Annotated in this window: 51 protein-coding genes; 30 read left to right on the top strand and 21 right to left on the bottom strand. The window is 52.7% G+C overall.

Features of this window, described 5'->3' with window-relative positions:
• Positions 1-72 precede the first annotated feature (72 nt).
• Positions 73-804 (top strand): 23S rRNA (guanosine(2251)-2'-O)-methyltransferase RlmB, encoded by a 732-nt coding sequence (rlmB, locus tag D6029_RS19935; RefSeq protein ID WP_120066434.1) that lies wholly within the window; start codon positions 73-75, stop codon positions 802-804.
• Between the two features lie 103 nt (positions 805-907).
• On the top strand, positions 908-2,542 hold the full coding sequence (locus tag D6029_RS19930; RefSeq protein WP_120066433.1) for an isovaleryl-CoA dehydrogenase: 1,635 nt from the start codon (positions 908-910) through the stop codon (positions 2,540-2,542).
• Between the two features lie 50 nt (positions 2,543-2,592).
• Here the strand turns inward: D6029_RS19930 and D6029_RS19925 are convergent, their stop codons facing one another.
• Together D6029_RS19925 and bsmA are read right to left on the bottom strand one after the other, a co-directional pair.
• Entirely contained in the window at positions 2,593-2,868 is a 276-nt protein-coding gene (locus D6029_RS19925; protein WP_034461185.1) for a YdgH/BhsA/McbA family protein, read from the bottom strand.
• Between the two features lie 150 nt (positions 2,869-3,018).
• On the bottom strand, positions 3,019-3,348 hold the full coding sequence (gene bsmA / locus D6029_RS19920; protein ID WP_120066432.1) for a biofilm peroxide resistance protein BsmA: 330 nt from the start codon (positions 3,346-3,348) through the stop codon (positions 3,019-3,021).
• Positions 3,349-3,542: 194 nt separating this feature from the next.
• On the opposite strand from bsmA, the gene yjfP reads away from it, so the two are divergent.
• On the top strand, positions 3,543-4,268 hold the full coding sequence (gene yjfP / locus D6029_RS19915; RefSeq protein WP_120066431.1) for an esterase: 726 nt from the start codon (positions 3,543-3,545) through the stop codon (positions 4,266-4,268).
• Here yjfP and ulaR read toward each other — a convergent pair whose 3' ends face one another.
• Together ulaR and ulaG are read right to left on the bottom strand one after the other, a co-directional pair.
• Complete coding sequence (gene ulaR, locus D6029_RS19910; RefSeq protein WP_120066430.1) at positions 4,269-5,024, bottom strand: HTH-type transcriptional regulator UlaR; 756 nt, start codon at positions 5,022-5,024, stop codon at positions 4,269-4,271.
• Positions 5,025-5,120: 96 nt separating this feature from the next.
• Positions 5,121-6,185, bottom strand: coding sequence for an L-ascorbate 6-phosphate lactonase (gene ulaG, locus D6029_RS19905; RefSeq protein ID WP_120066429.1), 1,065 nt, complete (start codon positions 6,183-6,185; stop codon positions 5,121-5,123).
• Between the two features lie 375 nt (positions 6,186-6,560).
• Here ulaG and ulaA point away from each other — a divergent pair, with 375 nt between their 5' ends.
• Genes ulaA through D6029_RS19875 form a run of 6 tightly spaced genes read left to right on the top strand, consistent with a single transcriptional unit; the run spans position 6,561 to position 10,975 of the window.
• Positions 6,561-7,958: a PTS ascorbate transporter subunit IIC gene (ulaA, locus tag D6029_RS19900; protein WP_120066428.1), complete on the top strand. Its 1,398-nt coding sequence runs from the start codon at positions 6,561-6,563 to the stop codon at positions 7,956-7,958.
• Between the two features lie 12 nt (positions 7,959-7,970).
• Positions 7,971-8,276, top strand: coding sequence for a PTS ascorbate transporter subunit IIB (gene ulaB, locus D6029_RS19895; protein ID WP_120066427.1), 306 nt, complete (start codon positions 7,971-7,973; stop codon positions 8,274-8,276).
• Between the two features lie 9 nt (positions 8,277-8,285).
• Positions 8,286-8,756, top strand: a complete 471-nt coding sequence (gene ulaC / locus D6029_RS19890; RefSeq protein WP_120066426.1) for a PTS ascorbate transporter subunit IIA — start codon at positions 8,286-8,288, stop codon at positions 8,754-8,756.
• A 10-nt stretch (positions 8,757-8,766) separates the two neighbouring features.
• Entirely contained in the window at positions 8,767-9,423 is a 657-nt protein-coding gene (locus D6029_RS19885; protein ID WP_120066425.1) for a 3-keto-L-gulonate-6-phosphate decarboxylase UlaD, read from the top strand.
• Between the two features lie 9 nt (positions 9,424-9,432).
• A complete protein-coding gene (locus D6029_RS19880) occupies positions 9,433-10,299 on the top strand; it encodes an L-ribulose-5-phosphate 3-epimerase (RefSeq protein WP_120066424.1) in 867 nt (288 codons plus the stop codon).
• Entirely contained in the window at positions 10,286-10,975 is a 690-nt protein-coding gene (locus tag D6029_RS19875) for an L-ribulose-5-phosphate 4-epimerase (protein WP_120066423.1), read from the top strand. Before D6029_RS19880 ends, D6029_RS19875 begins: the two co-directional genes overlap by 14 nt.
• A gap of 247 nt (positions 10,976-11,222) precedes the next feature.
• On the opposite strand, the gene D6029_RS19870 is transcribed toward D6029_RS19875, so the two are convergent.
• Positions 11,223-11,498 (bottom strand): YdgH/BhsA/McbA family protein, encoded by a 276-nt coding sequence (locus D6029_RS19870; protein ID WP_120066422.1) that lies wholly within the window; start codon positions 11,496-11,498, stop codon positions 11,223-11,225.
• A gap of 363 nt (positions 11,499-11,861) precedes the next feature.
• Between D6029_RS19870 and rpsF the strand changes: the two genes are divergently transcribed.
• From rpsF to rplI, 4 genes are read left to right on the top strand one after another with little or no spacing between them, the layout of a single operon-like run.
• Positions 11,862-12,257: a 30S ribosomal protein S6 gene (rpsF, locus tag D6029_RS19865; RefSeq protein ID WP_034492828.1), complete on the top strand. Its 396-nt coding sequence runs from the start codon at positions 11,862-11,864 to the stop codon at positions 12,255-12,257.
• A 6-nt stretch (positions 12,258-12,263) separates the two neighbouring features.
• Positions 12,264-12,581: a primosomal replication protein N gene (gene priB / locus D6029_RS19860; protein ID WP_120066421.1), complete on the top strand. Its 318-nt coding sequence runs from the start codon at positions 12,264-12,266 to the stop codon at positions 12,579-12,581.
• A gap of 4 nt (positions 12,582-12,585) precedes the next feature.
• Positions 12,586-12,813, top strand: a complete 228-nt coding sequence (rpsR, locus tag D6029_RS19855; protein ID WP_002210155.1) for a 30S ribosomal protein S18 — start codon at positions 12,586-12,588, stop codon at positions 12,811-12,813.
• Positions 12,814-12,852: 39 nt separating this feature from the next.
• Positions 12,853-13,305 (top strand): 50S ribosomal protein L9, encoded by a 453-nt coding sequence (gene rplI, locus D6029_RS19850; protein WP_120066420.1) that lies wholly within the window; start codon positions 12,853-12,855, stop codon positions 13,303-13,305.
• A gap of 187 nt (positions 13,306-13,492) precedes the next feature.
• Here the strand turns inward: rplI and D6029_RS19845 are convergent, their stop codons facing one another.
• A complete protein-coding gene (locus D6029_RS19845; RefSeq protein WP_120066419.1) occupies positions 13,493-14,098 on the bottom strand; it encodes an OapA family protein in 606 nt (201 codons plus the stop codon).
• A 192-nt stretch (positions 14,099-14,290) separates the two neighbouring features.
• On the opposite strand from D6029_RS19845, the gene fklB reads away from it, so the two are divergent.
• Positions 14,291-14,911 carry an FKBP-type peptidyl-prolyl cis-trans isomerase gene (fklB, locus tag D6029_RS19840; RefSeq protein WP_120066418.1) on the top strand — a complete coding sequence of 207 codons (621 nt, stop codon included), beginning with the start codon at positions 14,291-14,293 and terminating at the stop codon, positions 14,909-14,911.
• A 294-nt stretch (positions 14,912-15,205) separates the two neighbouring features.
• Positions 15,206-16,618 (top strand): D-serine/D-alanine/glycine transporter, encoded by a 1,413-nt coding sequence (gene cycA / locus D6029_RS19835; protein ID WP_120066417.1) that lies wholly within the window; start codon positions 15,206-15,208, stop codon positions 16,616-16,618.
• A gap of 89 nt (positions 16,619-16,707) precedes the next feature.
• Here the strand turns inward: cycA and ytfE are convergent, their stop codons facing one another.
• From ytfE to D6029_RS19810, 4 genes are all read right to left on the bottom strand, one after another.
• Positions 16,708-17,370, bottom strand: coding sequence for an iron-sulfur cluster repair protein YtfE (gene ytfE, locus D6029_RS19830; RefSeq protein WP_120066416.1), 663 nt, complete (start codon positions 17,368-17,370; stop codon positions 16,708-16,710).
• An 84-nt stretch (positions 17,371-17,454) separates the two neighbouring features.
• Positions 17,455-18,429, bottom strand: a complete 975-nt coding sequence (locus D6029_RS19825; RefSeq protein ID WP_120066415.1) for a DMT family transporter — start codon at positions 18,427-18,429, stop codon at positions 17,455-17,457.
• An 80-nt stretch (positions 18,430-18,509) separates the two neighbouring features.
• A complete protein-coding gene (locus D6029_RS19820; RefSeq protein ID WP_120066414.1) occupies positions 18,510-19,334 on the bottom strand; it encodes an AraC family transcriptional regulator in 825 nt (274 codons plus the stop codon).
• Positions 19,335-19,494: 160 nt separating this feature from the next.
• Positions 19,495-20,343 carry an SDR family oxidoreductase gene (locus D6029_RS19810; protein ID WP_120066412.1) on the bottom strand — a complete coding sequence of 283 codons (849 nt, stop codon included), beginning with the start codon at positions 20,341-20,343 and terminating at the stop codon, positions 19,495-19,497.
• Positions 20,344-20,434: 91 nt separating this feature from the next.
• On the opposite strand from D6029_RS19810, the gene D6029_RS19805 reads away from it, so the two are divergent.
• Positions 20,435-20,824, top strand: coding sequence for a winged helix-turn-helix transcriptional regulator (locus D6029_RS19805; RefSeq protein ID WP_120066411.1), 390 nt, complete (start codon positions 20,435-20,437; stop codon positions 20,822-20,824).
• A 76-nt stretch (positions 20,825-20,900) separates the two neighbouring features.
• On the opposite strand, the gene D6029_RS19800 is transcribed toward D6029_RS19805, so the two are convergent.
• A complete protein-coding gene (locus D6029_RS19800; protein ID WP_120066410.1) occupies positions 20,901-22,832 on the bottom strand; it encodes a bifunctional 2',3'-cyclic-nucleotide 2'-phosphodiesterase/3'-nucleotidase in 1,932 nt (643 codons plus the stop codon).
• A 188-nt stretch (positions 22,833-23,020) separates the two neighbouring features.
• Here D6029_RS19800 and cysQ point away from each other — a divergent pair, with 188 nt between their 5' ends.
• Positions 23,021-23,761, top strand: a complete 741-nt coding sequence (cysQ, locus tag D6029_RS19795) for a 3'(2'),5'-bisphosphate nucleotidase CysQ (protein WP_120066409.1) — start codon at positions 23,021-23,023, stop codon at positions 23,759-23,761.
• Between the two features lie 4 nt (positions 23,762-23,765).
• Here cysQ and D6029_RS19790 read toward each other — a convergent pair whose 3' ends face one another.
• Positions 23,766-24,323 carry a YtfJ family protein gene (locus D6029_RS19790; protein ID WP_120066408.1) on the bottom strand — a complete coding sequence of 186 codons (558 nt, stop codon included), beginning with the start codon at positions 24,321-24,323 and terminating at the stop codon, positions 23,766-23,768.
• Between the two features lie 340 nt (positions 24,324-24,663).
• Between D6029_RS19790 and D6029_RS19785 the strand changes: the two genes are divergently transcribed.
• Complete coding sequence (locus tag D6029_RS19785) at positions 24,664-24,870, top strand: DUF1107 domain-containing protein (RefSeq protein ID WP_120066407.1); 207 nt, start codon at positions 24,664-24,666, stop codon at positions 24,868-24,870.
• Between the two features lie 62 nt (positions 24,871-24,932).
• Here the strand turns inward: D6029_RS19785 and paeA are convergent, their stop codons facing one another.
• Positions 24,933-26,270, bottom strand: a complete 1,338-nt coding sequence (gene paeA, locus D6029_RS19780; RefSeq protein WP_120066406.1) for a polyamine export protein PaeA — start codon at positions 26,268-26,270, stop codon at positions 24,933-24,935.
• Between the two features lie 223 nt (positions 26,271-26,493).
• Between paeA and D6029_RS22555 the strand changes: the two genes are divergently transcribed.
• The gene (locus tag D6029_RS22555) at positions 26,494-26,658 is read left to right on the top strand and encodes a hypothetical protein (protein WP_167456035.1); all 165 of its coding nucleotides are present in this window, start codon (positions 26,494-26,496) and stop codon (positions 26,656-26,658) included.
• 53 nt (positions 26,659-26,711) lie between these two features.
• Here the strand turns inward: D6029_RS22555 and D6029_RS19775 are convergent, their stop codons facing one another.
• The 7 genes from D6029_RS19775 to msrA form a co-directional block, all read right to left on the bottom strand.
• The gene (locus D6029_RS19775; protein WP_120066405.1) at positions 26,712-27,008 is read right to left on the bottom strand and encodes a type II toxin-antitoxin system RelE/ParE family toxin; all 297 of its coding nucleotides are present in this window, start codon (positions 27,006-27,008) and stop codon (positions 26,712-26,714) included.
• A complete protein-coding gene (locus D6029_RS19770) occupies positions 26,995-27,261 on the bottom strand; it encodes a type II toxin-antitoxin system ParD family antitoxin (RefSeq protein ID WP_120066404.1) in 267 nt (88 codons plus the stop codon). Before D6029_RS19770 ends, D6029_RS19775 begins: the two co-directional genes overlap by 14 nt.
• 64 nt (positions 27,262-27,325) lie before the next feature.
• The gene (locus D6029_RS19765) at positions 27,326-29,224 is read right to left on the bottom strand and encodes a heavy metal translocating P-type ATPase (RefSeq protein ID WP_120066403.1); all 1,899 of its coding nucleotides are present in this window, start codon (positions 29,222-29,224) and stop codon (positions 27,326-27,328) included.
• Entirely contained in the window at positions 29,221-30,267 is a 1,047-nt protein-coding gene (locus tag D6029_RS19760) for an SPFH domain-containing protein (RefSeq protein ID WP_120066402.1), read from the bottom strand. Before D6029_RS19760 ends, D6029_RS19765 begins: the two co-directional genes overlap by 4 nt.
• Positions 30,260-31,243, bottom strand: a complete 984-nt coding sequence (hflC, locus tag D6029_RS19755; RefSeq protein ID WP_120066401.1) for a protease modulator HflC — start codon at positions 31,241-31,243, stop codon at positions 30,260-30,262. The genes D6029_RS19760 and hflC overlap by 8 nt, the downstream gene beginning before the upstream one ends.
• Complete coding sequence (hflK, locus tag D6029_RS19750) at positions 31,240-33,189, bottom strand: protease modulator HflK (protein ID WP_120066400.1); 1,950 nt, start codon at positions 33,187-33,189, stop codon at positions 31,240-31,242. Before hflK ends, hflC begins: the two co-directional genes overlap by 4 nt.
• Positions 33,190-33,338: 149 nt before the next feature.
• Entirely contained in the window at positions 33,339-33,977 is a 639-nt protein-coding gene (msrA, locus tag D6029_RS19745; protein WP_120066399.1) for a peptide-methionine (S)-S-oxide reductase MsrA, read from the bottom strand.
• A gap of 225 nt (positions 33,978-34,202) precedes the next feature.
• On the opposite strand from msrA, the gene tamA reads away from it, so the two are divergent.
• The 5 genes from tamA (at position 34,203) to D6029_RS19720 (ending at position 40,853) form a co-directional block, all read left to right on the top strand.
• Positions 34,203-35,936 carry an autotransporter assembly complex protein TamA gene (gene tamA, locus D6029_RS19740; RefSeq protein ID WP_120066398.1) on the top strand — a complete coding sequence of 578 codons (1,734 nt, stop codon included), beginning with the start codon at positions 34,203-34,205 and terminating at the stop codon, positions 35,934-35,936.
• The gene (tamB, locus tag D6029_RS19735; protein ID WP_120066397.1) at positions 35,933-39,709 is read left to right on the top strand and encodes an autotransporter assembly complex protein TamB; all 3,777 of its coding nucleotides are present in this window, start codon (positions 35,933-35,935) and stop codon (positions 39,707-39,709) included. Before tamA ends, tamB begins: the two co-directional genes overlap by 4 nt.
• 2 nt (positions 39,710-39,711) lie before the next feature.
• The gene (locus D6029_RS19730; protein WP_120066396.1) at positions 39,712-40,056 is read left to right on the top strand and encodes a gamma-glutamylcyclotransferase family protein; all 345 of its coding nucleotides are present in this window, start codon (positions 39,712-39,714) and stop codon (positions 40,054-40,056) included.
• A gap of 252 nt (positions 40,057-40,308) precedes the next feature.
• Positions 40,309-40,509: an AbrB/MazE/SpoVT family DNA-binding domain-containing protein gene (locus D6029_RS22775; RefSeq protein WP_120066395.1), complete on the top strand. Its 201-nt coding sequence runs from the start codon at positions 40,309-40,311 to the stop codon at positions 40,507-40,509.
• Entirely contained in the window at positions 40,503-40,853 is a 351-nt protein-coding gene (locus D6029_RS19720) for a type II toxin-antitoxin system ChpB family toxin (protein WP_120066394.1), read from the top strand. The genes D6029_RS22775 and D6029_RS19720 overlap by 7 nt, the downstream gene beginning before the upstream one ends.
• Positions 40,854-40,904: 51 nt before the next feature.
• Here D6029_RS19720 and ppa read toward each other — a convergent pair whose 3' ends face one another.
• Positions 40,905-41,432, bottom strand: coding sequence for an inorganic diphosphatase (gene ppa, locus D6029_RS19715; RefSeq protein WP_120066393.1), 528 nt, complete (start codon positions 41,430-41,432; stop codon positions 40,905-40,907).
• A 293-nt stretch (positions 41,433-41,725) separates the two neighbouring features.
• Here ppa and ytfQ point away from each other — a divergent pair, with 293 nt between their 5' ends.
• From ytfQ to D6029_RS19685, 6 genes are all read left to right on the top strand, one after another.
• Entirely contained in the window at positions 41,726-42,682 is a 957-nt protein-coding gene (gene ytfQ / locus D6029_RS19710; protein ID WP_034461239.1) for a galactofuranose ABC transporter, galactofuranose-binding protein YtfQ, read from the top strand.
• Positions 42,683-42,837: 155 nt separating this feature from the next.
• Positions 42,838-44,337, top strand: a complete 1,500-nt coding sequence (gene ytfR, locus D6029_RS19705; RefSeq protein WP_120066392.1) for a galactofuranose ABC transporter, ATP-binding protein YtfR — start codon at positions 42,838-42,840, stop codon at positions 44,335-44,337.
• Between the two features lie 11 nt (positions 44,338-44,348).
• A complete protein-coding gene (gene ytfT, locus D6029_RS19700) occupies positions 44,349-45,380 on the top strand; it encodes a galactofuranose ABC transporter, ATP-binding protein YtfT (RefSeq protein WP_120066391.1) in 1,032 nt (343 codons plus the stop codon).
• The gene (gene yjfF / locus D6029_RS19695) at positions 45,367-46,368 is read left to right on the top strand and encodes a galactofuranose ABC transporter, permease protein YjfF (RefSeq protein ID WP_120066390.1); all 1,002 of its coding nucleotides are present in this window, start codon (positions 45,367-45,369) and stop codon (positions 46,366-46,368) included. Before ytfT ends, yjfF begins: the two co-directional genes overlap by 14 nt.
• A gap of 79 nt (positions 46,369-46,447) precedes the next feature.
• Positions 46,448-48,001 carry a methyl-accepting chemotaxis protein gene (locus tag D6029_RS19690; RefSeq protein ID WP_120066389.1) on the top strand — a complete coding sequence of 518 codons (1,554 nt, stop codon included), beginning with the start codon at positions 46,448-46,450 and terminating at the stop codon, positions 47,999-48,001.
• A gap of 296 nt (positions 48,002-48,297) precedes the next feature.
• A partial coding sequence (locus D6029_RS19685; RefSeq protein WP_244212432.1) for a contractile injection system protein, VgrG/Pvc8 family occupies positions 48,298-48,733 on the top strand: 436 nt, incomplete at its 3' end.

The raw sequence follows: 48,733 nt of genomic DNA, 5'->3' as shown, positions 1-48,733 counted from the left end.
GAGGGCTGGGGTGAGGGCGACCATCTTAAGCATTAAACACCGTCGCATCTGCGGCTGAAACGAGTGACACCAATGAGTGAAATGATTTACGGCATCCACGCCGTCCAGGCGCTACTTGATAACGCCCCCCAGCGTTTTCGGGAAGTCTTTATTCTTAAAGGCCGTGAAGACAAACGTCTGATGCCTTTAATCCATGCGCTGGAAGCCCAGGGTGTGCCGGTTCAAATGGCAAACCGCCAGTGGCTGGATGAAAAATCTGAAGGCGCTGTGCACCAGGGCATTATTGCTCGCGTGAAGCCAGGCCGTCAGTATCAGGAAAATGACATTCCAGACCTGCTGGCCAGCATCGATACCCCGTTCTTGCTGATTCTGGATGGTGTAACCGACCCGCACAACCTCGGTGCCTGCCTGCGTAGCGCTGATGCCGCAGGGGTACATGCGGTTATCGTTCCGAAAGACCGCTCCGCGCAACTGAACGCAACGGCCAAAAAAGTCGCATGTGGTGCCGCTGAGAACGTTCCGCTTATCAGCGTGACCAACCTGGCGCGTACTATGCGTTTATTGCAGGAATCGAACGTCTGGATCGTGGGTACGGCTGGCGAAGCCGATCACACCTTGTTCCAGAGCAAAATGACCGGCCCAATGGCGCTGGTGATGGGCGCTGAAGGCGAAGGTATGCGTCGTCTGACTCGCGAACATTGCGATGAATTGATCAGCATCCCAATGGCCGGAACGGTTTCTTCACTGAACGTCTCTGTAGCGACCGGTATTTGCCTGTTTGAAGCTGTGCGTCAGCGCAGTTAATTTCCCGTGGGGTGCGTTCGCACCCCGCTTTGTGATCCCCCTCCATGCATAACTGCTGTCACCGTCCATACAAATGGCAATGCCATAAATGGGAGGGAACACGATGCGCTGGCAAACTCACACCGTTTTTAACCAACCGATACCCCTCAACAACAGTAACCTTTTCCTTTCTGATATCTCGTTAACCGAGGCCGTCGCCCGTGAAGGGGCTGGCTGGGATGCTGAACTTCTGGCGAGCATTGGGCAGCAACTGGGCTCGGCTGAATCGCTGGAACTTGGTCGGCTGGCAAATGCAAATCCACCGGAATTACTGCGCTACGACTCCAGCGGCGAACGACTCGATGATGTGCGCTTTTATCCAGCCTGGCATCTTCTGATGCAGGGACTCTGCGCAAACCGGGTACATAATTTGCCGTGGCAGGAAGATGCGCGCCAGGGCTCGTTTGTCGCTCGTGCCGCGCGTTTTGTTCAACATGCACAAGTGGAGGCGGGTACGTTATGCCCGATAACCATGACATTCGGGGCGATTCCCCTATTGCAAAAATCTCTGCCGAAAGAGTTTCACTCCTGGCTTAAGCCCCTGCTCAGTGACCGTTATGACGCCCATCTTTCGCCCGGAGCACAAAAGCGCGGCCTGTTGATTGGCATGGGGATGACCGAGAAACAAGGCGGCTCGGATGTGCTGAGTAACACCACGCGTGCGGAACCTATCGATAAGCGTGGCCCCGGTGAAATGTACCGTCTGGTCGGGCACAAATGGTTTTTCTCTGTTCCGCAAAGTGATGCTCATTTGGTACTGGCTCAGGCAAAAGGCGGGCTTTCATGCTTCTTCTTACCGCGATTTTTACCCGATGGACAACGCAACCAGGTTCGTTTTGAGCGTTTGAAAGACAAACTCGGCAACCGTTCGAACGCCAGCAGCGAAGTGGAGTTTTGTGATGCCACTGCCTGGCTTATCGGCGAAGAAGGTGAGGGTGTTCGCTCGATTCTGAAAATGGGCGGTTACACTCGCTTTGACTGTGCGCTGGGAAGCCACGGCTTAATGCGCCGTGCGCTCTCCGTTGCGTTGTATCATGCTCATCAACGGCAGGCTTTCGGCAAAACACTGATTGATTTACCGATTATGCGCCAGGTTCTGGGGCGTATGGCTTTGCAGCTTGAAGGGCAAACAGCGTTTCTGTTCAGACTGGCCCGGGCCTGGGAATCACCCGGCAATCCACATGAATTAGCCTACAGCCGCCTATTTACACCGGCTGCCAAATTTAGCATCTGTAAATCAGGCATCCCGTTTGTGGCAGAAGCCATGGAAGTTCTCGGTGGCGCGGGTTACTGCGAAGAAAGCGAACTGCCGCGCATCTATCGTGAAATGCCAGTGAACAGCATCTGGGAAGGTTCCGGCAATATCATGAGTCTGGACGTGTTGCGAGTCCTTGCAAAACAGCCCGGTGCTATGGAAATGCTGCATACTGAATTTGATGAAGTGAAAGGGCAAAACCGACATTTCGACCGTAGCTGGCGGCAACTGCAACAACGGTTGCATAAGCCACAAGAGGAATGGGGCAGGGAAATCACTCGTCAATTGGCATTGCTGGCAACGGGTTCGCAAGTGTTGCAGCATCTGTCTCCGCCATTAGGGGAAGCCTGGTGCCGAATGATGTTGGACTCGCGGGGAGAAAGCGTGTTACCGAATCAGGTATTAATTGATGTTTTGCTGCGGGCGACGGGACGCACAGGATAGGAAAAACTAAGCCAGCGCCACAAAAATGAGTTAAATGGCCGCTGGCTTATTTATGCATAAATAATAGCTTGTACACGCCAGCCTTCAGCAAGCTGGTTTTCCTGCATTTTCACGATGCGATAATACGACGCACCGTGTTCATCAGCCTTTAAGGCAATCACTTTTTCCACATCTTGCACGCTACCGGCAATACCATTGACTGAAATCATGCCGATTTCGTTCAAACCCGTCACACAATCTGCGGCGACATCTTCTGCCGATTGCGCTGATGTTGTGATTAACCCAACCGACAACAATAGTGAGGTTAAGGCAAGCGACCGTTTCATAATTAACTCCTTTTTACTTACCCTAAATCAGCAGGGCATTCCTTCGCGTTGGCGAACTCCAGACCTGTCCATTGGCTGAGGTTCATTGTGCATAACAAACGATCAATTGGTGCAAGGCTTTGTAAATCTGCATAAATAAGCAGAGGCAAATTACTTACGGTACAAAATCGCCTGGGCATACCACTGACCCGGCACCACCGTTTCATCGTTCATCACGATGACGTAGTAATCGGCTTTTGCAGCAACGGCCTTTTCTTTCAGCGCCGTTTCCGTATCCATTGGGGAACCGTGCTCAAGTGCCGTCACAGATCCTATTTTGGTTAAACCCTGCGTCTGATAACGCTGGATTTCCTGAGGCGTTCCGGTTGCTGGCGGAGCAGGTTGCGGCGTACCTTGTAACACGCTACAGGCGCTGAGTGTGGTCGCAAGCAGCAAAGCGGATAGCAGTCGCATGATCGTTTCTCGTCTCTTAATAGTCATATTGTAGCTCCGGTTTTTTTCGCAGATGAGGGAATGTTCCCATTCTGTTAGCTTCCCCGCGCTTTTTGGTCGCTTTCGAATGAAAACCGCTAAGCAGATCTCATAGTTAGGAATTCTCCACGAGCGCCAATAGCTTGCCATCCCCATTTTGCTGGCTTACAAAGGAAGTCTCACCCTGATACGGAACGAATCCCATGATAGAAATTTACACCGAAGAGTTGGCTGGTATTGAAGTTCTGCATGCTGTACCCACCGGAAAAAAAGAGAGCCAACTTCCCGTTGTGTATTTTTATCATGGTTTTACATCGTCGAAGCTGGTTTACAGCTACTTTGCCGTGGCGCTAGCTCAGTCTGGAATGCGCGTAATTATGCCTGATGCCAAACAACATGGGGCGCGTTTTGATGGTGACGAAACCGCGCGCCTGTATCAATTCTGGTCGATTCTCAAAAGTAATATTGACGAATTTTCCCAGCTTCACCAGGCCCTGGCTGAGCGCTACCCAGTTGATGAACAGCGCGTTGCTGTAGGCGGGGCATCGATGGGGGGCATGACGGCTTTAGGAATTATGGCGCGTTATTCGCAAGTACGATGCGTTGCGTGCCTGATGGGATCAGGATATTTCATCTCGCTTGGGAAGAATTTGTTTCCGCCGCAGGCGTTGGATCTTGAATCACTTAACGAACTTGCAAATTACGACATCAGCCATCAACTGGAAAAGATTGGAAACCGGCCACTTTTGCTGTGGCATGGTGAACAGGATGATGTGGTTCCGGCGGCAGAAACATGGCGTCTGGAGCAAGCGTTGATTGAGAAAGGCCTGGATAAACAGATGACCTGTTTACGGGAACCTGGCGTCAAACATCGCATTACGCCGACGGCATTAGAAGCCGCCAGGCGCTTCTTTAGCGAAAACCTCTGATCACACCAGAATGACCTGCACGCCCTGAGCTTCAAGCTTTTTGACTACCTCAGGGCTGGCCTGCTTGCCAGTAATCACTAAATCAATTTGTTCTGCCCGGCTAAATAACATGCCCGCTCGTTGCCCGACTTTAGAGCTATCAACCAGCACCGCTAATTTACCGATTACACCCAGCATTTTCTGTTCTGCCATCGCCGTTAGCATATCGGTTTTATAAAGGCCTTCAGCTGTTAAACCCTTTCCGCTGGTAAACATCCAATGCCCGGCATACAGCGACGTTTCGTTGTCCTGAGGACCAAGCGTAATCGAATGGCTTTTATTGTATTGCCCACCCATGATCACCACGCTTTCATGCTCTTGATCGATGAGATAATTCGCCAGCGGCAGGTAGTTTGTGATGATTTGCACTGGCTTGCCGCAAATCTGTTGGCCGAGTAAAAAAGCCGTCGATCCGCAGTTGATCACAACACTTTCACCCTGCTTTACAAGCGCCGAGGCAGCAGTGGCAATACGGCTCTTTTCATCGTGATTCTGTGCCAGATGAATATTCATCGGCGTCCAGCGTAATCGCTGCTGGCTAATCGCTTCGGCACCGTTACGGACTTTTTTCAGCCTGCCGCTTTCATCCAACTTATTAATGTCGCGTCGCGCGGTCGCTGGAGAAATAGCAAGCCGTTCCATAACTTGTTCAACCGTAACAAATCCTGTTTGCTGAAGTAGATCAAGCAGGATCTGATGGCGTTGTGCTTCTGTCATGCTAATTTCCGATGAAAGATGATTTTTTAAGATGATATTTGATAAATGATGAAATGCCTAAAAGAAAAGCCGGGTAATGCTCCCGGCATCTGGACATTACAGGAATGATTTAAACGGCAAATCAGGTTCCAAGGTAAAGCAATCATCAAACCCACGCGGGTAGTGATACTCGAATAGGTCTTTATCCAACGGCCAGGTAAATTTGCCGCCCACCTGCCAGATAAAGGGCTTAAAGCCATATTTCAGACGATCTTTCTTCATATTCCACAGTACGCGGATCTCTTGTGGATCGGCCTGGAAATTCGACCAGATATCATGGTGAAAAGGAATCACCACTTTAGTATTCAGGGACTCAGCCATACGCAAGATATCGGCACTGGTCATTTTGTCGGTAATGCCGCGTGGGTTCTCACCATATGATCCCAGAGCCACATCAATCTGATGGTCATTTCCGTGCTTTGCGTAATAGTTGGAATAGTGGGAATCTCCACTGTGGTAAAGATTGCCCCCTGGCGTTTTAAATAAATAGTTCACCGCGCGTTGATCCATGCCGTCTGGTAATACGCCAGCAGCCTTTTCTCCTGCGGGTAAGGTGATAAGTGCAGTGCGATCAAAGGCATCGAGTGCGTGAATTTCAATATCTTTCACTTTTACGATGTCACCGGGTTTCATCACAATGCAGCGTTCGCTCGGAACACCCCAGCCAATCCACAAATCTACGCAGGTTTGCGGCCCAATAAACGGCACATCATCGGCGCAATTTTGCATCACGGCGGCAGCAACGTTGACGTCGATATGATCGTTGTGATCGTGTGTTGAAAGCACCGCATCAATACTGCGAATGGCGAAAGGATCGAGCACAAATGGCGTGGTGCGCAGGTTCGGCTGTAATTTTTCAACACCCGCCATGCGCTGCATTTGGTGGCCCTGTTTCATCAGCGGATTGCCGTGGCTTTGCTTGCCCGTGCCACACCAAAAATCAACGCAAACATTCGCCCCACCCTGAGATTTCAACCAGATACCCGTGCAACCCAGCCACCACATAGCGAAAGTTCCAGGAGCCACGACTTCCTGTTCAATCTCTTCATTCAGCCAGCTTCCCCATTCAGGAAAGGTATTCAATATCCAGGACTCGCGGGTAATCGTCTTAACCTTACTCATCATTTTTCTCCTCCGAACTCATTTTTAATCAATTTAAATCATTTTGTGATTTCATTTGATAAATACTGACATCAAAAATTTAACTTGAGAAGTGTTTTTTGACAGTGATTTTTGCGATTCAGATACATCAAAACTGAGTAAACATTGAAATTGCAGTGTTTTTTATTTTGTATCTTAATGATTTTTATTAAGTATTTTATGATTTTTATTCGGGATTATTACCCATTATGTAACTGGGGGAAATAATTTGCGTGGCATCTCACAATTAATCATTTTCAATCTTGTTGTGATTACTTTTGATAAATAAAGTGAGTGCCACCTTACTTCAGCCTGTTTGTTATCGAAACAGGGAGCGACTACCCAACGGAGAGCTTTATGGAGACCCTATACAACGTCTTTACCATCTTCTTTAACCAGGTAATGACCAATGCCCCCCTATTGCTAGGGATTGTGACCTGCCTGGGCTATTTGTTATTGCGAAAAAGCGCCAGCGTCATCATCAAAGGCACCATCAAAACGATTATCGGTTTTATGTTGTTGCAAGCGGGTTCCGGCATTTTGACCGGCACGTTTAAACCCGTCGTGGCAAAAATGTCTGAGGTGTATGGAATTAACGGTGCGATCTCAGACACCTACGCCTCGATGATGGCGACAGTCGAAAGGATGGGGGACGCGTACAGTTGGGTAGGTTATGCGGTGCTACTGGCATTGGCTCTCAACATCAGTTACGTGTTGCTGCGCCGGATTACGGGTATTCGCACCATCATGCTGACTGGTCACATCATGTTCCAGCAAGCCGGTTTAATCGCGGTGTTCTTCTTCATCCTCGGTTATTCGATGTGGACGACCATTATCTGCACTGCCGTTCTGGTTTCCCTGTATTGGGGCATCACCTCAAATATGATGTTCAAACCCACTCAGGCGGTGACGGAGAACAGCGGCTTCTCAATCGGACATCAACAACAATTCGCTTCATGGATTGCCTACAAAATCGCACCGTATCTGGGTAAAAAAGAGGAGAGCGTTGAAGACCTTAAACTGCCCGGCTGGCTGAATATCTTCCATGACAACATTGTTTCCACCGCCATTGTTATGACGCTGTTTTTTGGTGTGATCCTCTGCTCATTCGGCATCGACGTGATGCAAGCCATGGCGGGTAAAACGCACTGGACTATCTACATTCTGCAAACCGGCTTCCAGTTTGCGGTGGCGATTTTCATCATCGTGCAGGGCGTCAGAATGTTTGTTGCCGAGCTTTCTGAAGCCTTCAACGGCATCTCACAATGCTTAATTCCTGGTGCGGTTCTTGCCATCGACTGTGCGGCAATTTACAGCTTCGCACCGAATGCGGTGGTGTGGGGCTTTATCTGGGGAACCATTGGCCAGCTTATTGCCGTCGGCATTCTCATCGCGATGGGTTCTTCCATCATGATCATCCCAGGCTTCATCCCGATGTTCTTCTCCAATGCCACGATTGGCGTGTTTGCTAATCACTTCGGCGGCTGGCGCGCTGCGCTAAAAATCTGCCTGGTGATGGGCATGATTGAAATCTTCGGCTGCGTGTGGGCAATAAAACTAACCGGACTGAGCGCCTGGATGGGCATGGCCGACTGGTCAATTCTGGCACCACCGCTGATGCAAGGGCTAACGCTGGGCCTGTGGTTTATGGGCGTCGTTATCGTGATTGCACTGATTTATATGTTCTTCGCCAGTCGCACATTGCGTCAGGAAGAAGATGCAGAAAAACAACTGACGGAATCCTCCGCTAATTAAGGAATTGAGATTATGACCGTACGCATTCTCGCTGTTTGTGGCTGTGGGCAAGGCAGTTCCATGATTATGAAAATGAAAGTGGATCAGTTTCTTACTCAGGAAGGGATTAACCATACCGTTAATAGCTGCGCGGTAGGTGAATACAAAAGTGAGCTAAGCAGTGCTGACATCATTGTTGCTTCGACGCATGTCGCCAGTGAAATCACCGTGTCGGGCAATAAACACGTGGTGGGAGTTCGCAACATGCTTTCTGCCGCAGATTTCGGCCCGAAACTGATGGACGTGATTCGCGAACATTTCCCACAGGATATGAAGTAAGGAGCGCCGATGAAATTACGTGATTCTTTGGCTCAGAACCATTCCATTCGTCTACAGGCCGAGGCTGCAACCTGGCAGGAGGCGGTAAAAATCGGCGTCGATTTGCTGGTGAATGCCGATGTTGTCGAGCCGCGCTATTACCAGGCGATTCTCGATGGTGTAGCGCAATTTGGCCCTTACTTTGTCATCGCACCGGGTCTTGCCATGCCGCATGGTCGGCCAGAAGAAGGAGTAAAACGTACAGGCTTCTCACTGGTGACGCTGAAAAACCCGCTGGTGTTTAACCATGAAGATAACGACCCGGTGGATATCCTTATCACGATGGCCGCCGTGGATGCCAACACGCATCAGGAAGTCGGCATAATGCAGATCGTTAACCTGTTTGAAGATGAAGCCAATTTTGAACGTTTACGCGCCTGCCGCAGCGAGCAGGAAGTACTGGATTTAATCGACCGCGCTACGGCGTCTGCAACTGCTTAAGGAGCTTTTTATGTCTCATTCATTACCGATGCTGCAAGTTGCGCTGGATAACCAGACGATGGCAGATGCTTATAAAACCACGCGCCTGATTGCCGAGGAAGTCGACATCATTGAAGTGGGCACCATTCTTTGCGTGGGCGAAGGTGTCCGTGCGGTGCGTGATCTTAAGGCGCTTTATCCACATAAAATTGTACTGGCAGACGCCAAAATTGCCGATGCCGGGAAAATCCTCTCGCGTATGTGTTTTGAAGCTAACGCAGACTGGGTAACGGTGATCTGCTGCGCCGATATCAACACCACCAAAGGCGCGCTGGAAGTGGCGCACGAATTTAACGGCGACGTACAAATCGAGCTGACCGGATTCTGGACGTGGGAACAGGCGCAAGAATGGCGCGCTGCCGGAATTGAACAAGTGGTTTATCACCGTAGCCGTGATGCACAAGCAGCGGGCGTGGCCTGGAGCGAAGCAGATATCAGTGCCATTAAACGTCTTTCCGATATGGGCTTCAAAGTGACCGTTACCGGTGGCCTGGCGCTGGAGGATTTACCTCTGTTTAAAGGTATCCCGATTCACGTCTTTATTGCCGGACGCAGCATTCGTGATGCCGCTTCGCCGGTAGAAGCCGCACGCCAGTTCAAACGCACCATCGCCCAGCTCTGGGGATAAGGACGGCTCATGCTGCATAAGCAAGTTCCATTGGGTATCTACGAAAAAGCACTTCCCGCAGGGGAGTGCTGGCTGGAAAGGTTACAACTGGCCGCCAGCCTGGAATTCGATTTCGTGGAGATGTCGATTGATGAAACTGACGAACGCCTGGCGCGTCTGGACTGGAGTCGTGAGCAGCGCTTTTCTCTCGTTCAGGCGGTGGCACAAACCGGCGTCCGGGTTCCTTCAATGTGCCTGAGTGCACACCGCCGCTTTCCCTTGGGCAGTGAAGACGATGCAGTGCGCAATCAGGGGCTGGAAATCATGCGTAAAGCCATTGAATTTTCGCAGGATGTCGGGATTCGCGTGATTCAACTGGCGGGTTATGACGTTTATTACCAGCAAGCGAATGATGAAACTCGTCGCCGTTTCCGCGAAGGTTTGATGCTGGCCGTTGAAATGGCGAGTCGGGCGCAGGTGACGCTGGCGATGGAAATCATGGATTACCCATTGATGAATTCCATCAGTAAAGCCATGGGCTACGCGCATTACCTGAATAACCCGTGGTTTCAAATCTACCCGGATATCGGCAATTTATCCGCATGGGATAACGACGTGCAGATGGAACTGGAAGCCGGGCGCGGGCACATCGTCGCGGTTCATGTCAAAGACACCCGGCCAGGCATATTTAAAAATGTGCCTTTTGGAACCGGCGTAGTGGAATTTGAACGCTGTTTTGAAACGTTGAAACGCAGTGGTTATTGTGGGCCGTATTTGATTGAAATGTGGAGTGAAAGTGCTTCCGACCCTATCGCTGAGGTAACGGCTGCTCGTGACTGGGTATTAGCTCGCATGGCTTCTGCAGGGCTGGTGGAGGTTAATCATGCAGCAGCTTAAACAGCAGGTATTTGAAGCGAATATGGCATTGCCACGTCATGGTCTGGTGACGTTTACCTGGGGTAATGTCAGTGGTATTGACCGTGAGCGCCAGTGCATTGCCATCAAGCCCAGCGGCGTGGCCTACGAAACAATGTCTGCCGATGACATGGTTATCGTGGATATGAACGGAGTCGTAATTGAAGGGAAATATCGCCCCTCGTCGGATACGGCTACACATCTGGCGCTTTATAAAAAGTACCCCGAACTTGGCGGTGTGGTTCATACCCACTCCACTCACGCTACAGCATGGGCGCAGGCCGGGTTAAGTATTCCTGCGCTTGGCACTACACACGCCGATTACTTTTTCGGGGATATTCCGTGTTCTCGCCCATTAACCTGCGAAGAAGTGCAGGGTGAATATGAGCTGAATACCGGAAAGGTCATTATTCAAACCTTGGGAGAGATTAATCCGCTGCATACTCCAGGAATTGTCGTTTATCAGCATGGCCCGTTTGCATGGGGAAAGAATGTCGAAGATGCGGTGCATAACGCGGTAGTGATGGAAGAAGTGGCACGAATGGCGTGGATTGCCCGTGAAATTAACCCACAGCTCAAACCCATCGACAGCTATTTGATGAACAAGCACTTCCAGCGTAAGCACGGCGCAAATGCTTATTATGGGCAGAATGAATAGGAATTCTGCAACCTGGGTGGTTATCCACTAAATACTTTAAGTTGCAGGAAGGCGACAAGGACGTAAGTCCCTGGGAGCATAGATAACTATGTGACCAGGGCGCATGGACGCAGTCAACGCATCGGCAGCTTAAAGTATGACGGGGATAAAAAAAGCCCCCGCAAGCGGGGGCAACGTTGGCTTTCTATGTCGTTGTGGTATTCCTGGTGTTAACGCTTTACTTCACTACTTCATTCATTGCATTCGTTTACCGATAGATGTCAGCGCTGACGCGCATATTGCCGTTGCTATCGGGCTCTCTCAGCAGTATTGAGTGGTAGTACTTTGCTCGGTGTTGGTCCGCATCGTCATTAATGGCGACTTCGGCCTCTTGCTCAGTAGCAAAATTATGATTGATGTAAATCACGCCCAAACTCATCACATCGTCCATATTTTGGGCCTGACGACCATCAATCTTGATAGCAGCTGTCGCATTTGAACAAAGCAAAAGAATAGCGGCAAAAGCCAGTGCAATAGTTTTCATATTCCACCTCCTCACTACAACTCAATGTGTCAGATGGGGTCGTCGCTCCTGTTAATAAATAGTGGCGGCCTATGAGAACAAGTGTAAACCCTCAAGGTTGAATAAAAAGCGACCATTTCTGATGATGTTGGTCAAAAATTTTAAGCGATTAAGCTCAAAGTTATAGATTTCACTGAGTTAGCCTGGTGTTGAAGTTTCATCCTTCATGCAAAAGAATTAATTTCTCTATTACCTTGAGTTTGCTGGGCTCCGCTTGTATGATTACGCGTCAATTTTTCGGCCGCCTTTATAAACACGTTCCTTGCTTCCATGGGCCGCGGCTGACCCTGACAGGAGGCTGAATAATCCGTAAGGAGCAATTCGATGCGTCATTACGAAATCGTTTTTATGGTCCATCCTGACCAGAGCGAACAGGTTCCGGGTATGATCGAACGTTACACTGGTGCAATCACTGCAGCAGAAGGTACGATCCACCGTCTGGAAGACTGGGGCCGCCGTCAGCTGGCTTACCCGATCAACAAACTGCACAAAGCACACTACGTTCTGCTGAACGTTGAAGCTCCGCAGGAAGTGATCGATGAGCTGGAAACTAACTTCCGCTTCAACGACGCCGTTATCCGTAGCATGGTTATGCGTACTAAGCACGCGGTAACTGAAGCTTCACCAATGGTTAAAGCTAAAGACGAACGTCGTGATCGTCGCGATGACTTCGCTAGCGAAACTGCTGATGATGCAGATGCTGGGGATTCTGAAGAGTAATTTCCAATGACGGCCAACCGCCTGGTTTTGTCTGGCACAGTGTGCAAGACGCCTCTGCGTAAGGTTAGTCCGTCAGGAATTCCTCATTGCCAGTTCGTGCTTGAGCACCGCTCTGTGCAAGAGGAAGCCGGTTTAGATCGGCAGGCGTGGTGCCGTATGCCAGTTATTATTAGCGGGCACGCACACTCAGCCATTACTCACAGTATAACGGTCGGCACGGTACTTACAGTTCACGGTTTCATTAGTTGCCATCAGGCAAAAAATGGTCTGAACAAAGTGGTATTGCATGCCGAGCAGATTGATTTGATAGATTCTGGAGACTAGCCAAATGGCACGTTATTTCCGTCGTCGCAAGTTCTGCCGTTTCACAGCGGAAGGCGTTGTAGAGATTGATTATAAAGATATCGCTACACTGAAAAACTACATCACTGAAAGTGGTAAAATTGTCCCGAGCCGTATCACCGGTACTCGTGCAAAATACCAGCGTCAGTTGGCTCGCTGCATCAAGCGCGCTCGTTACCTTTCTTTGTTGCCATATACTGATCGTCATCAGTAATCGGCCACTGTCCATTAACGACTTTGAGAGGATAAGGTAATGCAAGTTATTCTGCTTGATAAAGTAGCAAACCTGGGTAGCCTGGGTGATCAGGTTAACGTTAAAGCGGGCTATGCTCGTAACTTCCTGGTACCACAGGGTAAAGCTGTTCCTGCTACCAAGAAAAACGTTGAATTCTTCGAAGCACGCCGTGCAGAACTGGAAGCTAAATTAGCTGACGTTCTGGCTGCTGCTGAAGCTCGCGCTGCGAAGATCAACGCACTCGAAACTGTTACCATCGCGTCTAAAGCTGGCGACGAAGGTAAACTGTTCGGTTCCATCGGTACTCGCGACATCGCTGATGCAGTAACTGCAGCTGGCGTTGAAGTGGCTAAGAGCGAAGTTCGTTTACCGAACGGCGTTCTGCGTACCGCTGGTGAGCACGAAGTGGACTTCCAGGTTCACAGCGAAGTATTCGCTAAACTGACTGTAAACGTGGTTGCTGAAGCGTAATTTACGCTGATTCACACGTAAAAACGCCGGCCTCGTGCCGGCGTTTTGCATTTTACTCGTCATACTTCAAGCCGCAGCCGCTTTGGCTTCGTTCGTTCACCTCAGTCACTTACTTTAGTAAGCTCCTGAGGATTCACTCCAAATCCGCCTTGCTGCAACTGGAATTATTTAGAGTAAGACTCGCGTATTAACGCGCCCGAATAAAGCTGCCATCTGGCTGACGGGTAAACAGCACTTGCTGATCGTTACCAATATCAATCGTTAGCCCCGTCACCACGCCATTCGCATTCTGGCGAATCTGCACCATCTGCCCGGTTTGCAATGTACTCAACGGCTTATTGCCGCCTTCTACCTGCGCCATGGAATAAACATCTGCGGGCGGTAAATTATGGTCGCGGAACAGTTGCGCCATGGTTTGCCCGGACTCGACACGGTACGAACGCCATTGCTGCTCAATATCATTATTAGCGTGTGGAACAGGAGCCTGAGTTTCGGCTTGCGGTTGTTCTTCAACGCGAGACGGTTCTACAGGAGCAGCAGGTTCAGTATTAGCGGGTGGGTTGACTAAGTGGGCACGAATAGGGGATTGCGACTCAATAGAAAGCTGGGCGTCGCGCGTTACCGGGCGTGTAGTTTCATCAGGCGTAGGCCAAAGGAAACCGAGCACCACCACTAACGCAGCAATAATAATCCCCCGACGATGCATGGCCGGAAGGGGGTCCATCAGGCGGAAATTATCGGGTGCATGCCAAATCCGCTCAAGCCAGGGTTTAACAGCGAATCGCATCGGCAACTCTCCTCATTTTCACACAATGTGCTGTGTACATTTGTCCACCCCATTATAGAACGCTAACTGTCTGATGCACTGAATAAACCATTGTTCCTGTTTCCTCCGCATTTGTCACCTTTGCCGCTTTTGCATTTTACCCGCCAGGATGACGCTGTTATGCTGCGGGCTTGCTTTTAAACACATAAAGGAAATCCCATGACGACCCCTTCTTTTGACAGCGTCGAAGCGCAAGCAAGTTACGGTATTGGTTTACAGGTAGGTCAACAACTGAGTGAATCTGGTCTGCAAGGTCTGCTGCCAGAAGCGCTGGTAGCGGGTCTGCGTGATGCGCTGGAAGGGAATGCTCCGGCAGTTCCGGTTGACGTGGTTCATCGCGCCCTGCGTGAAGTTCACGAGCGTGCTGATGCCGTTCGCCAGGAACGCCAGAAAGAAATGGCTGTTGAAGGGCAGAAATACCTGCAAGAAAACAGCAACAAAGAAGGCGTGAGCAGCACCGAATCTGGTCTGCAATTCCGCGTTCTGACCCAGGGCACAGGCCCAATCCCGGCACGTAAAGATCACGTTCGCGTGCACTACACCGGCAAACTGATCGACGGAACCGTGTTCGACAGCTCCGTGCAGCGTGGCGAACCAGCGGAATTCCCGGTAAGCGGCGTTATTGCTGGCTGGATTGAAGCGCTGACTCTGATGCCAGTTGGCTCTAAATGGGAACTGACTATCCCTCAAAACCTGGCTTACGGCGAGCGCGGCGCGGGTGCGTCCATTCCTCCGTACAGCACGCTGGTTTTTGAAGTTGAACTGCTGGAAATTCTGTAAGCGTTCAAGCGACCCCGCCACGGCGGGGTTTTTATTTGGCTGTTAACAAAATCAGCATGATTTTATCTGGTAAACACTTCCTTCATAAGTGTTTGTGTGAGGCTCATCACTCTTTAGCCGTGATTTTGCACTCAAAACAAACATTAAATTAACAAAAAATTCAATCTTAGTGTTCAACCCGCCGATTCTTCCCTACTATCATTGCGTTCCCCGGAACGACAACATCACATCCTCAAAATTTAAATAAAGGCCAGAAGAGCCTGAACGCAACAGACAGGAACAGGAAAACACAACATGGTAGATCAGATAAAAGTTGCAGACGCTGCTGAGGCACCGTCTGAACAGTCTCTACGGCGCAATTTAACCAACCGTCACATCCAGCTCATCGCCATTGGTGGCGCCATCGGAACCGGCCTGTTTATGGGCTCCGGAAAAACCATCAGCCTCGCCGGGCCATCCATCATCTTCGTCTACATGATCATCGGCTTTATGCTGTTCTTCGTGATGCGAGCGATGGGCGAACTGCTGCTTTCAAACCTCGAATACAAATCCTTCAGCGACTTCGCAGCGGACTTACTCGGCCCGTGGGCGGGGTATTTTACCGGCTGGACGTACTGGTTCTGCTGGGTTGTTACCGGCATGGCCGACGTGGTGGCGATAACCGCCTACGCGCAGTTCTGGTTCCCGGGGCTTTCAGATTGGGTGGCCTCGCTCTCGGTTGTTGTCTTATTGCTGACCTTAAACCTCGCCACCGTGAAAATGTTCGGGGAAATGGAGTTCTGGTTCGCGATGATTAAAATCGTCGCCATCGTCGCGCTGATTGTTATCGGCCTGGTGATGATTTTGACTCACTTCCATTCTCCATCCGGTGTCGAAGCCTCCATCAATAACTTATGGAATGACGGCGGCTGGTTCCCGAAAGGCATCAGCGGATTCTTTGCGGGCTTCCAGATAGCGGTATTTGCATTCGTGGGTATTGAGCTGGTCGGCACCACTGCGGCTGAAACAAAAGACCCAGAAAAGTCACTGCCACGCGCCATCAACTCGATTCCGATTCGTATCATCATGTTCTACGTGTTCGCGCTGATCGTGATTATGTCGGTAACGCCATGGCGTTCAGTGGTGCCGGATAAGAGCCCCTTCGTTGAACTGTTCGTGCTGGTGGGATTGCCTGCCGCCGCGAGTATTATCAACTTTGTGGTGCTGACTTCTGCGGCATCTTCGGCAAACAGCGGCGTGTTCTCTACCAGCCGCATGTTGTTCGGCCTCGCGCAAGACGGCATGGCACCGAAAGCGTTCGCCAAACTCTCCAGACGTGCGGTTCCGGCGAAGGGTTTAACCTTCTCCTGTATCTGCCTGCTGGGCGGCGTGGTGATGCTCTACGTGAACCCGAACGTGATTGCGGCATTCACCATGATCACCACCGTGTCGGCGATTCTGTTTATGTTCGTCTGGACGATTATTCTGTGCTCGTACCTGGTGTACCGCAAACAGCGCCCGGAACTGCATCAGAAATCCATCTACAAAATGCCGCTCGGCAAGTTTATGTGCTGGATGTGTATGGCGTTCTTCGTGTTTGTGATTGTGCTGCTGACGCTGGAAACCGATACCCGCCAGGCGCTGATCGTAACGCCATTGTGGTTTGTGTTGTTGGGTGTGTGCTGGATGTTTATCGGCAAGAAGCGCATTGCGACAATGCGTAAGTAATTTTACCCTCACCCTAGCCCTCTCCCACGGGAGAGGGGATCGTACGGTTTTCTCCCTCTCCCTGAGGGAGAGGGTCGGGGTGAGGGGATTTATTCCCCAGCCAAAGCCCGTGGAAACAGCACGTTATTCTCAAGACTGATGTGATTCATCAAATCATCAATCAACTCATTAATTCCGTTATACATTGCTTTCCAGGTTGTACACGCTTCCGGTGGCGGCGTCACATTATTGGTGGTGTGCTTGATCACTTCCAGCAATTCGCCAGCGTCATCATGCTCACTTTCCATCACGCTAATCGGGCCGTTGGCCTGCGTTCCCATGCCATTTTTAATCATCGGGAACAGAATCTGTTCTTCTTTCATCATATGGCTGCTCAATTCCTGATGCAGCATGGTGAGATACTTCGCCAGCCCCTTCGGTACATTCGGTTTATCGGCATGCACGCGCTCAACTTTGGTGGCCTGAAGGATAAGCTCCGGCAGTTGTTCGCGGTGGCGGTCGTGATAACGCACCAGAATATGGTCGATGATTTCCGCCAGTGGCGCGCTTTGCCAGTCTTTATCGACAGGCTCTACCGCAAGCGCTGCGAGTTCTGCTTCAATCGCTTCCAGATCCAATTCTTTGCGCGTTGCCGCACGCTCAAGCGTCTGTTTCCCGCCGCAGCAAAAATCGAGATCCAATTTACGGAACAGCGCAGAAGCGCGCGGAATAGTTAAAGCCAGTTCACCTAAAGGTTGATCGCGAAAAGCCATGAGCAGTTACCTCGTTGTCGATAATATAAGATGCATATTAAATGCATCTTTAAGTCGGCGCTATGACTATTTCGAGGTAACGCGCTATTTGTCCGTCACGACGACCACTTCTTCGAGCGTGTTTTTCTGCGGCTTGGTTAGCACCGCCATCACCACGCCAATTACCAGGCAAATAATCCCGAGCAAGGTCAGAAGCGGCGGCCAGCTATGGCGCAGCATAAAGGTGTAAGCCAGCCCGGCCAGTGTCTCAAAGACAATCAGCGGGCCAACAATCACCGTCGGTAAACGCTGGCTGGCGATGTTCCAGCACAGCGCGCCGAGCCAGGAACAAAACAGCGCGATGGCTATCATCAGCGTCAAAAACACTTCCGGACGCGGGCCGAAGGGCAGAGTGAAATCGGTGTTGGTGCGCGACATCCACAGGCAAACGGCGATATAACCGAGCAATGAAAACGGCAGAATCGCCATCCCTTGCGCCGTTGCCCACATCAGCGGGTTTTTGTCCGGGTTTTCTCGCAACCAACAGGCGTTACGCAGCGCATACCAGGCCCAGCAGGCGACGGAAATAAACGCCAGGCCAATGCCGCTCACATAACGCCACCAACTGAAATCGAGCTGCCCGGTGCGCAATTCGGCGGTGTTAACCATCACCAGGCCGAGGGCGATAATCACCAGCGCAGGCGCCAGCCGACGCCACGGCAATTTGCCGTCACGTTTGCTGTACAGCAGATTAGCAAACACCGGAATCACCACCGGCAGCGTGCCGATAATCATGGTAGAGATCGGCGCGCCAGTGCGCTGAATGGCGCTGGCGAGGCAGACGTAATAAATGAGATTGCCGACGGTAGAAAGCTTCAGCGCGGTAAACCAATCCGTGCGTGTCAATTGGCGCAAACGCTGGCGGCCAAACCAGGCCAACGGTAGCGCAATAAAGCCCAGCGCCAGATAACGCCCGGTCGACTGCATGGCAGCCGGGTAATCAGGAACAATCAACGGCCCGACGAAAATCAGTCCCCACATCAACCCTGCGAGCAGGGCGTACAACACTCCAGTTAACATCTTTATGTTCTTCCACTTAACTCTTTGGAATGAGTGTAGGTGGCAAGTGGAAGGAAATATTGTACCAGCTTGCGGTATTGCTAACGGGCGACCTGCTTTTGATAGCGCACTGGCGTAATGCCATAACGCTGGGAAAAGGCGCGTGTCAAATGCGCCTGATCGGTTAATCCGCTGGCGGCGGCCACCTGTGCGGCGGGCATTCCACTGGTCAGCAACCGTTTGGCGTGCCACAGGCGAATCGCCATTAACATTTGGTGAGGCGTGACGTGGAAGTGCACTTTAAACATACGATGAAAGTGATAAGGACTAAGCGACACCACGGCTGCCAGCTCATCGAGCGTTACCGGGTGCATATAGTTATCATGAAGATAGTCCCGAATTTGCTCAAACCGATGTGCAGATTCCGGCGTTCCGTCAGCCTGATGTTGAGCGTAAGGCTGGAAAGTTTCGATAAGATTCAGCAACAAACCTTGCTGCGCCAGCGAATCACTTTCGCTCCACAAGCCATTAATCAGTTGCGAAATACGCCCCGACCGTTGCGGATCGTGGCTGACGACTTCGCTAAACGACCAGTTGCGTGAGCCGGTCACGCTTTCAAGCAGATCCGGCTCGAGATAAATCATACGGTACTGCCAGCCGTCTTCCGTTGCGGCTTCGCCAGTATGCAATTCGTCCGGGTTCATGAGCACTAACGAATCTTTCGCGGCAACATGCTGAACACCCCGATAGCGAAAACGCTCAGCGCCACGTGTTACCGTGCCAATGCCAAACGCTTCGTGCGTATGCGGCTCAAAGGCGTAACGGGAAATATGGGCGTGATAAAGCTCAACGCCGGGCAATTGGGGTAAATGCCGGAATTGAGCAATGTCTTTTTCATCGTTGAAGTGTTCAGGTACGCCTTGCATATTAATATCCTTCATACTTCAAGTTGCAGATGCGTTGGCTACGCTTGCTCGCCCGAATCACTTACTCAAGTAAGCTCATCGGGACTCACTCTCTTGCCGCCTTCCTGCAACTCGAATTATTTAGGATATAGGATTTCCAGCTTTAACGGAAAGTTAACATTTACAGCGCGGCGCGAAGGCTTTCAGCAAGTGCCGTAGTCGGGCGGCCAATTAACGCACTGAGCTGACGGCTGTCATCAAACAAGCCACCTTTTGATGCGCCGACATCAGAGTTTGCCAGCAGCGCGGCTAAACCTTCCGGCAAACCAGCGCCCAATAATGCGGCTTTAAAATCTGCTTCCGGCAGGTTCTGATAAACGACGGTTTTGCCGCTCTGTTTGGTCAGTTCCGTCGTCAGCTCAGCCAGCGTCCAACCGTGGTCGCCCGCCAGTTCATAAACTTTGCCCGCCTGGTTTTCCAGCGTCATCACTTTTGCGGCGGCTGCCGCATAATCGGTGCGTGTTGCAGAGGCGATTTTCCCGTCACCCGCAGAGCCAATAAATACGCCGTGTTCCAGTGCTGGCGGCACGCTGGCGAGGTAATTTTCGGTGTACCAGCCGTTGCGCAGCAGCACAAACGGAATGCCGGATTCTTGCAGCATTTTCTCGGTGGCCACGTGCTCATCTGCCAGACCCAGCGGTGAGGAATCTGCGTGCAGCAAGCTGGTGTAAGCAATCAGTTTCACGCCCGCTTCTTTAGCCGCTTCAATCACGTTGCGATGCTGAACCGCACGCTGGCCCACTTCGCTTGAAGAGATCAGCAACAGCTTTTCAACGCCTGCCAGCGCTTTCACCAGCGCGGCTTTATCTTCATAGCTGGCGGCACGAACCTGCACGCCACGGTCAGCAAGCGTTTGAATTTTCGATGGGTTACGCACAATAGCGACCAGTTGGTCTGCCGCAACGGTATTCAGTAATTCTTCAATTACGAGCTGGCCCAGTTGGCCGGAAGCACCAGTAATAGCGATCATGGTAAATCTCCTGTGGGGGTTCTGGTTAAGTTGTGCCACACTATCACTAGCACTAACTTTTAGTAAGTACGCACAAAAAGGTAAGTATCAAATGAGTGAAATTGAAACCCGCTCGCCGTCGTTAACCGAGCAGATGCGTGACGGCAATTTGTTCGCCGAACAGTGTCCGTCGCGCGATGTGCTCAAGCACGTCACTAGCCGTTGGGGCGTGTTGATTCTGGTGGCCTTGCAGGAAGGAACGCATCGCTTTAGCGATCTGCGCCGCAAAATGGGTGGCGTGAGTGAAAAAATGCTCGCGCAAACGCTGCAATGGTTGGAAGCCGATGGCTTTGTGAACCGTAAATCCTACCCGGTTGTGCCGCCGCATGTGGAATACAGCCTGACGCAATTGGGTTTTGAAGTTGCCGAGCAAGTCGCGGGGCTGGCTGACTGGATTGAATTGAATTTGCCGCGAGTGTTAGCGTCCCGCGAAGAACGCTAACACTTGCGCTTATCCACCATAAAATCATGCACTTGTAGGTCGGATAAGCGCAGCGTCATCCGACGCGTGGTTAAACCTACTTACTCAAATCCAACTGATACAACGCAAAACCGATTTCATCCGATCCCACATTCTTCATCGGATACTGGCCTTTTTCTTTGATAAAGGCCGCCGCTTTGTCACCCGGTGAGGTTTCAAAGCGAATATCTAATTTCTGATTGCTGTGGATTGGCGCCAGGCGCCAGTTGTTATCGGCAGCCGGGTGGATTTCCTTGCTTGCGGTAATCCAGTTCGCCAGCACCGAACGGTTTTCATCAGGTGAAGCGAAAGCGATATGGCTGTCGCCCGTTCCGGCAAACTTGCCACCGTATGCGCGATAGTTATTGGTCGCCACGAGGAACGTCGCATTCGGGTCAATTGGCTTGCCCTTAAACGTCAGCCCTTTGATGCGTTCGGCTTTCGGGTTCACCATCTGGCATTCGCCGTCATAACGCGCCGGTTGCGACACATCAATCTGGTAATCCACGCCGTCGATAACATCAAAGTTATAAGTGCGGAACCCGTCCCAGTTAATCAGCGACTGCGGTTTTGTGCTGTTCACATCAATCTGATTAAACTGCCCGGCGGAACATTCCAGCCACTCTTTAACCTCTTTACCCGTCGCTTTCACCACAACCAGCGTGTTCGGATAGAGATACAAATCGGCGGCATTACGGAAGGTGAGCTGGCCTTTTTCTACTTCGACAAAACTGGCCGGATCGTTTTTACGGCCGCCGACTTTAAACGGCGCGGCAGCAGATAACACCGGCAGATTCGCCAGATCCGGATCGCCCTGAATGTATTTTTCGACGTAGGCGGTTTGCGCGTTATTCACTACCTGCACGGTCGGATCGTCCTGCACCAGCGCCAGATAGCTATACATATTGTCGGAAGATTTACCGATAGGTTTGCTGACGAACTCGCGCGTGGCGTCGTGATCGTGCTTAAGCACATCCACCAGTTTCGCATCTTCTGGCACCAGCGATTTCTTCGCCACGCTGTCGTAAATCGGGCGTGCTTCCGCTTTGCTGCTCACCACTTTCCACGCGCCGCTGTCGTTGTTCAGCACTAAATCCACTACGCCGAGATGGTCGCCCCACATGCCTGGCATTACCGCAGGAATCCCGTTCAGCGTGCCTTTTTCGAGATCGACACCTTTGATATTGGCAAAATCTTTGCCTGGGAATACCGCGTGCGCGTGACCAAACATAATGGCATCCACGCCCGGAATGGTGCTGAGGTAATAAACCGAGTTTTCCGCCATCGCGTGATACGGGTCGCTGGAAAGACCGGAGTGGGCGATAACCACCACTAAATCAGCGCCTTGCTTGCGCATTTCTGGCACGTAATGACGCGCGGTTTCGGTAATATCCTGCACCGTGACTTTGCCTTCGAGATTGGTTTTATCCCACGTCATAATTTGCGGTGGCACAAACCCGATATAGCCGATACGCAACGTCTGCTCTTTGCCGTCTTTATCTTTCACGGCGGTGTCTTTAATCACATACGGCGTGAACAGCGGCTTATTGGTTTTGGCATCGATAATGTTGGCATTCACATACGGGAATTTTGCCCCTTCGAGCGCCATATGCAGGTAATCGAGGCCATAGTTAAACTCGTGGTTGCCGAGGTTTCCTACCGCATAATCCAGCGTATTCAGCGCCTTATAAACCGGGTGAATATCGCCTTTCTTCAGCCCTTTTGCCGCCATGTAATCTCCCAGCGGACTGCCCTGAATCAGGTCACCGTTATCCACCAGCACGCTGTTGACCGTCTCGCCACGCGCGGCATTGATTAAGCTCGCCGTACGCACCAGCCCGAATTTCTCCGTTGGCGTGTCTTTGTAGTAATCGAAATCCATCATGTTGCTATGAAGATCGCTGGTTTCCAGAATACGCAGGTCAACGGTTGCCGCGTTAACGCTGGTTGCGATCAGCGTGGCAAGGATCGTTGCGCTAAACTTGATCATGATTGAGGTCCTTTTTTCGAGGTAGTCCACACAAGGCTATGTATATAAACGTTGTTGCTTACAGAATTGTGAAGTGTGCCAGAAAAAGGGCGAGGTAAACCGGAATCGGTTCACAGATAGCGCAACCAGGCGTGATGAGATATAAGTAAAACAACAGGTTATTTGCGCGACACAACATGAGGTGCAGAATGTTAGACAAAATTTGCCAACTGGCCCGGGAGGCGGGAGCCGCCATCATGCAGGTTTATGAAGGTGAAAAACCGCTGGAAGCGACACAAAAGCTCGATGACTCGCCGGTAACTGCGGCAGATATCGCAGCGCACACCATTATTTTGCAAGGTTTGCAAACCCTGACCCCGGAAATACCGGTGCTTTCAGAAGAAGATCCGCAAAGCTGGGAAACACGCCAAAGCTGGGATCGCTACTGGCTGGTCGACCCGCTGGATGGCACCAAAGAATTCCTGAAACGCAACGGCGAATTTACCGTTAATATCGCGCTTATCGAAAAGGGCAAAGCGGTGCTGGGCGTGGTTTACGCGCCAGTGCTGAACGTGATGTACAGCGCGGCAGAAGGCAAAGCCTGGAAAGAAGAAAATGGTGTGCGTAACCCGATTCATGTGCGTGATGCGCGCCCGCCGCTGGTGGTGATTAGCCGCTCGCATGGCGATGACGAACTGAAAGAATATCTGCATCAACTGGGCGAACATCAGACTACATCTATCGGTTCATCACTTAAATTTTGCCTGGTGGCAGAAGGGCAGGCGCAGCTTTACCCGCGCTTTGGGCCAACCAATATCTGGGATACCGCCGCAGGCCACGCGGTTGCCGCCGCTGCTGGCGCGCACGTTCATGACTGGCAGGGTAAGCCACTCGACTACACCCCGCGTGAGTCATTCTTAAACCCGGGTTTCCGCGTTTCTATTTACTAAGCAACTATTTACTAAGCAGTTCGCGCAGCAGGCTCATGACCTGCTGCACTTCTTCCTGCGTCAGCGCGCCATCTTTGGCAAACTGCACACGTCCTTGTTTATCCAGCACCACAATCGCTGAACTGGATTCTTCTAGCTGCCAGGCGCTCTTTGCTACGCCGTTGCTATCGACAATAATTTGCGACCACGGATACTGCTTTTTATTGTTCTCAAGACTGCTGCGTACAAACATACCGGTGCCGGGAATCGCGTCATCGGTATTGACGATAGTCGTCGTCTGGTAGCGATCGTGTGGGAGTTTGGCGGCCTTAATCGCTTCGATAATTCCGGCATTTTTCTCTTTTGCGCTACTGCGACCGGCAATATGTTGCAGCACTCGCACTTTTCCCACGAGCTGCGCGCTATTCCAGTTTTTGTAGCTAAACTTATCATTGTCGAGCATCAACTCGCCTTTATCCGTAATACCAATAGGCGAGACTCGCTGATTTTTCTCAAAGTTATGTGCGGATGCCGCAAGTGGCAGTAACAGCAGGGCAAGCGCAAGGGTTTTACGTAGGGACATGAGAACTCCTAATCTTATTATTTGTGAAAAATTTGCAGGTGATCCGACCACTTCGTCGTGACGTTTTAAGCATATGTGCTGAATAGCTTTCTGTCCCGCAACAACAATGCCAGTTTGCGGGTGACCGCACATATCCTTGTTTTTTGAAGGCTTAAACTGAGTTTTGTTTACAATTGAAAAGAATATTCTGAGAAATTGTAATCATACGGTAAATAAGATTGTGCAAACTAGGTGTCGGTTTGTATATGGACTATAGTTTCCAGGCACCAAATTTTTCGCCTCGTTTTGTCGGACCAAATGTGGAACCGCAGGGGCGTTAACACTGCAGGAGAGAAGAAGAATGAAAATTTTCCAACGGTACAACCCGCTTCAGGTGGCGAAGTACGTGAAAATCCTGTTCCGTGGACGGTTGTACATCAAGGACGTTGGCGCTTTTGAATTTGATAAGGGCAAGATTCTTATCCCAAAAGTGAAAGATAGGCAGCATCTATCTGTTATGTCGGAAGTAAACCGCCAGGTAAAACATATGCAGGCGGAATTGGCATGAAGCCATAAGTAGTAACAAAAACGGCACCCGAGGGTGCCGTTAGTGTTTCTGGAACTTGAGAATTACCCCGCGCTCTGCTCTTCACCATCCGGCAACTTAGGCGTCAGCGGCGTGGGTTTGTTGTCGATACGCGTCACCAGCAACTGGTCGATGCGGTAGTTATCGATATCCACCACTTCAAACTTATACCCGGAGAACTTCACCGAATCGGTACGTTTCGGGATTTTTCGCAGCATAAACATCATAAAGCCGCCGATGGTTTCGTAATTGCCATTCTGCGGGAACTCGTCGATATCCAGCACGCGCATCACGTCGTCAATCGGCGTGCCGCCTTCAACCAGCCACGAGTTTTCATCACGGGCAACGATCTGCTCTTCCATGCCCTGGCCGACTAAATCGCCCATCAGCGTGGTCATTACATCATTGAGCGTGATGATTCCCACCACCAACGCGTACTCGTTCATGATCACGGCGAAGTCTTCGCCCGCCGTTTTAAAGCTTTCCAGTGCTTCGGACAGCGTCAAAGTATCCGGCACAATCAGCGTATTACGCAGATGCACACCGCTGTTCAGTGCCATGCTCTGGTTGCCCAGCACGCGGTTCAGCAGCTCTTTGGAATCTACGTAACCCACGATATGGTCGATATCGCCATTACACACCAGGAACTTCGAATGCGGATGCTCGGCAATCTTGTTCTTCAGGCTTTGCTCGTCTTCGTGCAAATCAAACCAGATGATGTTTTCGCGCGATGTCATCGACGACGGCACAGTCCGCGATTCCAGTTCGAACACATTTTCAATCAGCTCATGTTCCTGCTTACGCAACACACCCGCCAGCGCACCGGCTTCAAACACGGCGTAAACATCGTCAGAAGTGATGTCGTCATTACGCACCATCGGCAGCTTGAAAATGCGGAAAATCACGTTCGCCAGGCCGTTAAAGAACCACACCAGCGGACGGAAGATAAACAGACAGAAGCGCATCGGGTTGATGATTCGCAAAGCAACTGATTCAGGCGAAATCATACCGATGCGTTTCGGGGTGAGGTCTGCAAACAAAATGAACAAGCTGGTGACGAGCGTAAAGGAGATGATGAAGCTCAGCTGATCGGCCATTTCTGGGGAGAAGAAACGCTCCAGCATCATTTTAAACGCCGGGGAAAACGCCGCATCACCGACGATACCGCCGAGAATTGCGACCGCGTTCAGGCCAATCTGCACCACGGTAAAGAACATGCCGGGGCTTTCCTGCATTTTCAATACACGCTGCGCGTTAACGTTGCCATCATCTGCCAGCAGCTTGAGTTTTATCTTGCGGGAAGCCGCCAGCGAGATCTCGGAAATCGAGAAAAACGCACTGACAGAGATAAGAAGAAGTATTAATAAAATACTGTTTAACATAGTTTATCCGGCTTAGAGCCAGAGCCTCGGAAGGGTAGTTGAAAATCTAAGGGTTAAAACGTTTTGACTGCCAGTCCGTGGAGGTTGGGCCAGCAATTTCAATGGGTAGTATAGCGTAAGGGGATGTGAGGCTGCCAGAGGGTATAATTTGGCCGCAGTACTCTACAACTTACGGCCTTTCGTAGGGTGGACAAGCGCAGCGCCCCCGCCAGCATGGGTGAAAATGGCGGATGACGCTTCGCTTATCCGCCCTACAATTGCGGTTTTTATCCCTTATTTTGATGTTTTTCTTTCATCCGTTGTAGAAAAGTATTCAGTTCCCAAACTTGCGGAGCGCCGCTGCTGCATCGGCTTGAGCAAAAAGCAGATCGCTTCCTGGTGGGGATGAATCAGGCGTAGAAAAAAGAATAATCTGGCAGCCCATAAAGGGTTGCTATTAACTTAAAGCCAGGTGAAATGCCTGTTCACATCTTGCGCATGGTTAAGTATACGAATCACCGTAATACATCTCTGTGTGGGAACGAAGAAAACAACATGCTGCTCTACCGGGAGCGAAAACATACTTTCGCCCAACTCTGGCCTTGGCGTGCCGATATCATGAGTTATAAGAATATTGAAAATGTCTGAAAAGCGTTTGATATAGCTATCCGCTTTTGCCTCTCCGTAGCGCTTAAAGCTGTAGATCCAAATAGATTCAAGGTCCTCAGACGCTTTTGGTGTTAATTCAATTGTTTTCATCCCTTGATTTCGCCTTTTCTTTCATCCGTTGTAGAAAAGTATCTTGTTCCCAAACTTGCGGAGCGCCGCTGCTGATGCCTTCAGCGAGCAGATCGCGTAACTGCTGTAATCTGGATTCTGCTTGTTTCTCGCGCAGAAGCCGTAAAGCATCCCGCAAGACTTCGCTTTGTGTTCGGTAATCACCTGACTCTACGAGAGAATCAATGAACTCACGGAGTTCGTCACCGAGATCGACTGTCACTGTTCGTGCCATCAACTCACCTCAATGTAAGATTTGTTCTTACATCTACTATAAATTTTACCTGAGTAGATTTCCATCACCCACTCAGTTTTTCTTCAAAGCGCAATATCCGTCCGGCATTGCCCAGTACCAGCAACGTGCTCATATTATGCAATATCGCGGCAATCACCGCGCCGGATGCGCCGAGCCAGCCGAAAGCCGCAGCGGCGACAATCACCAGCGTCCAGCCGAGGCCAATCATCACGTTGATTTGCAGGGTGCGGCGGCAGCGGCGGCTTAAGCGCACGCAGGTGCCGAGGCGGCGTAAGTCTCCACCAATCAACACGATATCCGCCGATGCCATGGCGATATCCGAGCCGCCTGCGCCCATCGCCACGCCGACGACGCCAGCTTTTATCGCTAACGAATCGTTGATGCCATCGCCGACCACCATTGGCCGGAAGCCGTTGTCGATTTGCACGCTGACCTGGTGCAGTTTGTCGGCGGGCAGCGCGCCTGCGATAACGTTGTTGATGCCGACGTTTTTGGCGATGCGTTGTGCCACTGCGTCACGGTCGCCGGTCAGTAATAGTTGCTGATTCAGCCCGAGGTCGCGCAGTTCGGTCATTGCCTCTGCCGCTTCGTGGCGCAGGCTATCGGCGAGTAAAATCCAGCCACGGAAACGCCCTGCCAGCAGCAGGCCGACAATCGGCCCGTCGTGGGAAGGTTCATCTGGTAAATCTGCGACCTGAGTTTTTAAAAGTTCGTATCGGCCAAGAAACGCCTCGCCCTCCGCCGTCGTGGCTGAAACGCCCAACCCTTGATGCTCATGCACATTTTCAAGCTGCGGCCACGCGCTTTGCGGGGCGATATTCACCAAAGCACGGCTGACCGGGTGATTGCTGGTTGCGCCGAGGCTTGCCGCCAGTGCCGACAAAGCTTCCGGTGATTCGCCCGCTTCGGGACGCAATTCATGCAGTTGCAGTTTGCCGTGAGTGAGCGTGCCGGTTTTGTCGATAATCACCGCGTTGAGTTCGGCGAGTTCTTCGAGGAATGCCGCACCGCGAATCAAAATTCCATGGCGCGCGGCGACGGTCAGCCCGGCAATCGAGGTCGCAGGCGCGGAAAGCACCAGCGCACACGGGCAGGCGGCAACCAGCACCGCAAGCATCGCCTGGTTGTTCTGGGTTAAAAACCACGTGCTGGCGGCAATCAGTAAAACCAGCAGCAAATAGCGCGCCGCATGGCGTTCCAGCAAACGAGTAATCGGCGGGCTGGCTTGTTCCGCGCTTTGCATCAGCGCGATAACGCGCCCAAGCGTTGAGGTTTCGCCTGTGCGCGTTACTTCAATTCGCAACCGCCCGTCGAGATTAATCGCGCCGCCGTACACGTTCATGCCCGGTTTCACTTCCAGCGGAACGGACTCGCCGGTAATCGGCGCGGTGTCGAGGCTCGCCTGGCCTTCCAGCACGCGCCCGTCAGCCGGTAAACGGTCGCCCGCACGCACTTCCACGATGTCGCCCGCCACCAGTTCGTGGTTGTCGATATCATGCAAATTGCCGTCGGCATCAAAACGCCGCGCCCGGCTGCGGGTGAGTTTGCCAAGCGCTTCAATCGCCTCTTGCGAACCCATCACGCTGCGTTCTTCAAGAATATGGCCGACGGTCATAATCAGCGGCAGCAGGGCGGCGGTGAGCAAATCCCCCGTCGCCCACGAGCCAATCAGCGCCAGCGCGACAAGTTGGTCGGTAATGCCGTGCAGGCTCGGGTAGCGCAGGCTGTAAAAGGCATGGCGCAGTACCGGAATACCGACCATCAGCGAGGCGGCACCGAGCAGAATATCCGCCACGGCGACTTGTTCCGGGGCGAGGCCACGCCACAGCAGGCCGAGAATTAACGTGCCGCTTGCGAGCAATGCCAGAATCAATTGGCGGGTAATCTGGCGCTGTTCCTGGTGGCTTAATGCGCTGCCAGGATTGAGAGAATCGGTACTCATTTTGCAGAAGGTTCCTTTTGCCCGGCGGCTTGCAGAATCAGGTTTGCGTCATCTTGCGGGGAAACGGTAATCACCGATTCGGCCTGTGCCAGAATCGCCGCAATGCGTTCGCGGTAAACGCGGGCCAGCAGATCCGGGTCGTGTGGGGTGTTGGCGAGTCGAGTGACCATCGCGGTATCGGCCTGGGCTTTGGCGACTTTTTCTCGCGCCTGCGCCTGAGCAGTCTGGCGCGTTTGGTCGGCAAGCTGAGTCGATTTTTGCCGTATTAAAGAAGCGTCGGTATTAGCGGTGGCGATGGCCTGCGACGCCTTCTGGCTGGCGGTAAGCACGGCGTTAAACGCGGTGACCGTGGTTGCAGGCAGCGTCGATTGCACGGTGACGCGCTCAAGTGTTATTCCCAGTGAACTGCCCGCTTGCGCCAGGCGTTGCAGATTCTGCTCAACGTTATGCTGCACATCGGCACGCAGGCGTTCGCGCTGTTGGGCCACGTTCATATCGTTGCTGACCATTTCCGGGCGGGCCACCAGAATCGTATCGAGGTCACGCGCTGAACACACCGCAACTGCTGCCCGTTCAACGAGTCGGTCGAGCGCGGGAATCACATGTTCGCCCTGCAACACGTAATCCATCGGGCTGTTGACGCGGTAAAACACGCTGATATCCAGTTGCACCACACCCGCATCACCCGTCAGCAAATAGCCGGAACCGGCCAGCGCATCGCTGCTGTTATCGTCACGCATGTCGGCATTTAGCGCGTCCGGCGAACGCAAAAGTGCGTTAACGCGATGTTCAATCACGCGGTCAGGCGCGGGCACCATCACCACGTCATCAATCGGTTTCGGCCAGCTCAGTAATAAACCAGGTTCGGCAATGCGTTGTTGAGCACCAAAATGCAGCACCACGGCGCGGCTATCAGCGGGGATCTGGCGGACGTTGGAGAATAACCAACTTGCCGCAGCCAGCAGCGTCAGTCCGAGCAACGCGTAAAAGGCGAGGCGGATGGATTGCGTCCACGGCCCGGCGGGAGTTTGCGTCTCACTCATGGGTTTTATCCAGTTTCGGCCCTTCCACTAACAGGCGGAACGGTGCGGCATCGGTGCGCAACACCAGGCGGGTGCTGGAGTTGACCACGCCGCTGAGCGCATCAAGCTGGCGCAACAGGCTGTAAAGCTGCGGCGAACTGGCATAAGCCTTGCCATAAATTTCCGCCGCCTGCGCCTGAGACTGCGCTTCAATGTCGGCGGCCTGAACCTGCGCTGTGGCCTCCACAATGCGTGCGTCGCGTTCTGCCGCCGAGCGGATTTCGGCGGCGGCGCGTTTGCCTTCGGCGGTGCGCTCGGTCGCGATAGTTTCACGTTCGGCGCGCATCCGGTCGACGGTGGCGTTGAGCGTCACCGCAGGCAGCGTCAGGCGTTCGGTTCCCACCTGAACCAAGCGAATGCCGTAGCTTTCCAGCAGCGGTTGGCTGATTTGCGCCTGTAAATGCTGTTCAAACTGGCTGAGCTGCACCTTTTTGCTGTCGGTATTGATCAGTTGCGAGAGCGTAAAACCGCTGGTGGTGGTTTCCAGTGCCGAACCGAGATACGCACGAATCTGGCGAGCGGCTTCGTCTGGCTGGTTTTGTACGGCGCGCATAAAGCGCTGCACATGTTCCGGCGTGTTATCCACCTGCCAGACGGCAAACGACTGCACGATGATGCGCAGCCCGTCACGCGTGCCGACATCCTGCAAGCCGCTCGAGGTAGTACGCATCCGCAAATCTACGGTGGTCGCTGTCTCAAACGGCGCGGGTAAACGCCATGCGAGTCCGGGATTGAGCAGCACGCGCACCGGGTTACCAAAACGGGTAATGATCAGCGATTCGCCGGAGCGAACCTGCACCAGGCTGGCTGCCGCGACGAGGATCAGCACCAGTAAACCCGCGCCCGCAATGCGCTTCCAGCCGCCCTTTTTTGGCGCATCAGAGTGATGGCTGTGGCTACAGCCGTGGCTGCAACCATGTTGATGTGAATGGCTCAACGGGAAGACTCCTGTGTCGGTTTGGAAGGCGCGTCACGCCTCGCTGCTTCGTTCAATGAGGGAAAGTCGCGCAGGTCGATGGTCGGTGGTGAACCCGCGCCAATACGGCTGTCGATAATCAACAATGGGCTGTGGCCTAGCGTCTGGCGCAACTGGCTAAACCATAATTCGTCGACGAACACCTGGCCGGATTGCGCCACCGCCTGTTTCTGCGCGGCAAAACGCACCGCCGTGGCCTGCGCTTTGCTGGTCACATCGGTGGCATTCATTTGCGCCTGATTCTGGCGGGCTGTGGCGTTAGTTTGTGCGCTGGCGGCCAGTTCAGCCGCATGTCCGCGCTCGCGAGAAACTAGCGCCTGCGCTGAAATTTGCGCGGCCTGCACGCCGTGAAACGCATCGGCGGCACCGGCTGGCGGGTGAATGGCTTCGACCACGGTTGAGAGCAACTCAACGCCGCTGTGTAAATCGTTGAGTTTTTGCTGCACCGCCAGGTTGATTTGGCTGGCTAAGGCGTTGCGCTGTTCGCCGAGTAATTGTTCCAGCGTGAGCGAGGAAAACTGATGCACCAAAACCTGGTTGGCGGTGCTGCGAATCAACTCGGGCAGGTTGTTGCTGCGGTAAGTCGCCGCCAGCGCGGCGTTATCGGTTAAACCAATGCGCCACATAAAACGCACGTCGCTGTTTATGATTTGCAGGCTTTGCTGGTCATCGCTTTGGCTGGCGATAATCTGTGCTTTATCAAAGCTATGAACGGCGTCCCACAGGCGATCGGCACTTTGCGGCGCGGCTCCTTCGGCGCTTGCCAGCGGTTCGGATGCGGTATCCGGTTCTTCTCCGGCGGCCAGTTCATGCACCTGACCGTTTTCCGTCAGCATTACTTGCCCAAACGGCCACGGCAGCCCGTAATGCAGGCCTGCGGGCAACACCGCAACAGGTTTGCCAAAGCGCTCGTAAATGCCACGTTGGGTGGTGGAAACTTGCTGGAACCCCGTCAACAACCAGCCGCAAAGCATCATCACTGCGAGCACCGGTAGAAATGCGCGCTTCAGGACCGTAAACGCCCAAAGCTGGCGCAAATCGATGCCAAAGTGCTGATGGATTTCGTGTTGTAAAAACAGCAACGGTCGCGGCGGCCAGACGAGCTGTGCCGCCAGTTGGCTTTTTGCCAGATATTCAGGTTCCGCACTTTCCGCTTTTGGCGGCGTAAACAGCGAGAACAGGCCGCGCAGCAGAAATTCAATCGCCACCAGCAGCACTAAAATCGCGGGCAGATTAATGATGAATGCAATGTTAAGCGTCGGGAAAATTAACCCCGGTAAAGAGAGGAATTGCACTGCCAGCGCCAGGCGTAATATTGGCGCAATGAATTTTGCCTCCGGCCAGGCTTCGCTCGCGGTTGCAGCCAAATGACGTTCAGCAACCAGAGTGGCAAACATCGCCGTCGCAATAATTCCGACCGCCACCCAACGCACAGTGCTTTCATCAAGGGCGACGTAATTGTTATTCCAGCCCGAAAGCGCGACAAACAATACGAAGGCGGCCATCGCCGCCAGCCCAATTCCATCGCTGGTGAGCAACGCTCCAAAACGTTTGAAGCTTATGGGAATGAGTGCGCCAAGCCGCTGATAAATCATTGGCAAAGGTTCGGTTTCTGCGGCGTCTTCAGGTTTGAGCACTGGCGCGAAGATATTCCCACGCCACTGGCAAATTCGCTGGGCGTTATACCATGCGACAGCTAACAAAATCAGCACGGCGGCGTTGCTACTTAACAGCGCAGGCCAGCGGGAAGATGACTCGAAAATATGCGCGAGCAGCGCCATAACCAGCATCAAAAAAATCGCTGCACCTAACCCGAAAACCACTCTTGCGGCGAGCAGGGCCTGCGAGGACGCTAAAGAATATCGAGCCTGAGAGCTAAACGGCGAAGATTGCGTGGGTTCAGTCATTGGAAAGGCGGTGTCGCTGAGGTTGAATTGTTATCATATAACATATCACGGAGATGAATAATCCGTAAACGCAGCGCGGGTAACCGTTTGTACAAATGGGGGGTGGTTTTGTCGGAAGGCGCTAGCGCCTATCCGACCTGGGAAGGGATTTAGTCTTCTGGTGGCAAACAAACACCAATGCCGCCGATGCCGCAATAGCCATACGGGTTTTTATGCAGGTATTGCTGGTGGTCGTCTTCGGCGTAATAGAACGGCCCAGCGTTGGCGATTTCGGTGGTGATTTTGCGATCGTCGCCGGAAATATTCATCGCTTGCTGGAAGCGTTCAACACTGGCGCGGGCTGCGGAATCCTGTTCTGGCGTCAGTGGATAAATCGCGGAGCGGTATTGTGTGCCGGTGTCGCCGCCCTGGCGCATGCCTTGTGCCGGGTCATGATTTTCCCAGAACACATGCAGCAACTCTTCGTAGCTCACGACTTGCGGGTCATAAACCACGCGCACCGCTTCCGTGTGCCCGGTCATGCCGCTACACACTTCATGGTAGGTCGGATTCGGCGTAAAACCTCCGGCGTATCCTGCTGCGGTGCTATAAACCCCCGGTAGTCGCCAGAACAAACGTTCAACGCCCCAGAAACAACCCATCGCAAAATAAGCGATTTCCATGCCATCTGGTACATTTGTCATTGAATGCTCATTAACCGCATGCAGCGTGGCGATTGGCATCGGGGTATTGCGACCAGGCAGGGCTTCAGACTGTGTCACGGGATGGGTTTTCTCAAATAATTTCATCAGTCGTGATCTCCCGATATTGACTAAATTTAACAACAACCGCCATGCGGTTGTAACGAGGCGTGTTATTGCAGACAATAAGTCCTCTGTATGAGACTACAGTACATATAAGAATTATTTGGGTTATTGTGCGATTTTCAACCCCAATTGTTGGGGTTTTGTTAAGCCTAAGGGCGGCTAAACGTTTCCTTCCAGGGGTGGGAACAAGGATATTCAGGAGAAAACGTGCCACGAATCCGTATTATTTGCTCGGCTTGTCTGTGCCTGGTGAGTACGTGGGCCGGAGCTGCCAACGTGCGTTTACAGGTTGATGGGCTAAGCGGCGAACTACAAAAAAACGTTCGCGCTCAGCTTTCTACCATCCAGAGTGATGAAGTGACGCCGGACAGGCGTTTCCGTGCCCGCGTGGACGATGCTATTCGTAATGGTCTGAAAGCGCTCGGCTATTACGAGCCAACGATTGATTTCGACCTGCGTCCACCGCCAGCCAAAGGACGCCAGGTTTTGATCGCCAAAGTCGATCCCGGCCCGCCGGTTTTAATTGGCGGCACCGATGTGATCCTGCGCGGCGGCGCGCGTGATGATAAAGACTACATCGCGCTGCTGGGCGAACGCCCAAAGATCGGCACCATTCTCAATCATCATGATTACGACAGTTTCAAAAAAGATCTCTCCAACATTGCCGTGCGCAAAGGCTATTTCGACAGCGAGTTCACCAAAAGCCAGCTCGGCGTGTCGCTTGAGCGCCGCCAGGCGTTCTGGGATATCGATTACAACAGCGGTGAGCGTTACCGTTTTGGTGCCGTAACGTTTGAAGGCTCGCAAATCCGCGAAGAATACCTGCAAAACCTCGTGCCGTTTAAGCAGGGCGACTATTACCAGTCGAAAGATTTGGCCGAGTTGAACCGTCGTTTGTCAGCCACTGGTTGGTTTAATTCCGTGGTTGTTGCACCAGAATTCGACGAAGCGCGCAAAACCAAAATATTGCCGCTGCACGGTGTGGTTTCACCGCGCACCGAAAACACCATCGAAACCGGTGTGGGTTATTCCACCGACGTTGGGCCACGAGTGAAAGCCTCGTGGAAAAAACCGTGGATGAACTCCTACGGCCACAGCCTGACCAGCAGCATCAGCCTGTCAGCGCCGGAACAGATTTTCGATTTCAGCTACAAAATGCCGCTGCTGAAAAACCCGCTCGAACAATATTATCTGGTGCAGGGCGGCTTTAAAGCCACCGACCTGAACGACACCAAGTCAGACTCCACCACGCTTGCCGTCTCGCGCTACTGGGATTTATCCAGCGGCTGGCAGCACGCTATCAACCTGCGCTGGAGCCTCGACCACTTTACCCAGGCAGACGTCACCAACACCACGATGCTGCTATATCCGGGCGTGAGCCTCAACCGCACCCGTTCACGCGGCGGTTTGATGCCAACCTGGGGCGATTCACAACGCTACTCGATTGACGTTTCTGACACCATGTGGGGTTCCGATGTGGACTTCGCCGTCGTGCAGGCGCAACAAGTCTGGATTCGGACATTGCAGGAAAAAAACCGTTTTGTGGTGCGTGGCAACGTCGGTTGGATTGAAACCAATAACTTCGACAAAGTGCCGCCAGACTTGCGTTTCTTTGCCGGTGGTGACCGCAGTATTCGCGGCTATTCCTACAAATCTATCTCCCCGGAAAACGATAAAGGCGAGCTGACCGGTGCCTCCAAAATGCTGACCGGCTCGCTGGAATATCAGTACAACGTGACCGGGAAATGGTGGGGCGCGGTGTTCGTCGATTCCGGCGAAGCGGTTAACGATATCAAACAGAGCAACTTTAAAACTGGCGCGGGTGTTGGCGTGCGCTGGCAGTCACCCGTTGGGCCAATCAAGCTCGATTTCGCCGTTCCGGTGGCAGATAAAGAAGAGCATGGCGTGCAGTTTTACATCGGTTTGGGGCCTGAACTATGAGTCGTTGGAAGAAGATAAGCCTCGCGGTGTTGGTGTTTGTAGTGCTGCTGATTGGCGCAGTGGGCTTCCTGGTGGGGACAACCACCGGGCTGCACGTCTTATTTAATGCCGCGAACCGTTGGGTGCCTGGCTTAGATATCGCCAGCGTCACCGGTGGCTGGCGCAATCTGACCATCAAAGGTCTGCGCTACGAACAACCGGGCGTGGACGTGCGCGCGGGGGAAGTGAACCTTGCGGTAAAACTCGGTTGCCTGCGCGACAGCAGCCTGTGCGTGAATAATCTCTCGCTCAAAGATATCGACGTGGTTATCGACAGCAAAAAGATGCCGCCGTCGGCTCCTGTTCAAGAAGAAGATACCGGCCCGCTTAATCTCACCACGCCGTACCCGATTACGTTAAGCCGCGTGGCGCTTAATAACGTCAATATCAAGATTGATAACACCACCGTTTCGGTGATGGAATTTACCTCGGGCCTGAACTGGCAAGAGCGCAATTTGACTGTCACGCCGACCAATCTGGAAGGGTTGCTGATAGCGTTGCCGAAAGTCGCCAAAGTGGCGCAAGAACAAGTGGTCGAGCCGAAAATTCAAAACCCGCAACCGGAAGAGTTGCCGCTGGGCGAAACGCTCAAACAGCTATTTGAAAAGCCAGTTTTGCCAGAAATGACCGATGTGCATCTACCGCTGAACCTGAATATTCAGGAGTTCCGGGGATCGGCATTGCGCCTGACGGGCGACACCGATTTGCTGGTCAGCAGCCTGTTGCTGAAAGTCAGCAGTATCGACGGTTCTCTGAAGCTTGATGCGCTGGATGTCGATTCTTCTCAAGGCATCGTCAACGCCACGGGCAGCGCGGAACTGCGCGACAAATGGCCGGTCGATCTCACCTTAAACACCACGCTCAATATCGACCCGATTAAAGGCGAAAAGGTGAAGATGAAAATCGGCGGCGAGCTGCGCGATGTGCTGAAAGTCGGCATGAATCTCTCCGGCCCGGTGGATATGGAACTCACCGCCCATACGCAGCTTGCCGAAGCCGGTTTGCCGCTCAATCTCGAAGTGGTCAGCAAACAGCTTTACTGGCCGTTTACCGGCAAAAAAGAATATCAGGCCGATAACCTCAAGCTGAAATTCAGCGGCAAAATGACCGACTACACGCTGTCATTCCGCACCGATGTGAAGGGCGAGCAAATCCCGCCCGCCACCATCACGCTGGACAGTAAAGGCAACGAACAGCAGCTCAATCTCGATAAACTGCGCATCGCCGCCTTGCAGGGCAACACCGACCTGAAAGCGGTGCTCGACTGGAGCAAAGCGATTAGCTGGCGCGGCGAGCTGAAACTCGACGATATCAACACCGCGAAGCAGTTCCCGGACTGGCCTGCCAAACTCGACGGCCTGGTGAAAACCAGCGGCAGTTTGTACGGCGGCTCCTGGCAGGTGGATGTTTCTGAGCTGAAACTGGCGGGTAACGTCAAAAATAACAAAGTGAATGTCGCCGGGAAACTCAACGGCAACAGCTACATGCAGTGGAAAATCCCTGGCCTGCACCTTGAACTGGGGCGCAACAGTGCGGATGTGAAAGGCGAACTCGGCCAGAAAGATTTGGCACTGGATGCCACCATTGATGCGCCAAATCTCGACAACGCGTTACCGGGTTTAGGTGGCACCGCGAAAGGCACGATTAAAGTGCGCGGCGAGGTGAAAGCGCCGCAGCTACTGGCGGATCTCACCGCTAACAACCTGCGCTGGCAGGAACTTTCCATTGCCCGCGTGTTGTTGAAAGGGGACGTGAAATCCACCGATCAAATCGCCGGGAACCTGGACTTGCGCGTTGAGCGGATTTCCCAGCCGGGTGTGGATCTTAGTCTTGTGACGCTTGCCGCAAAAGGCTCTGAAAAACAGCATCAACTGCAACTGCGCATTCAGGGCGAGCCGGTTTCCGGGCAGCTTGATTTAAGCGGCAGCTTTGACCGCGCAGAAGAACGCTGGCGCGGCAATCTCAGCAATACACGCTTTGAAACGCCGGTTGGGCCGTGGTCGCTCAACCGCGCACTGGCGCTCGATTACCGCAACAAAGAGCAGAAAATCAATATTGGCGCGCATTGCTGGACGAACCCGAATGCCGAACTTTGCGTGCCACAGCCGATTGATGCGGGCGCAAAAGGGCGGGCGTTGGTCAATCTGAACCGTTTTGATTTGGCGATGCTCAAACCGTTTATGCCAGCGGATACGCAGGCGGTGGGAACGTTCAGTGGGCGTGCGGATGTCAGCTGGGATGCGGAATCCGAAGGCTTGCCGCAAGGCTCCGTTACGCTCACGGGCAACGGCGTGAAAGTCACGCAAATGGTGAACGACAGCCCGCTACTGGTGGCGTTCGACACGCTCAATCTCAATGCTGAACTTAAAAACAACCAGGCGAAACTGGGCTGGTTGATTCGTGTTGCGCAGAACGGCCAGTTCGACGGCCAGGTGCAAATCACCGATCCACAAAACCGCCGCAACCTGGCCGGTAATGTGAATATGCGCAACTTTGATTTGGCTATCGCCAACGCGGTATTTGCGCGTGGGGAAAAAGCCGCCGGGAAGCTTAACGCCAACTTGCGGCTAGCGGGCAATGCAGAAAGACCGCAAATATTCGGTCAGTTGCAGCTTAACGGCATAGATATTGACGGCAACTTTATGCCGTTTGATATGCAGCCAAGCCAGGTCGCCATGAACTTTAACGGCATGAATTCCACGCTTGCTGGAACCGTGCGCACGAAACAGGGTGATATTGCGCTGAGCGGTGATGCGGACTGGGCGCAACTCGACAACTGGCGCGCGCGCGTGGCGGCGAAGGGCAACAAGGTACGCATTACCGTGCCACCGATGGTGCGCCTTGATGTGTCGCCGGACGTTGAGTTTGTCGCTACACCAAGCTTGTTCACGTTGGATGGCAGCGTCGATATTCCGTGGGCGCGCATTGTGGTGCATGAAGTGCCGGAAAGTTCGGTCGGCGTTTCCAGCGATGAAGTGATGTTGGATAAAGACCTGAAGCCGGTTAAGCCGCAAACGGCGGGCATTCCAATCAACAGTAATCTCGTGATTCACGTTGGCAACAATGTGCGTCTGGATGCGTTCGGCCTGAAAGCGCGTTTAAGCGGCGATTTGAAAATGGTGCAGGATCGCCAGGGCTTAGGTCTTAACGGGCAAATCAATATTCCGGAAGGGCGCTTCCACGCTTACGGCCAGGATCTGATTGTGCGCAAAGGCGAGCTGTTATTCTCCGGCCCACCGGACCAACCTTTGCTGAATATCGAAGCGATACGTAACCCGGAAGCGACAGAAAACGACGTTATTGCCGGTGTTCGCGTCACTGGATCGGCCGATGAACCAAAAGCTGAGATATTTTCAGACCCAGCCATGTCTCAGCAGGAAGCCTTGTCCTACCTGCTTCGCGGGCAAGGTTTAGACAATTCTGGCGACGATGGCAACGCCATGACGTCAATGCTTGTTGGCCTGGGGGTTGCACAAAGTGGTCAGGTTGTGGGTAAAATCGGCGAGACGTTTGGCGTAAGCAATCTGGCGCTTGATACCGCAGGGGTGGGGGATTCCTCACAAGTGGTAGTAAGTGGCTATGTACTGCCAGGTCTCCAGGTGAAATATGGCGTGGGAATTTTTGACTCATTGGCGACACTAACACTGCGTTATCGCCTGATGCCTAAGCTATATCTGGAAGCGGTGTCTGGTATCGATCAGGCACTTGATCTGCTTTATCAGTTTGAGTTTTAGCAATGCGAATATTTGTTTACGGCAGTTTAAGACGCAAGCAAGGTAACAGCCACTGGATGACAAACGCCCAGTGGCTCGGGGAGCATCACGTCGAAAACTACGCTTTGTACAGCCTCGGCCATTATCCGGGCGTCGTCCAGGGTGAAGGTTCCGTGGTCGGTGAAGTGTATCGAATTGATGCGTCCACACTCTCTGAGCTGGATGCTCTGCGCACCAAAGGCGGGGAATACAAACGCCAGCTCATTCAAACCCCATACGGCAGTGCGTGGATGTACGTTTACCAAAGGCCGGTAGACGGCTTAACCCGCATCGAAAGCGGGGACTGGCTGGATAAAGACCAGTACTAGTTCATTCCCCAAACGGCCACTCATTCGAGTGGCCGTTTCTCTTTGCGAGGGCTCTCGCATCTTTTTGTCTGTTCTCACCGCGGTTTCTTATTTTTTGGAAATTACATTCCAGATTTCACGTTCGGTCATTTTCCGCACTGGTATCTATTTCTTACCAGGACTATAACGGTGGCTGTTTAAGGTGAGAAATTAAACCTGATGGCTTAATAAGTATTCTTATAGTTTCCAGAAAAACAGAGGAACCACGTAAATATGGATATTCCAGGGACTGCTATCGGCAAATCTGAACCGCAGGTGAAGCGAAATGCGCAGAGAGAAAGTGGCAGAACAGAACCCGCTCCAAGGCGTTACACCCTTGATGAGTTATTGGCGCAATGTGACATGAATGCCCCGGTGGTGACTGAAGAAGAGGTTTGGGGGAATTTGCGTCCGGTGGGTAAAGAAATATGGTGACTCGTAAAGGATTTGAGCGTGGGGATATCATCCTCATGAGTTTTGAACCCGCCATAGGCCACGAACAGCAGGGAGCGAATCGACCCGCCCTGGTTTTATCGACAAGAGCCTTTAACCGCTGTGGTCTGGCATTGGTTGCTCCGATTTCTCAGGGCGGAAGCTTTGCCAGAATGGCAGGTTTTGCCGTATCACTGAGCGGAAGTGGCACGGATATTAGCGGGGTTGTGTTGGTCAATCATGTGAAGTCTCTCGATTTGATATCACGAGGCGCACGTAAAATTGAGGTTGCGCCAGTTGAAATAATCGAAGAAACGTTGATGCGTCTTCAGGCTATTGCGGCATAAAAAAACACCGCCAATTGGCGGTGTTTTCACAAGCATTCAGCGAGGCGAGAATTACTTCTTAGCGCGCTCGAAGGAGGCGATGATTTCAGCTTTCGCTGCTGCTGCGTCGTCCCAGCCTTCAACTTTAACCCATTTGCCTTTTTCGAGCGCTTTGTACTGCTCGAAGAAGTGGGAGATCTGCGCTTTCAGCAGTTCTGGCAGGTCGTTCACATCTTTGATGTGATCGTATTCTTTGCTCAGTTTGGTGTGCGGAACCGCAACCAGCTTGGCATCTTCGCCCGCTTCGTCAGTCATTTTCAGCACGCCAACTGGACGGCAACGAATCACAGAACCAGGTTGCAGTGGGTATGGAGTTGGAACCAGAACGTCAACCGGGTCACCGTCTAAAGACAGGGTGTGGTTGATGTAGCCGTAGTTGCACGGATAGAACATTGCGGTGGACATGAAACGGTCAACGAACAGCGCGCCGGTGTCTTTATCAATTTCATATTTGATAGGGTCAGCGTTTGCTGGGATTTCGATAACAACGTAGATGTCTTCTGGCAGATCTTTGCCCGCAGGGACGTTGAGTAAGCTCATGTCTTTTTCCTTTAAACTGGTGTCATTCAAGTGCCCGGTATTATAGCTAACTCGATTTAAATGTCTCCGCCTCTTTTTGCCCCCGTCTTTGCCCCAACGCCCTTTTCAGAGCCCTCCGACAACGGGAAAATCCATAAACATAGCCGTTTCCTTTATAAGGATGTGTAAGCGGTTACAAAGATGCTAGTGAGTTGTTTGAATTGTGATGTAACTCATTTTGTTACCTCACACGTCGTCTATAGTTTTTTCGAAGGTCAGAAATTACCCAACAATAAACCTACGAGGATGTACCTATGTGGAAGCGCTTACTTTTGGTCTCTGCTGTCTCCGCCGCTATGTCGTCTATGGCGATAGCGGCTCCGTTAACGGTCGGATTTTCGCAAGTAGGATCTGAATCCGGCTGGCGTGCGGCAGAAACGTCGGTTGCAAAGAGCGAAGCTCAGAAACGTGGCATCACGCTGAAAATCGCTGATGGACAACAAAAACAAGAAAACCAGATTAAAGCAGTCCGTTCATTTATCGCCCAGGGCGTAGACGCAATCTTCATCGCGCCAATCGTCGCCACGGGTTGGGAGCCTGTATTACAAGAAGCAAAAGAGGCAAAAATCCCGGTATTCCTGCTCGACCGTAATATCGATGTGAAAGACAAATCGCTGTACATGACGGTGGTGACCGCCAACAACGTGCTGGAAGGTCAGTTGATTGGCGAGTGGCTGCTCAAAGAGCTGAACGGCAAACAATGTAATGTCGTTGAGCTGCAAGGCACCGTGGGCGCGAGCGTGGCAATCGACCGTAAGAAAGGCTTTGCCGATGCGATTTCCAAAGCGTCTAACGTGAAAATCATTCGTTCCCAGTCTGGCGACTTTACCCGCAGCAAAGGGAAAGAAGTCATGGAGAGCTTCATCAAAGCCGAGAACAACGGCAAAAATATCTGCATGGTTTACGCGCATAACGATGACATGGTGATCGGGGCCATTCAGGCCATCAAAGAAGCGGGCCTGAAACCAGGCAAAGACATCCTGACCGGTTCTATCGACGGCGTGCCGGATATCTATAAAGCAATGATCGATGGCGAAGCGAACGCCAGCGTAGAGCTGACGCCAAACATGGCAGGCCCGGCATTTGACGCGCTCGAGAAGTTCAAGAAAGACGGCACCATGCCGGAAAAAGTGACTATTACTAAATCAACGTTGTATCTCCCGGATACCGCAAAAGAAGAGCTCGAGAAGAAAAAATCGATGGGCTACTAAGGTGTAAACCACCCTCACCCTAACCCTCTCCCTGAGGGAGAGGGGACTGGATCAGTTTTCTCCCTCTCCTGAGGGAGAGGGGATTGGATCGAGAGTGGTGTTGATTTTGTTTTCCCCCTCTCCCTCAGGGAGAGGGCCGGGGTGAGGGTGATTTAATGAACACAAACAATCAGGAAATTCTGCGCACGGAAGGCTTAACCAAACATTTCCCCGGGGTCAAAGCGCTCGATAAAGTGGATTTCAGCCTCAATCGCGGCGAAATCATGGCGCTGCTCGGTGAAAACGGCGCGGGTAAATCCACGCTTATCAAAGCGCTAACCGGAGTTTATCAACGCGATAGCGGCAACATTTACCTTGAAGGTGAATTGATCTCACCGAAAAACACCGCTCATGCGCAACAGCTTGGCATCGGCACCGTCTACCAGGAAGTGAACCTGCTGCCAAATATGTCGGTGGCGGATAACCTGTTTATTGGCCGCGAGCCGCGCCGCTTTGGGTTTTTACAACGCAAAGAGATGGAAAAGCGGGCCACGCGCCTGATGGAATCCTACGGTTTCTCACTGGATGTCGCCGAGCCGCTCAACCGCTATTCCGTGGCGATGCAGCAAATCGTCGCTATTTGCCGGGCGATCGATCTCTCCGCCAAAGTACTGATCCTCGACGAACCCACCGCCAGCCTCGACACCAAAGAAGTCGAAATGCTGTTCACCCTGATGCGCCAGTTGCGCGACCAGGGCGTCAGCCTGATTTTCGTCACTCACTTTCTCGATCAGGTTTACGAAGTCACCGATCGCATCACCGTGCTGCGTAACGGCATGTTCGTCGGCACGCGGGCAACTAAAGATCTGCCGCAGATCGAACTGGTGAAAATGATGCTCGGGCGCGAACTGGAATCCAACGCGCTGAACCGCGCAGGCCGCACCTTACTGAGCGACAAACCGGTCGCCGCGTTTAAAGATTTCGGCAAGAAAGGGGTGATCAATCCGTTTGATTTAGAAGTTCGCCCAGGTGAGATCGTTGGCCTGGCGGGTTTGTTAGGATCGGGCCGAACCGAAACCGCCGAAGTCATTTTTGGGATCAAGCCCGCAGACAGCGGTAATGCGTGGATCAAAGGCAAACCGCAAAACTTACGATCGCCACACAAAGCCTCGTCGCTGGGCATCGGTTTTTGCCCGGAAGATCGCAAAACCGACGGCATTATTGCCGCCGCCTCGGTGCGCGAAAACATCATTCTGGCGTTGCAGGCCCAGCGCGGCTGGCTGCGCCCGATCCCGAAACGGGAGCAATACCAGATAGCCGAACGCTTTATCCGCCAGTTGGGGATTCGCACGCCTGGCCCGGATCAACCGATTGAATTTCTCTCCGGCGGCAATCAGCAAAAAGTGCTGCTCTCACGCTGGCTGCTGACCAAACCGCAGTTCCTGATCCTCGACGAACCGACGCGTGGCATCGACGTCGGCGCACACGCAGAAATCATCCGTCTGATCGAAACACTCTGCGCCGATGGCCTGGCGCTGCTGGTTATCTCTTCCGAACTGGAGGAGCTGGTGGGTTATGCGGATCGCGTGATCATCATGCGCGACCGGCAACAAGTGGCGGAGATCCCGCTCGACGAGCTTTCCGTATCGGCAATTATGAATGCCATTGCGGCATAAAGGAGTAAAACGTGATGTCTCGTTCATTGCCGCAAGTGGATGCCGAAAAGCCGAAGCGAAGTTTTCGCTGGCCGCCGGGTATTCCGCAGTTAGTCGCGCTGGTGCTGGTGCTGTTGGTCGACAGCCTGGTCGCCAACCATTTCTTCGATATCGTAGTGCAAAACGGGCGGCTGTTCGGCAGCCCAATAGACATTCTTAACCGTGCGGCACCGGTCGCATTATTGGCGATTGGTATGACGCTGGTGATCGCAACCGGCGGCATCGATCTTTCCGTGGGTGCGGTGATGGCGATTGCCGGAGCCACGGCGGCAACGCTCACCGTTGACGGCCACAGCCTGACGGTGGTGATCCTGGCCTCGCTGGGCGTCGGTGTGCTGGCGGGTTTGTGGAACGGGATTCTGGTCGCCATCCTGAAAATTCAGCCGTTTGTTGCCACGCTGATTCTGATGGTCGCCGGGCGCGGCGTGGCGCAGTTGATTACCGCCGGGCAAATCGTCACGTTCAACTCGCCAAACCTCTCGTATCTTGGCAGCGGTTCGCTGTTCTTCTTCCCGACGCCCGTGATTATCGTGCTGGCAACGCTGCTGATTTTCTGGCTGTTTACCCGCAAAACCGCGCTGGGCCTGTTTATTGAATCCGTGGGGATTAACATTCGCGCGGCGAAAAATGCCGGGGTAAATACGCGCATTGTCGTGATGCTAACTTACGTATTAAGTGGCCTGTGTGCAGCGATTGCCGGGATTATTGTCGCTGCCGACATTCGCGGCGCGGATGCTAATAACGCCGGATTGTGGCTGGAACTGGACGCCATTCTGGCGGTGGTGATCGGTGGCGGCTCGCTGATGGGTGGGCGCTTTAACATCGCGCTTTCGGTGATTGGCGCGCTGATTATCCAGGGGATGAACACCGGTATTTTGCTCTCCGGCTTCCCGCCTGAGCTCAACCAGGTGGTGAAAGCGGTGGTCGTGATGTGCGTGCTGATCGTTCAGTCGCCGCGTTTTATTGCTCTGCTCAAAGGACTCCGTCGCCATGATCAAACGTAACTTACCGTTGATGATTACCCTGGCGGTGTTTGTGCTGGGATATCTGTACTGCCTGACGCAATTCCCCGGTTTTGCGTCCACGCGAGTGATTTGCAACATTCTGACTGATAACGCATTTCTCGGGATCATCGCCGTCGGCATGACTTTTGTGATCCTCTCCGGTGGCATCGATCTTTCCGTCGGCTCGGTGATCGCGTTTACTGGGGTATTCCTCGCAAAAGCGATTGGTTTCTGGGGGCTTTCGCCGCTGGTGGCCTTCCCGCTGGTGCTGGTGATGGGCTGCGCGTTCGGCGCATTTATGGGGTTGCTTATCGATGCGCTAAAAATCCCGGCGTTTATTATCACGCTGGCGGGCATGTTCTTCCTGCGAGGGGTGAGTTATCTGGTGTCGGAAGAGTCGATTCCGATTGATCACCCGATTTACGATACGCTTTCCAATCTGGCCTGGCGCATTCCTGGTGGCGGGCGGTTAAGTGCGATGGGCTTGTTGATGTTAGCCGTGGTGGTGATCGGGATTTTCCTCGCGCACCGCACCCGCTTTGGCAACCAGGTTTACGCGATTGGCGGCAATGCCACTTCCGCAAACCTGATGGGGATTTCCACGCGCAGCACCACAGTGCGTATTTACATGCTTTCCACCGGGCTTGCGACACTCGCCGGAATCGTCTTTTCGCTATATACCTCAGCGGGTTACGCGCTGGCGGGAATGGGTGTTGAGCTGGATGCGATTGCCTCCGTCGTTATCGGCGGCACGCTGTTAAGCGGAGGAGTTGGAACGGTGCTCGGCACGCTCTTTGGTGTGGCGATTCAGGGACTTATCCAGACCTACATTAACTTTGACGGCACGCTTAGTTCCTGGTGGACGAAAATCGCTATCGGCATTTTGCTGTTCATTTTCATCGCCCTGCAACGCGGTCTGACGGTGCTGTGGGAAAACCGCCAAAGCTCGCCAGTGAAGCGCATTAACGTAACGCCCGGTCAAAGCTGAACCGCTTTGCCTAATGTTTACCCGGTGACGGTCGATAACATCTCCATCGTTTCTATCGTTTTGTCACCGGGAAAAGAGCATGTTGAAAAATTTGTCTATTCGCACGGGGCTGCTGACGCTGTTGGCAGTGATGACCTTCCTGTTGTTATTTGTCAGCGGCATGGGCATTTACGCTCTGCAACAAAGCTCCACTTCACTCCAGAAAATCAATAGCCTACAGGGCGAGCAGATGGTGCGCTTGTCGGATGGCTATGTCTCTTTGCTGCGTGCGCGTAATGGTGCCGGGCAGGCGGTTCGGCAGATGGAAATCGGCCTGCTGGATGATGCCACTAAATCGACGGATTACGTCGCCAGTGACGTCACGGCCGCGCAGCAACAACTCAAAGAATTTATCGACAGCGGCGTCGGCGACGAAGAAGGCAATCGCCTGATTCAAAACTTATCGCAGAGTTATGCGGACTACCTCGCAAAAGGTATCAACCCGATGCTCGCCGCTCTGACCAAACAAAGCCCCGATGATTACTACGACCTGCTTGAGCACACGCTGATCCCGTTGTCGCAAAAGTTTGATACCGACGTGGAGATTTTCAAACAGTGGGGCGAGCAGCGCGGCAACAGCGAAGTGGCGGCAGTGCAACTGCACAAAACCATCGTGCTGACGCTGATTATTATTGCGGCCTTGCTCACCGCCGGGATCATCGTGCTGGTGTGGCTGGCGCTGCGCCATTTACTGCTTAAGCCGTTGAACCAGTCGATTGAGCAACTGGAATTTGTCGCCAAAGGGGATTTAACGCAGCCACTTCCTGCGGCGGGAAATAATGAATTTGGTCGTCTTGCAGCGGCGATTACCGTGATGCGCGACTCCCTGATGGAATCGGTCAGCCGCGTGCGCGACGCCAGTTCGCAAATCGACACCGGCAGCCGTGAACTGGCGGCGGGCAACCAGAATCTTGCGCAACGTACTGAATCCACAGCGACTTCTCTGGAGCAAACCGCTGCCAGCATGGAGCAAATTACCGCGACGGTGAAACAGAACGCCGACAACGCCGAGCAGGCGCATAAGCTGGCGAAAGACGTTTCTGATACCGCCGATCGCGGCAGCGAAATGGTCTGCTATGTGATTGAAAAAATGCGCGATATCTCCAGTAGTTCGGATCGCATCGCCGACATCCTCAGCGTTATCGATGGCATCGCTTTCCAGACCAATATCCTGGCGCTGAACGCCTCGGTAGAAGCGGCGCGAGCCGGTGAACAAGGGCGCGGATTTGCGGTGGTAGCGGGAGAAGTTCGCACGCTCGCCAGCCGCAGCGCCGACGCCGCCAAAGAGATCCGCACATTAATTTCAGACTCGCAAAACCACGTCGGCGAAGGCCGTGAACTGGCGCAGCAAGCCGGTGAAACGATGGATGAAATCGCCGAGGAAGTGATGCGCATGACGCGGCTGGTCAGTGAAATCGCTAACGCATCGAACGAGCAAAGTTACGGTATCGAGCAGGTAAATATCGCGGTCAGCCAGATGGACGAAGCGGCGCAGCAAAATGCGGCATTGGTTCAGGAATCAACAGCGGCCACGCGTTCCCTTGAAGAGCAATCGCAGCATTTAGTCGCAGCGATGGCGACGTTTCGGTGTTAATTCCGTAAATCCATCCTCACCCCGCCCCGCCCCGCCCCTCTCCTTGAAGGAGAGGGAGAGCAAAAGTAGGCCGGATAAGCGAAGCGTCATCCGGCAGTTCTTATCCTGAATTCCTCATCCACCTTGTACGCTTTCCTATTTCTGGTTTTGTGACATTCGTCGCAGTCACTCCCTCGTTCCCAATTTATCTTTCACATCTAATATATTGTTGATTTTATTATATTTATACGCGTGATGGTTGTGCTTCAACCATACGTTCTGGTCAATAACTCCACGGACAGGAAAGGACTTCCATCATGGCTTCAGATGGCACACGCTTTATCTTCACCGCTGGCCGGACTCCGGCTGAAACCTTCGCTGTGGTGGGCTTTACCCTTAAGCAGTCCCTTTCTTCTCTGTTTCGTCTGGATATCACCGTCGCCTGTAACGACCCGGCGATTGGCTTTAAACAGGTACTCGACGAAATGGCCACCCTCACCATCTGGCAGGGGGAAACCCTTCAGCGCCGGGTGTGCGGCATTGTGACCTTCTGCGAACAGGGCGACACCGGCAAACACCAGACGCTGTACACCATGACCGTCCACCCCGAGTTCTGGCGCAGTTCACAACGTCAGAACTGCCGCAGCTTTCAGAACTACGACATCGCGTACATTTTTGCGAAGCTGCTTAAAGAAATGGATATCCGCACCCAGACACGCTGTTCCGCCGCCCGCATCCTGAGCGTGAGTTCTG

The organism is Buttiauxella izardii (genome assembly GCF_003601925.1).
GTDB lineage: Bacteria > Pseudomonadota > Gammaproteobacteria > Enterobacterales > Enterobacteriaceae > Buttiauxella > Buttiauxella izardii.
Note: the sequence above shows the minus strand (reverse complement) of the source record. Positions and strands in the feature narration are given on the sequence as shown.

Bases quoted from the DNA above. Each gene is read 5' to 3' on its own strand.
- rlmB (WP_120066434.1), top strand. From the start codon at position 73: ATGAGTGAAATGATTTACGGCATCCACGCCGTCCAGGCGCTACTTGAT.
- D6029_RS19930 (WP_120066433.1), top strand. From the start codon at position 908: ATGCGCTGGCAAACTCACACCGTTTTTAACCAACCGATACCCCTCAAC.
- D6029_RS19925 (WP_034461185.1), bottom strand. From the start codon at position 2,868: ATGAAACGGTCGCTTGCCTTAACCTCACTATTGTTGTCGGTTGGGTTA.
- bsmA (WP_120066432.1), bottom strand. From the start codon at position 3,348: ATGACTATTAAGAGACGAGAAACGATCATGCGACTGCTATCCGCTTTG.
- yjfP (WP_120066431.1), top strand. From the start codon at position 3,543: ATGATAGAAATTTACACCGAAGAGTTGGCTGGTATTGAAGTTCTGCAT.
- ulaR (WP_120066430.1), bottom strand. From the start codon at position 5,024: ATGACAGAAGCACAACGCCATCAGATCCTGCTTGATCTACTTCAGCAA.
- ulaG (WP_120066429.1), bottom strand. From the start codon at position 6,185: ATGAGTAAGGTTAAGACGATTACCCGCGAGTCCTGGATATTGAATACC.
- ulaA (WP_120066428.1), top strand. From the start codon at position 6,561: ATGGAGACCCTATACAACGTCTTTACCATCTTCTTTAACCAGGTAATG.
- ulaB (WP_120066427.1), top strand. From the start codon at position 7,971: ATGACCGTACGCATTCTCGCTGTTTGTGGCTGTGGGCAAGGCAGTTCC.
- ulaC (WP_120066426.1), top strand. From the start codon at position 8,286: ATGAAATTACGTGATTCTTTGGCTCAGAACCATTCCATTCGTCTACAG.
- D6029_RS19885 (WP_120066425.1), top strand. From the start codon at position 8,767: ATGTCTCATTCATTACCGATGCTGCAAGTTGCGCTGGATAACCAGACG.
- D6029_RS19880 (WP_120066424.1), top strand. From the start codon at position 9,433: ATGCTGCATAAGCAAGTTCCATTGGGTATCTACGAAAAAGCACTTCCC.
- D6029_RS19875 (WP_120066423.1), top strand. From the start codon at position 10,286: ATGCAGCAGCTTAAACAGCAGGTATTTGAAGCGAATATGGCATTGCCA.
- D6029_RS19870 (WP_120066422.1), bottom strand. From the start codon at position 11,498: ATGAAAACTATTGCACTGGCTTTTGCCGCTATTCTTTTGCTTTGTTCA.
- rpsF (WP_034492828.1), top strand. From the start codon at position 11,862: ATGCGTCATTACGAAATCGTTTTTATGGTCCATCCTGACCAGAGCGAA.
- priB (WP_120066421.1), top strand. From the start codon at position 12,264: ATGACGGCCAACCGCCTGGTTTTGTCTGGCACAGTGTGCAAGACGCCT.
- rpsR (WP_002210155.1), top strand. From the start codon at position 12,586: ATGGCACGTTATTTCCGTCGTCGCAAGTTCTGCCGTTTCACAGCGGAA.
- rplI (WP_120066420.1), top strand. From the start codon at position 12,853: ATGCAAGTTATTCTGCTTGATAAAGTAGCAAACCTGGGTAGCCTGGGT.
- fklB (WP_120066418.1), top strand. From the start codon at position 14,291: ATGACGACCCCTTCTTTTGACAGCGTCGAAGCGCAAGCAAGTTACGGT.
- cycA (WP_120066417.1), top strand. From the start codon at position 15,206: ATGGTAGATCAGATAAAAGTTGCAGACGCTGCTGAGGCACCGTCTGAA.
- ytfE (WP_120066416.1), bottom strand. From the start codon at position 17,370: ATGGCTTTTCGCGATCAACCTTTAGGTGAACTGGCTTTAACTATTCCG.
- D6029_RS19825 (WP_120066415.1), bottom strand. From the start codon at position 18,429: ATGTTAACTGGAGTGTTGTACGCCCTGCTCGCAGGGTTGATGTGGGGA.
- D6029_RS19820 (WP_120066414.1), bottom strand. From the start codon at position 19,334: ATGCAAGGCGTACCTGAACACTTCAACGATGAAAAAGACATTGCTCAA.
- D6029_RS19810 (WP_120066412.1), bottom strand. From the start codon at position 20,343: ATGATCGCTATTACTGGTGCTTCCGGCCAACTGGGCCAGCTCGTAATT.
- D6029_RS19805 (WP_120066411.1), top strand. From the start codon at position 20,435: ATGAGTGAAATTGAAACCCGCTCGCCGTCGTTAACCGAGCAGATGCGT.
- D6029_RS19800 (WP_120066410.1), bottom strand. From the start codon at position 22,832: ATGATCAAGTTTAGCGCAACGATCCTTGCCACGCTGATCGCAACCAGC.
- cysQ (WP_120066409.1), top strand. From the start codon at position 23,021: ATGTTAGACAAAATTTGCCAACTGGCCCGGGAGGCGGGAGCCGCCATC.
- D6029_RS19790 (WP_120066408.1), bottom strand. From the start codon at position 24,323: ATGTCCCTACGTAAAACCCTTGCGCTTGCCCTGCTGTTACTGCCACTT.
- D6029_RS19785 (WP_120066407.1), top strand. From the start codon at position 24,664: ATGAAAATTTTCCAACGGTACAACCCGCTTCAGGTGGCGAAGTACGTG.
- paeA (WP_120066406.1), bottom strand. From the start codon at position 26,270: ATGTTAAACAGTATTTTATTAATACTTCTTCTTATCTCTGTCAGTGCG.
- D6029_RS22555 (WP_167456035.1), top strand. From the start codon at position 26,494: ATGGCGGATGACGCTTCGCTTATCCGCCCTACAATTGCGGTTTTTATC.
- D6029_RS19775 (WP_120066405.1), bottom strand. From the start codon at position 27,008: ATGAAAACAATTGAATTAACACCAAAAGCGTCTGAGGACCTTGAATCT.
- D6029_RS19770 (WP_120066404.1), bottom strand. From the start codon at position 27,261: ATGGCACGAACAGTGACAGTCGATCTCGGTGACGAACTCCGTGAGTTC.
- D6029_RS19765 (WP_120066403.1), bottom strand. From the start codon at position 29,224: ATGAGTACCGATTCTCTCAATCCTGGCAGCGCATTAAGCCACCAGGAA.
- D6029_RS19760 (WP_120066402.1), bottom strand. From the start codon at position 30,267: ATGAGTGAGACGCAAACTCCCGCCGGGCCGTGGACGCAATCCATCCGC.
- hflK (WP_120066400.1), bottom strand. From the start codon at position 33,189: ATGACTGAACCCACGCAATCTTCGCCGTTTAGCTCTCAGGCTCGATAT.
- msrA (WP_120066399.1), bottom strand. From the start codon at position 33,977: ATGAAATTATTTGAGAAAACCCATCCCGTGACACAGTCTGAAGCCCTG.
- tamB (WP_120066397.1), top strand. From the start codon at position 35,933: ATGAGTCGTTGGAAGAAGATAAGCCTCGCGGTGTTGGTGTTTGTAGTG.
- D6029_RS19730 (WP_120066396.1), top strand. From the start codon at position 39,712: ATGCGAATATTTGTTTACGGCAGTTTAAGACGCAAGCAAGGTAACAGC.
- D6029_RS22775 (WP_120066395.1), top strand. From the start codon at position 40,309: ATGGATATTCCAGGGACTGCTATCGGCAAATCTGAACCGCAGGTGAAG.
- D6029_RS19720 (WP_120066394.1), top strand. From the start codon at position 40,503: ATGGTGACTCGTAAAGGATTTGAGCGTGGGGATATCATCCTCATGAGT.
- ppa (WP_120066393.1), bottom strand. From the start codon at position 41,432: ATGAGCTTACTCAACGTCCCTGCGGGCAAAGATCTGCCAGAAGACATC.
- ytfQ (WP_034461239.1), top strand. From the start codon at position 41,726: ATGTGGAAGCGCTTACTTTTGGTCTCTGCTGTCTCCGCCGCTATGTCG.
- ytfR (WP_120066392.1), top strand. From the start codon at position 42,838: ATGAACACAAACAATCAGGAAATTCTGCGCACGGAAGGCTTAACCAAA.
- yjfF (WP_120066390.1), top strand. From the start codon at position 45,367: ATGATCAAACGTAACTTACCGTTGATGATTACCCTGGCGGTGTTTGTG.
- D6029_RS19690 (WP_120066389.1), top strand. From the start codon at position 46,448: ATGTTGAAAAATTTGTCTATTCGCACGGGGCTGCTGACGCTGTTGGCA.